This is a genomic window from Dickeya sp. MK7 (genome assembly GCF_000406305.1).
Lineage (GTDB): Bacteria > Pseudomonadota > Gammaproteobacteria > Enterobacterales > Enterobacteriaceae > Dickeya > Dickeya fangzhongdai.
This window is the reverse complement of the sequence record NZ_CM001984.1, coordinates 4608390-4664941: the sequence shown is the minus strand read 5'-3', so window position 1 is coordinate 4664941 and position 56552 is coordinate 4608390. Positions and strand designations below refer to the sequence as shown.

The 56552-nt window shown below is 58.6% G+C and carries 52 protein-coding genes (1 of these 52 only partly in view); 35 read left to right on the top strand and 17 right to left on the bottom strand.

Features of this window, described 5'->3' with window-relative positions; genetic code table 11:
- The 3 genes in view from coaD to waaA are tightly spaced (each overlapping or abutting the next) and all read right to left on the bottom strand, a layout consistent with a single transcriptional unit that may run on beyond the window.
- A protein-coding gene (gene coaD / locus DXXMK7_RS20255; protein ID WP_038920566.1) for a pantetheine-phosphate adenylyltransferase crosses the window boundary here: on the bottom strand, positions 1-426 show its 5' portion. It extends 54 nt beyond the left edge of the window; the window shows 426 of its 480 coding nt (coding positions 1-426); it begins with the start codon at positions 424-426; the stop codon falls past the left edge of the window.
- Complete coding sequence (locus DXXMK7_RS20250; RefSeq protein WP_038920565.1) at positions 416-1207, bottom strand: glycosyltransferase family 2 protein; 792 nt, start codon at positions 1205-1207, stop codon at positions 416-418. The genes coaD and DXXMK7_RS20250 overlap by 11 nt, the downstream gene beginning before the upstream one ends.
- Complete coding sequence (gene waaA / locus DXXMK7_RS20245; RefSeq protein WP_038921159.1) at positions 1207-2484, bottom strand: lipid IV(A) 3-deoxy-D-manno-octulosonic acid transferase; 1278 nt, start codon at positions 2482-2484, stop codon at positions 1207-1209. The genes DXXMK7_RS20250 and waaA overlap by 1 nt, the downstream gene beginning before the upstream one ends.
- Positions 2485-3035: 551 nt before the next feature.
- Here waaA and DXXMK7_RS20240 point away from each other — a divergent pair.
- Genes DXXMK7_RS20240 through DXXMK7_RS20230 form a run of 3 tightly spaced genes read left to right on the top strand, consistent with a single transcriptional unit; the run spans position 3036 to position 6471 of the window.
- A complete protein-coding gene (locus DXXMK7_RS20240; protein ID WP_038920564.1) occupies positions 3036-4160 on the top strand; it encodes a glycosyltransferase family 4 protein in 1125 nt (374 codons plus the stop codon).
- Complete coding sequence (locus DXXMK7_RS20235) at positions 4157-5263, top strand: glycosyltransferase family 9 protein (protein WP_038920563.1); 1107 nt, start codon at positions 4157-4159, stop codon at positions 5261-5263. Before DXXMK7_RS20240 ends, DXXMK7_RS20235 begins: the two co-directional genes overlap by 4 nt.
- Positions 5263-6471: an O-antigen ligase gene (locus tag DXXMK7_RS20230; protein ID WP_038920562.1), complete on the top strand. Its 1209-nt coding sequence runs from the start codon at positions 5263-5265 to the stop codon at positions 6469-6471. Before DXXMK7_RS20235 ends, DXXMK7_RS20230 begins: the two co-directional genes overlap by 1 nt.
- 94 nt (positions 6472-6565) lie before the next feature.
- Here the strand turns inward: DXXMK7_RS20230 and DXXMK7_RS20225 are convergent, their stop codons facing one another.
- The 5 genes from DXXMK7_RS20225 to rfaD are packed head-to-tail and all read right to left on the bottom strand — an operon-like array spanning position 6566 to position 11762.
- Positions 6566-7684 carry a glycosyltransferase family 4 protein gene (locus tag DXXMK7_RS20225; RefSeq protein WP_038920561.1) on the bottom strand — a complete coding sequence of 373 codons (1119 nt, stop codon included), beginning with the start codon at positions 7682-7684 and terminating at the stop codon, positions 6566-6568.
- Complete coding sequence (rfaQ, locus tag DXXMK7_RS20220) at positions 7681-8766, bottom strand: putative lipopolysaccharide heptosyltransferase III (RefSeq protein WP_038920560.1); 1086 nt, start codon at positions 8764-8766, stop codon at positions 7681-7683. Before rfaQ ends, DXXMK7_RS20225 begins: the two co-directional genes overlap by 4 nt.
- A gap of 12 nt (positions 8767-8778) precedes the next feature.
- Positions 8779-9750, bottom strand: a complete 972-nt coding sequence (gene rfaC, locus DXXMK7_RS20215) for a lipopolysaccharide heptosyltransferase RfaC (protein WP_038920559.1) — start codon at positions 9748-9750, stop codon at positions 8779-8781.
- Positions 9747-10799, bottom strand: coding sequence for an ADP-heptose--LPS heptosyltransferase RfaF (rfaF, locus tag DXXMK7_RS20210; protein WP_038920558.1), 1053 nt, complete (start codon positions 10797-10799; stop codon positions 9747-9749). The genes rfaC and rfaF overlap by 4 nt, the downstream gene beginning before the upstream one ends.
- 30 nt (positions 10800-10829) lie before the next feature.
- Positions 10830-11762 (bottom strand): ADP-glyceromanno-heptose 6-epimerase, encoded by a 933-nt coding sequence (gene rfaD / locus DXXMK7_RS20205; protein WP_038920556.1) that lies wholly within the window; start codon positions 11760-11762, stop codon positions 10830-10832.
- A gap of 262 nt (positions 11763-12024) precedes the next feature.
- Between rfaD and DXXMK7_RS20200 the strand changes: the two genes are divergently transcribed.
- Together DXXMK7_RS20200 and tdh are read left to right on the top strand one after the other, a co-directional pair.
- A complete protein-coding gene (locus tag DXXMK7_RS20200) occupies positions 12025-13221 on the top strand; it encodes a glycine C-acetyltransferase (RefSeq protein WP_038920555.1) in 1197 nt (398 codons plus the stop codon).
- A 10-nt stretch (positions 13222-13231) separates the two neighbouring features.
- Positions 13232-14254 carry an L-threonine 3-dehydrogenase gene (gene tdh, locus DXXMK7_RS20195; RefSeq protein WP_038920554.1) on the top strand — a complete coding sequence of 341 codons (1023 nt, stop codon included), beginning with the start codon at positions 13232-13234 and terminating at the stop codon, positions 14252-14254.
- Between the two features lie 37 nt (positions 14255-14291).
- Here tdh and DXXMK7_RS20190 read toward each other — a convergent pair whose 3' ends face one another.
- Both DXXMK7_RS20190 and envC read right to left on the bottom strand, forming a co-directional pair.
- Positions 14292-15197 carry a divergent polysaccharide deacetylase family protein gene (locus tag DXXMK7_RS20190; RefSeq protein WP_038921158.1) on the bottom strand — a complete coding sequence of 302 codons (906 nt, stop codon included), beginning with the start codon at positions 15195-15197 and terminating at the stop codon, positions 14292-14294.
- A 41-nt stretch (positions 15198-15238) separates the two neighbouring features.
- Complete coding sequence (envC, locus tag DXXMK7_RS20185) at positions 15239-16513, bottom strand: murein hydrolase activator EnvC (protein ID WP_049842694.1); 1275 nt, start codon at positions 16511-16513, stop codon at positions 15239-15241.
- Between the two features lie 226 nt (positions 16514-16739).
- Between envC and DXXMK7_RS20180 the strand changes: the two genes are divergently transcribed.
- The 6 genes from DXXMK7_RS20180 (at position 16740) to DXXMK7_RS20155 (ending at position 21692) form a co-directional block, all read left to right on the top strand.
- Positions 16740-17171 carry a rhodanese-like domain-containing protein gene (locus DXXMK7_RS20180; protein WP_038663462.1) on the top strand — a complete coding sequence of 144 codons (432 nt, stop codon included), beginning with the start codon at positions 16740-16742 and terminating at the stop codon, positions 17169-17171.
- 99 nt (positions 17172-17270) lie between these two features.
- Positions 17271-17741, top strand: a complete 471-nt coding sequence (gene secB, locus DXXMK7_RS20175; RefSeq protein WP_038920553.1) for a protein-export chaperone SecB — start codon at positions 17271-17273, stop codon at positions 17739-17741.
- The gene (gene gpsA, locus DXXMK7_RS20170) at positions 17741-18760 is read left to right on the top strand and encodes an NAD(P)H-dependent glycerol-3-phosphate dehydrogenase (RefSeq protein ID WP_038920552.1); all 1020 of its coding nucleotides are present in this window, start codon (positions 17741-17743) and stop codon (positions 18758-18760) included. The genes secB and gpsA overlap by 1 nt, the downstream gene beginning before the upstream one ends.
- Positions 18761-18890: 130 nt before the next feature.
- Entirely contained in the window at positions 18891-19712 is an 822-nt protein-coding gene (gene cysE / locus DXXMK7_RS20165; protein ID WP_013319915.1) for a serine O-acetyltransferase, read from the top strand.
- 364 nt (positions 19713-20076) lie between these two features.
- A complete protein-coding gene (gene pagP / locus DXXMK7_RS20160; RefSeq protein ID WP_038921156.1) occupies positions 20077-20682 on the top strand; it encodes a lipid IV(A) palmitoyltransferase PagP in 606 nt (201 codons plus the stop codon).
- Between the two features lie 110 nt (positions 20683-20792).
- Positions 20793-21692 carry a carboxylate/amino acid/amine transporter gene (locus DXXMK7_RS20155; RefSeq protein WP_038921155.1) on the top strand — a complete coding sequence of 300 codons (900 nt, stop codon included), beginning with the start codon at positions 20793-20795 and terminating at the stop codon, positions 21690-21692.
- On the opposite strand, the gene metR is transcribed toward DXXMK7_RS20155, so the two are convergent.
- Positions 21595-22533: an HTH-type transcriptional regulator MetR gene (metR, locus tag DXXMK7_RS20150; RefSeq protein WP_038920550.1), complete on the bottom strand. Its 939-nt coding sequence runs from the start codon at positions 22531-22533 to the stop codon at positions 21595-21597. The two genes, DXXMK7_RS20155 and metR, sit on opposite strands and share 98 nt — an antisense overlap.
- Positions 22534-22637: 104 nt before the next feature.
- On the opposite strand from metR, the gene metE reads away from it, so the two are divergent.
- Positions 22638-24905 (top strand): 5-methyltetrahydropteroyltriglutamate--homocysteine S-methyltransferase, encoded by a 2268-nt coding sequence (gene metE, locus DXXMK7_RS20145; RefSeq protein ID WP_038920549.1) that lies wholly within the window; start codon positions 22638-22640, stop codon positions 24903-24905.
- A 168-nt stretch (positions 24906-25073) separates the two neighbouring features.
- Here the strand turns inward: metE and DXXMK7_RS20140 are convergent, their stop codons facing one another.
- Positions 25074-25901 carry a dienelactone hydrolase family protein gene (locus DXXMK7_RS20140; RefSeq protein ID WP_038920548.1) on the bottom strand — a complete coding sequence of 276 codons (828 nt, stop codon included), beginning with the start codon at positions 25899-25901 and terminating at the stop codon, positions 25074-25076.
- Between the two features lie 287 nt (positions 25902-26188).
- Between DXXMK7_RS20140 and udp the strand changes: the two genes are divergently transcribed.
- A complete protein-coding gene (gene udp, locus DXXMK7_RS20135) occupies positions 26189-26950 on the top strand; it encodes a uridine phosphorylase (RefSeq protein ID WP_013319909.1) in 762 nt (253 codons plus the stop codon).
- A gap of 264 nt (positions 26951-27214) precedes the next feature.
- On the top strand, positions 27215-27997 hold the full coding sequence (locus DXXMK7_RS20130) for a tyrosine-protein phosphatase (protein ID WP_038920546.1): 783 nt from the start codon (positions 27215-27217) through the stop codon (positions 27995-27997).
- A 62-nt stretch (positions 27998-28059) separates the two neighbouring features.
- Here the strand turns inward: DXXMK7_RS20130 and ppc are convergent, their stop codons facing one another.
- Positions 28060-30699: a phosphoenolpyruvate carboxylase gene (ppc, locus tag DXXMK7_RS20125; protein ID WP_038920545.1), complete on the bottom strand. Its 2640-nt coding sequence runs from the start codon at positions 30697-30699 to the stop codon at positions 28060-28062.
- 350 nt (positions 30700-31049) lie between these two features.
- The gene (argE, locus tag DXXMK7_RS20120; RefSeq protein WP_038663432.1) at positions 31050-32201 is read right to left on the bottom strand and encodes an acetylornithine deacetylase; all 1152 of its coding nucleotides are present in this window, start codon (positions 32199-32201) and stop codon (positions 31050-31052) included.
- A gap of 214 nt (positions 32202-32415) precedes the next feature.
- Between argE and argC the strand changes: the two genes are divergently transcribed.
- The 12 genes from argC to hemB all read left to right on the top strand — a co-directional run bounded on the left by argC (position 32416) and on the right by hemB (position 44226).
- Entirely contained in the window at positions 32416-33420 is a 1005-nt protein-coding gene (gene argC, locus DXXMK7_RS20115) for an N-acetyl-gamma-glutamyl-phosphate reductase (protein WP_038663429.1), read from the top strand.
- A gap of 24 nt (positions 33421-33444) precedes the next feature.
- Positions 33445-34218 (top strand): acetylglutamate kinase, encoded by a 774-nt coding sequence (gene argB, locus DXXMK7_RS20110; protein ID WP_038663426.1) that lies wholly within the window; start codon positions 33445-33447, stop codon positions 34216-34218.
- A 117-nt stretch (positions 34219-34335) separates the two neighbouring features.
- Positions 34336-35709: an argininosuccinate lyase gene (gene argH, locus DXXMK7_RS20105; RefSeq protein WP_038920544.1), complete on the top strand. Its 1374-nt coding sequence runs from the start codon at positions 34336-34338 to the stop codon at positions 35707-35709.
- A 188-nt stretch (positions 35710-35897) separates the two neighbouring features.
- Positions 35898-37430 carry a DNA recombination protein RmuC gene (gene rmuC / locus DXXMK7_RS20100; protein WP_038920543.1) on the top strand — a complete coding sequence of 511 codons (1533 nt, stop codon included), beginning with the start codon at positions 35898-35900 and terminating at the stop codon, positions 37428-37430.
- A 121-nt stretch (positions 37431-37551) separates the two neighbouring features.
- Positions 37552-38307, top strand: coding sequence for a bifunctional demethylmenaquinone methyltransferase/2-methoxy-6-polyprenyl-1,4-benzoquinol methylase UbiE (gene ubiE, locus DXXMK7_RS20095; protein ID WP_038669048.1), 756 nt, complete (start codon positions 37552-37554; stop codon positions 38305-38307).
- A gap of 13 nt (positions 38308-38320) precedes the next feature.
- Complete coding sequence (locus tag DXXMK7_RS20090; RefSeq protein ID WP_038920542.1) at positions 38321-38929, top strand: SCP2 domain-containing protein; 609 nt, start codon at positions 38321-38323, stop codon at positions 38927-38929.
- Complete coding sequence (ubiB, locus tag DXXMK7_RS20085) at positions 38926-40563, top strand: ubiquinone biosynthesis regulatory protein kinase UbiB (protein ID WP_038920541.1); 1638 nt, start codon at positions 38926-38928, stop codon at positions 40561-40563. The genes DXXMK7_RS20090 and ubiB overlap by 4 nt, the downstream gene beginning before the upstream one ends.
- Positions 40564-40694: 131 nt before the next feature.
- Positions 40695-40949, top strand: a complete 255-nt coding sequence (tatA, locus tag DXXMK7_RS20080) for a Sec-independent protein translocase subunit TatA (protein WP_013319898.1) — start codon at positions 40695-40697, stop codon at positions 40947-40949.
- Between the two features lie 3 nt (positions 40950-40952).
- Positions 40953-41519, top strand: coding sequence for a Sec-independent protein translocase protein TatB (gene tatB / locus DXXMK7_RS20075; protein ID WP_038920540.1), 567 nt, complete (start codon positions 40953-40955; stop codon positions 41517-41519).
- A gap of 3 nt (positions 41520-41522) precedes the next feature.
- Entirely contained in the window at positions 41523-42293 is a 771-nt protein-coding gene (gene tatC, locus DXXMK7_RS20070; protein ID WP_038663405.1) for a Sec-independent protein translocase subunit TatC, read from the top strand.
- Positions 42294-42406: 113 nt separating this feature from the next.
- Positions 42407-43201 carry a 3'-5' ssDNA/RNA exonuclease TatD gene (tatD, locus tag DXXMK7_RS20065; protein ID WP_038920539.1) on the top strand — a complete coding sequence of 265 codons (795 nt, stop codon included), beginning with the start codon at positions 42407-42409 and terminating at the stop codon, positions 43199-43201.
- Between the two features lie 2 nt (positions 43202-43203).
- A complete protein-coding gene (hemB, locus tag DXXMK7_RS20060; protein ID WP_038920538.1) occupies positions 43204-44226 on the top strand; it encodes a porphobilinogen synthase in 1023 nt (340 codons plus the stop codon).
- Between the two features lie 31 nt (positions 44227-44257).
- Here hemB and rfaH read toward each other — a convergent pair whose 3' ends face one another.
- Positions 44258-44746, bottom strand: a complete 489-nt coding sequence (gene rfaH, locus DXXMK7_RS20055; protein ID WP_038920537.1) for a transcription/translation regulatory transformer protein RfaH — start codon at positions 44744-44746, stop codon at positions 44258-44260.
- A 211-nt stretch (positions 44747-44957) separates the two neighbouring features.
- Here rfaH and ubiD point away from each other — a divergent pair, with 211 nt between their 5' ends.
- The 5 genes from ubiD (at position 44958) to DXXMK7_RS20030 (ending at position 48744) form a co-directional block, all read left to right on the top strand.
- The gene (gene ubiD, locus DXXMK7_RS20050; protein ID WP_038920536.1) at positions 44958-46445 is read left to right on the top strand and encodes a 4-hydroxy-3-polyprenylbenzoate decarboxylase; all 1488 of its coding nucleotides are present in this window, start codon (positions 44958-44960) and stop codon (positions 46443-46445) included.
- A 49-nt stretch (positions 46446-46494) separates the two neighbouring features.
- On the top strand, positions 46495-47196 hold the full coding sequence (fre, locus tag DXXMK7_RS20045; protein ID WP_038663391.1) for an NAD(P)H-flavin reductase: 702 nt from the start codon (positions 46495-46497) through the stop codon (positions 47194-47196).
- Between the two features lie 303 nt (positions 47197-47499).
- The gene (locus tag DXXMK7_RS20040) at positions 47500-47817 is read left to right on the top strand and encodes a metalloregulator ArsR/SmtB family transcription factor (RefSeq protein WP_072093578.1); all 318 of its coding nucleotides are present in this window, start codon (positions 47500-47502) and stop codon (positions 47815-47817) included.
- Between the two features lie 36 nt (positions 47818-47853).
- On the top strand, positions 47854-48282 hold the full coding sequence (locus DXXMK7_RS20035) for a YeeE/YedE family protein (RefSeq protein WP_038920535.1): 429 nt from the start codon (positions 47854-47856) through the stop codon (positions 48280-48282).
- A 33-nt stretch (positions 48283-48315) separates the two neighbouring features.
- Positions 48316-48744, top strand: coding sequence for a DUF6691 family protein (locus DXXMK7_RS20030; RefSeq protein ID WP_038920534.1), 429 nt, complete (start codon positions 48316-48318; stop codon positions 48742-48744).
- Between the two features lie 46 nt (positions 48745-48790).
- Here DXXMK7_RS20030 and fadA read toward each other — a convergent pair whose 3' ends face one another.
- On the bottom strand, positions 48791-49954 hold the full coding sequence (gene fadA / locus DXXMK7_RS20025; protein ID WP_038920532.1) for an acetyl-CoA C-acyltransferase FadA: 1164 nt from the start codon (positions 49952-49954) through the stop codon (positions 48791-48793).
- Between the two features lie 12 nt (positions 49955-49966).
- On the bottom strand, positions 49967-52156 hold the full coding sequence (gene fadB / locus DXXMK7_RS20020) for a fatty acid oxidation complex subunit alpha FadB (RefSeq protein ID WP_038920531.1): 2190 nt from the start codon (positions 52154-52156) through the stop codon (positions 49967-49969).
- Between the two features lie 181 nt (positions 52157-52337).
- Here fadB and pepQ point away from each other — a divergent pair, with 181 nt between their 5' ends.
- From pepQ to hemG, 4 genes are read left to right on the top strand one after another with little or no spacing between them, the layout of a single operon-like run.
- The gene (gene pepQ, locus DXXMK7_RS20015) at positions 52338-53669 is read left to right on the top strand and encodes a Xaa-Pro dipeptidase (protein ID WP_038921153.1); all 1332 of its coding nucleotides are present in this window, start codon (positions 52338-52340) and stop codon (positions 53667-53669) included.
- Entirely contained in the window at positions 53669-54283 is a 615-nt protein-coding gene (locus tag DXXMK7_RS20010; RefSeq protein WP_038663375.1) for an IMPACT family protein, read from the top strand. Before pepQ ends, DXXMK7_RS20010 begins: the two co-directional genes overlap by 1 nt.
- A gap of 41 nt (positions 54284-54324) precedes the next feature.
- On the top strand, positions 54325-55776 hold the full coding sequence (gene trkH, locus DXXMK7_RS20005; RefSeq protein ID WP_013319883.1) for a Trk system potassium transporter TrkH: 1452 nt from the start codon (positions 54325-54327) through the stop codon (positions 55774-55776).
- Positions 55777-55794: 18 nt separating this feature from the next.
- A complete protein-coding gene (hemG, locus tag DXXMK7_RS20000; RefSeq protein WP_038920530.1) occupies positions 55795-56334 on the top strand; it encodes a menaquinone-dependent protoporphyrinogen IX dehydrogenase in 540 nt (179 codons plus the stop codon).
- The last annotated feature ends 218 nt before the right edge of the window (positions 56335-56552 follow it).

Sequence of the window (56552 nt, the reverse complement as noted above, 5' to 3'; positions counted from 1 at the left end):
AACGTCGCCGCCGTGACGGGCAACTTCTTTAACCAATGACGATGAGATGAAAGACCACTGCTCCGATGGCATCAGAAATATGCTTTCCAGCGTCGGCATCAGGTGGTGGTTCATTTTGGCCAGTTGCAGTTCGTATTCGAAATCAGACACGGCGCGTAACCCCCGCACCAGAATCGTCGCCCGCTGCTGCCGGGCGAAATTAGCCATCAGATCGGTAAACCCAACCACCTCGATGTTCGACAGATGCTGCGTGGCTTCTTTAGCCAGCGCCACCCGTTCTTCCAGCGTAAACAGCGTTTTTTTACCGGGGCTGGCGGCAATAGCCAGAATCAGGTGATCGAACATGCGCGCCGCGCGTGTCAACAGGTCCAGATGGCCGTTGGTCAGCGGGTCAAAGGTGCCGGGATAGATGGCTCTAGTCTTCATGGTGCTGATGTTCCTGGTGAGTGTCGCGCCGGTTATTCAGGGCCCATAGACCAGTATATTTGTTAAATGTGTACTGTGCATTTACGATGGCCAGCAACAGTCCTTGTTTGCCGTCCAGAAAGCCGGCCCGCAACAGCCAGGTTTTGACAAACGCTCCCAGCGTGTGCAGTACGATGGAGGAGAAACCGCAGCGTTTGCCCTGACGAAAGCGCTCTTCCGCCCAGCTTGCCGCGTAGGCGAACTGCTTTTGCTGGAAACTGAAAAAGTCCCGGCAGGTCAGGTGCTTCAGGTCGCCATCCAGCGAAATCACCCGGGCGGCGCCATAATCGAGGGATTCGTGTACCGCGTTGTCGTTGTAACGGTAGCGGTTGGGGTACAGGCGGATAACCTCATCCGGATACCAGCCGCTGTGACGCATGAAGCGCCCCAGAAACAGATTGCGGCGCGCGCAGCGATAGACGGCATCGCTTTCAGGGGATTCGAGCGTCGTCTCGATGGACTGACGCAGCGCCGGCGTGACCCGTTCGTCGGTATCAATCATGAAGATGTAATCGCCGCTGGCATACTGCTGCGCCAGTTGACGCTGTTTGCCGAAACCGGGCCAGTCGGTGTTCTGATAAACCTGCGCGCCGTGGCGGCGGGCGACATCCAGAGTGTCGTCGCTGCTGCCGGAATCCAGCACGATAATCTCGTCGGCCCAGTCGACTGACGCCAGACAGTCGGGCAGCAGCTCCGCCGCGTTATGGCTGATAAGAACGACGGACAGGCGTTTCCGGCTCATTACTGACTCCGTGGCGGCAGATAGGGCTCCAGCAGAGCCAGCAGACTGTGCAGCGCGCCCTGATTTTTGTGCAGTACGTCCACGGCATGGTGGCCGTGATAACGGCGATAATCATCGTCGGACAGCAGGGTGGTGACCTGTTCCACCAGCGATGCGGTATCCCGCACGGTGATCAGCCCATCGGATTCCTGCAGGCGGGCGCAGATATCCTTGAAATTGAAGGTATGCGGTCCCATCAGCACCGGTATGGCGTGCGCAGCCGGTTCCAGCGGATTGTGTCCGCCCCGCTCAATCAGGCTGCCGCCGACAAATGCCAGGTCGGCAATGCCGTACAGCAGCATCAGTTCACCCATGGTATCGCCAATCACTACATGAGACGAGGCGGGAGGAACGGTACCTGCGCTGCGCAGAGTATATTCCAGCCCGGCCTTGCGGACGATCGCTTTGGCATCGTCAAAACGGTCGGGATGGCGCGGCACCAGAATCAGCAACAGAGTAGGAAAGGCTTTCAGCAATTCGGTGTGGGCGTCGACGATGATTTTTTCTTCGCCTTCATGGGTACTGGCGGCGATCCACACCGGGCGCTGCGGCGCCCACTGTCGACGCAGCGTCACGGCGCGCGCGGCCAGCTCCGGCGTGACGGAAATATCGAATTTCAGGCTGCCGGTCACGTTCAACTGGGTGCGTTTCAGCCCCAGATTGATAAAGCGCTCGCCATCTTCCTCATTTTGCACCGCAATGAGGGTGATGCGACGCAGCAGCGTTCGCATAAAGCGGCCGAGTTTACGGTAGCCGTTGGCGGAACGTTCGGACAGACGAGCGTTGGCGATGATCAGCGGAATTTTGCGCTGGTGCAGCGCCGTGATCAGGTTAGGCCACAGCTCGGTTTCCATGATGATTACCAGACGCGGCTGCACATGGTCGAGAAAGCGCGCCATAGCGCCGGGCAGATCGTAGGGCAGGTAGACATGGTAAACATCTTTGCCGAATGCGGATAACGCGCGCTCGGAGCCGGTCGGCGTCATGGTGGTGACGGTAATCGGCAGAGATGGATAACGGTGGCGCAAGGCGCGGACCAGCGGCACCGCGGCCAGCGTCTCTCCGACGGAGACGGAATGCAGCAGTATGCCTTCGGGTTTTACCTGATTCCTGTAGAAGCCGTAGCGCTCCCCCCAGCGTTTGCGGTAAGCGGGGATTTTGCGGCCCCGGAGCCAGAGGCGCAGCCAGATAAGCGGCTGGATCATGTAAAACAGAAAGGTGTACAGCGTTTGTAACATAATCATCGGTATTATAGTCGGCGATAGCGAATTCTATATATTTATAGCGGTTAAATCTATCATTTTAACCGGCTACGGTCGGTGTTCTCCTTTCTACCGAAGAAACAGGTAATTAGCGCTGGAAATTGCACCGTTGTACGTTGGATTAATGATTGATGACAAACAGGATTATTCGTCGCAGGAAACATCAATTAGGGGAATAAAGGGACGTAATAATTAAAACAAAAGGACAAGGTAAATAAATATTTACTCTATTTTTATCCAGTGAAGAAAATATATTTATCAACTCATGAAGTGAATTATCAAATAATATTTAACGATATGGTGGTTTATTTCAAAATGTGTTTGATACCGTGGGGAGTAAGGTGGTGGCGTTATCGAAAAATGGCAGAAAGTTGAACAGCCTGGCGACATTCCGTTTTACGATTCCGATCTTAAATCAATCCTCTCTTTAACGTATGACGAACGCATTTTGTACAGGATTCTTCGCCAGCCTTCATGTATTATAGGCGGTTTATGATTTAAGGCTTATTTGATATAGGTATAAAAAGATGTTAGACACATCTTTAAATATATTACATACCGAGTCCTCTTGTGGTTGGGGCGGGCAGGAAATTCGTATTCTTACGGAGTCTCAGGGAATGATGAAGCGTGGCCATAAGGTCACCATTCTGTGTTGTCCGCACTCCAATATTTATCGTGAAGCGCAGGCGCGGGGTATTGCCGTGGTTGGGCTGCCGATCGAGAAAAAACGGTTGTCTTCCCTGCTGGCGCTGGTCGGTTGGCTGCGTCAGCACGGTTGCGCGTTCGATATCATCAATACGCACAGCTCCACCGATGCCTGGCTGGTCGCGGTCGCCGGGCTGATGCTGGGAAAACGGGTGCCGCCGATGGTGCGTACCCGCCATGTTTCCACCGACATCAACCGTTCGCTGACCACCCGCTGGCTGTACATGACCGCAACCCGCCACATCGCCACCACCGGCGAACGGCTGCGTCAGCAGTTGCATCGCGACAATCGCTATCCGTTGTCGCATATGACCTCGGTGCCGACCGGCATCGACCTGAGCTTTTATCGTCAGGCTGCCCGGCAGAGCGCCCGTCAGACCATCGGCGTGCCGGATCGGCCGACGCTGGGTATTCTGGCGACCATGCGTTCCTGGAAAGGGCACACCTATCTGCTGGAGGCCTGGCAGACGCTGGCGAAGGATTTTCCGGACTGGCAGTTGCTGATGGTGGGCGATGGGCCGCAGCGTCAGGCGCTGGAGCAGCAGGTCGCCTCGATGGGGCTGGCCGATCGGGTCATTTTTCTGGGCAACCGCGACGATGTGCCGGATTGCCTGAACAGCATGGATCTGTTTGTGCTGCCCTCCTACGGCAACGAAGGCGTACCGCAAAGCATTATGCAGGCGATGGCCTGCGGCTTGCCGGTGGTGTCGACCACGGTCGGCGCGATTGACGAAGCGGTGGTCAATGAACAGACCGGCTATTTGATCACGCCCAAAGATACCGCGTTGCTGGAACAGAAATTGCGTCAACTGATGGGCGACGATGCGTTGCGCGCCCAATTTGGCGAAGCGGCGCTCAAACGCGCGTCCGAGCAGTTTGGCGCGGATATCATGCTCGATCGAATGACCACTATTTTCCGGAACAGCCAGCGGTCGACTCGTTCATGAGTAAATTTTCCGCCCGGTTGCGGATTTTTCCGCGCGGTCTGCTGCAGTTGCTGAAAAAGCCCTGGCGTCGCGCGCCGACAGCGGTGAAACGCATTCTGGTCGCCCACAATCTGTTGCTGGGCGATACCGTGATGCTGACGCCGTTGCTGGCCAAGCTGCGGCGTAATTATCCGCGGGCGGAAATCGTGCTGCTGTGCAAGCCGCCGTTCGTCGAGGTTTATCGCCTGAATCCCTACGGCGTAGTGCCGATGCCTTACCAACCCGCTTCGGCGTCGTCGGTGTCGGCGATTGTTAACAGCGGACCCTATGATCTGGCGTTGATTCCAGGCGACAACCGCTATAGCTGGCTGGCGCTGGCGGCGGGCAGCCGTTGGATCGTTGCGCATCGACCTGCGCTGCGCAACGCCAAGAGCTGGCCGGTCAATGAATATCGAGACTATCCGGTTGAACCGATGGCGTGGGGCGACGCGATGGCCGCCCTGACGGACGGCGAGTTGCCCGCGCCTCAGCGCTGGTCTGCGCCGGCGTGCGATTTTTCCCCGCCGGAGTCGCCTTTTGTCGTACTGCATGTCGGCGCCAGCAATCCGGTGCGTTTCTGGCCGCCGGAGCGCTGGCTGGCGTTGGCGGATTGGCTGGCGGCGCAAGGTTACACCCCGGTATGGAGCGGCGGCGGCAATGAACGGTATATCGTTGACGCGATTGACCCGGAACGGCGTTATCGCAGTTTTGCCGGTGAGTTGTCTTTGTCGCAACTGCTGACGCTGCTGGCGGGTTCGAAAGCGCTGATCTGCGCCGACACCGGCGTGGCGCATCTGGCGAAATGGGTCAATACCCCGACCATGACGCTGTATGGTCCGGGTAATCCGGTCGCGTTTGGTCCCGGCCGCTTCTGGCAGAATAACCCGATTATCAACATCGGTTTCCACCCGATTCCTTGTCGCGACCAGCACACGCTATTTGGCCGTGAATTGTCCTGGCTTGAACGGTGCAATCGGAATGAAACGCGCTGCCTGCAGTTCTGCGACGGGCAGTCAGCGTGTATGCAACAGATTTCCCTTCCTGAGATTCAGACGGCTTTTACCCATTTGTTGAGAAAGATTTAATGACAACTCAGTTATCGTTTAACACCCGACGTACCGATAATCGCGGCCTGTATTTTCTCAGTGCGCTGGCTATTTTTGTTAACCCGTTGGCCGAAGCGCCTAAAAACATCGCCATGGCGCTGTTGCTGCTGTGGGTGATCGTTCAGGCGGTCATGAATAAAAAAGAGCGCCAGTGGTCAGGGTGGGATCTGTTTTTTGCCCTTTACATACTCTCGTATCTGGTTGGCCTGCCGTTTTCCGCTTATCACACCGATGTGCGTTCTCTGACCGATGTAGCCCGTTATATGCTGTTCGGCTGGGTGATCTATCATGCCAGTTTCAGCGAAAAGCAGAAAATCGGTCTGGTGTTCTGGGCCACGCTGGGGACATTCGTCGGTCTGATTTATGGCGCGTGGGAACACTTTTACCTCGGCAGGGAAACGTACTGGACGCTCAACTCGGTTGGTCATGTGAATCACGCCGCCATCTATAACGCTATTATTTGCGGGATGGCGTTGACGGTTCTGTTCAGTTACTGGTCGATGTTGGGCGTTGGCAAACGACTGATGTGGATAGCCATGCTGGCGCTGTCTCTGGTCTATGTGGCGTTTGGTGAAAGCCGGGCGACCTTCGGGGCCGTTCTTGTGGTGGCGCTGGTTTTGGGAGTAGGGTTCGCCAGAAAAAATAAAAAATTTCTGCTGCTGCCTGCTGTCTTTATCGCCGGGTTAATTGCGGTTGCAATCCTCAGTAATGCGCGCGTTGTGGTAAAACAGGAGCAAAATGCTTCGGATAACAATGTATTGAGTTATCGTGATGTTATCTGGAGTTCAGCTCTTGATGTCTTCAAACAGCATCCTTTCTTTGGTGTAGGGAAGGAAAACTTCGAGAAAATCGACATCAATAAATGGCCAGATAAGCCACTGTTCACACATGTTTCTCATGCCCATAATATCTTTATCAACGTGCTGGCGGAAAACGGCGTCTGGGGCGCTTTTTGGGTCTTCAGCCTGTTTGGCGCGATGGGCGTGACGTTGGCGCGTTATATACCGAAGAAAAATGCGTTGCCGGTTTCCTGGCTATCGTGGGGGGCGGCCTGCTCGGCATTGGTGGTCACGCTGGTGGTTGGGTTGGTTAACACCACTTTCCATCATGAACATGCCAATCTGAGCATGCTCTGTTTTGCACTGTGGCTGAGCCAGTATCGCTACGATCGTCAGCGTTTTATCTGATCCGACAGCCGGGTCATGGACGTAACGTCGCCCGTGACCCGGCTTCTTTTACCGAAAGGCATACGTCGAAAATCGCGGCGCACCCGGTATAGCATCAAATCAACTGTTCATAGAGTTTGAGCATGTTATCGCTCAGAAAGCGCAGGTCGTAGCGTTCCACTTTGGCTCTCGCCTGCTCGCCAAACCCGCCGAACCCGGTTTCGCAAGCCTGTCGTACCGACTGGCGCAGGCCGTCATAGTCCAGCGAATCGTAAACAAACCCGTTCAAACCTGACTGGATAAACTCTTTGCCGCCGCACTGTTGTGACGTAATCACCCCCAGTCCGCTGGCCATCGCTTCCAACACCACATTCGGGAACGGGTCGTACAGCGTCGGCAGCAGCAGCATATCCGCCGCGCCGTAGTAGGGCCGGGTATCCGGCTGCATACCGACGAAATGAACCCGATCGGCGACGCCGAGCCGCCGGGCCAGACGCTGATAACGACGACTGTGCTTATCTTTCCCCACCACGATCAGGTGCGGATGCTGAGGAACGCCGCTGATGGCGTGGATCGCGCCCGCCAGCCCTTTGCGCTCGAAACCGGAACCGACAAACAGCATCACTGGCGCGTTTTGCGGTACACCCAGTTGCTGACGCAGCGCGCGGCGGTAGGTCGCGCGCAGGTCGGGGGTAAAGGTGTCGGTGTTTACCCCGTTGTAAATCAGCTGAATTTTATCGGCAGGCAGGCCAAAGTAGTGGCGAATTTCATCCGCCACCATCTGCGAGTTGCAGATGACGGCTTTCAGCGATGGATGCTGATACATCGCCTGCTCCTGCGCCATCACATAGCGGTGAAAACCGGACCACCACAGCAGACGTCGCTGCAACGGGTTGAGAATCCGCGAACGCTGGGTAAGCCAGGACTGATGAACGCCGTCGCCGGCGCGGTAAATATGGCAGCCTGGAATCCGTTCGTGGCTCTGCACCAGATCGAACGCGGCGAAGTGCTGCTGAGCAGCCTGTGCGAACGCGCTCTCGCGCTGGACCCGGCCGGTGATGCGCGGGTTACAGATGATAACGTTGCGGTTGACCTGTTCCGCGCCTTCCCAACTGCGGGTGATAACGCTGACATCGATTGAACGGTGGTTGCTGAGCGCGTCGAGCGCTCTGGAAACGAAGCGCTCTGCCCCGCCGTCCGGACGGTATTTCTGCCGCACGATCGCCAGTTTCATCCCTGTGCCTCCAGCAGTGCCGAATCAACCGCCAGCAGCACCTGTTGAACGCTGATTTGCTGCAGACAGTCGCTAACCTTGCTGCCGCCGCAACCGTCTTTACCGCAAGGGCGGCAGGGATGGCGGTCGGAGACTATCACCCGGTTGACGGTCATCCACGGCGCCCATTCGGTTTCTCCGCTGGGGCCGAACAGCGCCACCACCGGCGTTTGCATCGCAGACGCGATATGCATCGGCACCGAGTCCACGCCCAGCAGCAATTGTGCTTTGCCGATCAGGCTCGCCAGCTGTTTGAGCGTCAACTGGCCGGCCAGATCCAACACCGGATGGGTCAGGCGCGACTTGATGTCGGCGATCATCGCCATTTCGCTTTCCGCCGGCGAAGCGCTTAGCACGATGGTGTGGCCGCGTTCGCACAGGGTGTTGATGGCTTCCGCCATCGCGCTGCTCTTCCAGCATTTGAACAGCCAGCGCGATGTTGGATGAACCACGATGAAGGGTTGCCCCTGCCATTGCTGGGCCCGCAGTTTCTGGTCTACCGCCTGATCGGCCTCCTCGCCGGCGATCAGTTGTAACCGACGCGCTTCCGGTTCCGGCTGGATCCCCAGTACTCGCAGGGTATCCAGATGGGATTCCACCGTGTGGCGGCGCGGAATGCGCGGTACGCGATACTGAAACGTCTTTTTCCAGAACGACAGTTTGTCGCGTGCGCTGTTGCGAAAGGTGACGCCGAGCGGGATGCCAGCCAGACGCGCGATCCATAAACCGCGCATACTCTCGGTCAGGTGAATGATGGCGTCATAACGTTGCGCCCGCAGCGTTTTCAGCAGCGCCCACTCTTTCGCCAGATGACCGAACGGCCCAAGTTTTTTCCATTTTTTGTCGACGGTATAAAGCTGGTCAATCGCCGGATGCAGCGACAGCATTTCCGCCGTGTCGGCAAACACCAGCGCGTCGATTTGGGCGTCCGGGTAACGCTGACGCAGAATGGAAAATAGCGGCGATGTCAGCAGCACATCGCCATGATGGCGGAATTTGGTAATAAGGATTCGCCGGAGTTCAACCTTACGCGGTGAGGTCACAGTAAAACCGCCTTATTCAGTCAAGAGAGAAGCACAGTGCTGCCACACATCGGCGGCGCGGAGATCCGCCAGATTGCGGCTGCCTGCCGGACGGCAGACATGCTGGTTTTGGCCGTAGCCGCCAATCAACCCCGGATCGGTCGGGCCGTACAGCGTGATGTTGGGGCGGTCGAGCGCGGCGGCGAGGTGACTGAGCCCGGTATCCACCGAGACCACGGCTTGCGCGCCCGCCAGTACGCCTGCGACCTGTTCCAGAGTAAGCCGGGGCAGCACGTCCACGTGAGAAAACCCGGCTGCCAGTCGCTGCGCCCGCTGGTGCTCGTGCTCCGCGCCCCAGGGCAATTTGATGCGCAGTCCGCGAGGTTCGGCCAGCGCGATCAGTTCGCGCCAGTGCGACTCCGGCCAGTGTTTTTCATCCCGGGTGGTGGCATGCAGAAACACCAGATACGGCTGGCTGTCGGCGGGCTGTGCCGACAGAAAACGCGCCGCAATGGCGTAATCGCCCTGTTCCGTCGGTTTACGGTAATTCAGGCTGACGGAAAACAGCTCCCGGATGCGTTCTACCGCGTGCTGCTGGCTGGCGATCGGATGTCGATACTGATAAAACCAGCTGGCCAGCGGCTCGCGGGCGCTTTTCCAGTCCAGCCCATGCTTGTTGCCGAGTGCCAGGCGGGTCACCAGCACCGCGCTTTTCAGCAGCCCCTGCGCATCGATGACCGCATCATAGCGTTTTTCCCGCAGCTGTGTTTTGAATGCGGCCCGCTCGGCGCGGGTTTCACGGCTGAACCAGCTTTTGCGCCAGCGGCGGATTGCCACCGAAATGACGCGATCAACCGCCGGGTGCCAGCCGGGGATCTGGGCAAAACCTTCTTCCACCACCCAGTCGAACTGGATGCCGTGAATCACCTGCATCGCATCGGTGAGTGCGGGCAGGGTGTGCAGCACGTCGCCCATGGAAGACGTTTTGACGATCAATACCCTCATGCAGGCTCCCCTTTGGCGGGCAGATAGCGTGACAGGGCGTCCAGCACCTGTTGCGGCTGAATATCGATCAGGCTCTGATGATACCCTTGTTCGGCATCGCCCTTGCGCACCCGGTGATAACCGGTGATCAGGCGGATGACCTCGGCCTGGTGGGAGAGCGGCGGGGTGAAGTCCGGGCTGCTGGGGCCGTACAGCGCCACCAGTGGGCGGTTGAGCGCTGCTGCCACGTGCATCAGACCCGAGTCGTTGCTGACGATCGCCTGACAGGCGGCGATCAACACCACCGCCTGATCCAGCGCAGTCTGCCCGGCCAGATTGAGACAATGTTCGCGGGCATCGGCACTCAGGGTTTGACGGATGTCCTCACCTGCCTGACGGTCGTTGTTCGAACCGAACAAGATGACCTGATAACCTTGTTCAATCAGCGTTTGTGCCAGCGAACCGTAGTGGTAATGCGGCCAGCGTTTGGCCGGGCCGAACTCGGCGCCGGGGCAGAAACCAATCAGCGGCCGGGCGTCGGTCAAATTAAAGGCGGCGGTGACATCCGCAATTTCGGCGTCATTCACCGCCAACTGCGGCCACAGTAAAGGCTGAGGCAAATCAGCGGCGGTATGAATGCGGGCACGGTCATAAGCCAGCGCGACATAGCGCTGCACCATCAGCGGGAAAGCGGCTTTGTCCAGAACCCGTAGGTCATTGAGCAGACCGTAACGCATTTCACCGCGCCAGCCGGTGCGATGCGGAATATCGGCAAAAAAAGGCACCAGCGCCGATTTGAAGGAATTGGGCAGCACATAGGCGCGATCGTATCGCTGCTCGCGCAGCGATACGCCCAGTCGCCGACGTTCGCCGAGCGCCAGCATGCCGTGTCCCAACGGCATGGGCAATGCCTGATGTACTTCGGGCATGCGCGCCAGCAGCGGGCGACACCAGGCCGGCGCCATCACATCGATGATGGCGTCCGGGTGTTCGGCCTTCAGGGTGCGGTAAAGACTGTGCGACATCATCATGTCGCCCACCCAGGAAGGGCCGATAACCAGAATTTTCATACCGTTCGTGTTTCCTTACGGCAAAGCGAATCAGGCGTTGCGGTTCAGCCAGGCCAGGTAGTCGGCGACCCCTTCCGCTACGGTTTTGAACGGCTTTTCATAACCAGCGGCGCGCAGGTTGGTGAGGTCTGCCTGCGTGTAGGCCTGATAGCGGCCTTTCAGTTTTTCCGGGAAGGGGATGTATTCCACGCCGTCTTTCTGGTGGTAGGCCAGTACGGCATCCGCCACGGCCTGGAAGGACTCGGCACGGCCGGTGCCGCAGTTGAAGATGCCGGAAACTTCGTGTTGCCAGAACCACAGGTTCACCGCCGCCACGTCGCCGACATAGATGAAATCGCGTTTGAAATTTTCGCTGCCGGCGAACAATTTGGGTTTTTCACCCTGATTGATCTGGTTATTCAGGTGGAACGCCACGCTGGCCATGCCGCCTTTGTGGCCTTCGCGCGGCCCGTAGACGTTGAAGTAGCGAAAGCCGCAAATCTGTGAGCTGGTTTGCGGCAGAATTTCACGCACATACTGGTCGAACAGGAACTTGGAATAGCCGTAAACATTCAGCGGCTGCTCATATTGACGCTCTTCCACGAAGTTGTCGGTGCGGCCGCCGTAGGTAGCGGCAGAAGAGGCATACATGAATGGAATTCCACGCTCCAGGCAGTAGTGCAATACGTCCTTGGAGTACTGATAGTTATTATCCATCATGTATTTGCCATCCCACTCAGTAGTGGAGGAACAGGCGCCTTCGTGGAAAATAACCTCGATATCGCCCAGATCGTCTCCGGCAACGATGCTGGCGAGGAAGTCTTCCTTATCCATGTAGTCGGCGATGTCCAGATCAACCAGATTGGCGAACTTGGTGCCATCCTTAAGGTTGTCGACCACCAGAATATCCCGATACCCGTCATCATTCAGCGCTTTTACGATATTGCTGCCGATGAAACCAGCGCCGCCAGTTACGATAATCATGGGAGTTACCTGCTATCTTGCTGGTGGAGCACCGCGCTCCACACCTATTGGCCGCTATAATAGCATTTCGACGCACCACAGACATCCTGTGCGGATTTTCCCGCCGTTTCTTGCCAGGCGCTTCGCATTTCCGGCGTGATCACTGTGGCATTTTGTGGCTGACCTGTCAGCCCGGCTCGCATTTCTCCACTACCTTTACCTCCATAAGGCCTACCGCCGCTCGGCGGACATTCCGATGACGGACGAAAAGGAGAGCCGCGCCATGCCTGATGCGTTTTATCACCAACTGACCGCCCAGCTTGCCTCGCTGCACGACGAGGGACTGTTTAAGGATGAACGACCGATCACCACAGCGCAGCAGGCGCACATTACGGTGGCGGACGGCGGCGAGCTGATTAACTTCTGCGCGAATAATTATCTGGGGTTAGCCAATCACCCGGCGGTGATCGACGCGGCTAAAGCCGGGCTGGATAGCCACGGCTTCGGCATGGCGTCGGTACGTTTTATCTGCGGTACGCAGGATATTCACCAGATGCTGGAGCGCCGGCTGGCGGCGTTTCTCGGTATGGAGGATGCCATCCTCTACTCCTCCTGCTTTGACGCCAACGGCGGGTTGTTCGAAACCCTGATGGGGGAAAACGACGCGATTGTGTCCGATGCGCTCAATCATGCGTCGATCATCGACGGTATTCGCCTGTCAAAAGCGCGCCGTTATCGTTACGACAATAACGATATGCATCAGTTGGAGGCACGGTTGCAACAGGCCCGGTCGGAAGGGGCGCGTAATCTGATGATTGCCACCGACGGCGTGTTTTCGATGGACGGCGTGATCGCCAATTTGCGCGGTATTTGCGATCTGGCGGAGCGCTACGACGCGCTGGTGATGGTGGATGACTCCCACGCGGTGGGATTTGTCGGCGAACAGGGACGCGGCACCCATGAATACTGCCAGGTGATGGGGCGGGTGGACATTATTACCGGCACGCTGGGCAAAGCGCTGGGCGGTGCGTCCGGCGGCTATACCGCCGCCCGGCGGGAGGTGGTGGCGTGGCTGCGTCAGCGCTCCCGGCCGTACCTGTTTTCCAATTCGCTGGCGCCGTCGATTGTGACGGCGTCGATCAAGGTATTGGACCTGCTGCAGGATGGACAGGCGCTGCGTCGGCGTCTGTGGCATAACGCCAGTCTGTTTCGTCAGCGGATGACTGAGGCGGGGTTTACGCTCGCGGGCGCAGATCACGCCATTATTCCGGTGATGCTGGGCGATGCCCGGCTGGCGCAGGCATTCGCGGCGGCGTTGCGACAGGAAGGCATTTATGTCACCGGTTTTTTCTACCCGGTGGTGCCGCACGGGCAGGCGCGCATCCGTACCCAGATGTCGGCGGCGCATACGCCGGAGCAGATTGAACGGGCGGTGACGGCGTTTATCCGGGTCGGCCGCCAACTGGGCGTGGTGAAGTGAGGAGACGATGATGAAAGCGCTGGCGAAACTGCGCCCGGAACCGGGCATCTGGCTGACTGACGTTCCCGCGCCGGAACCGGGCCACAACGATGTGATGATCAAAATCCGTAAAACCGCCATTTGCGGCACCGACGTGCATATCTACAACTGGGATGCGTGGTCGCAGAAAACCATCCCGGTGCCGATGGTGGTCGGGCATGAGTATGTCGGCGAGATCGTGGCGATAGGGCAGGAAGTGGAAGGGTTCAGGATTGGCGATCGGGTGTCGGGCGAAGGGCATATCACCTGCGGCTATTGCCGTAACTGCCGCGCCGGACGCCGTCATTTGTGCCGCAATACCTCCGGCGTCGGCGTTAACCGGTCGGGCGCTTTCGCCGAGTACCTGGTGATTCCGGCGTATAACGCGTTCCGTCTTCCGGCGGCGATTCCCGATGACATCGCTGCTATTTTCGATCCGTTCGGCAACGCGGTGCATACGGCGCTGGCGTTTGATCTGGTGGGTGAAGACGTGTTGGTAAGCGGCGCGGGGCCGATTGGCGTCATGGCGGCGGCGGTTTGCCGCCATGTCGGCGCCCGTCATGTGGTGATTACCGACGTCAATGACTACCGGCTGGCGCTGGCGCGGCGGATGGGCGTTAACCGGGCGGTGAATGTAGCGCGGGAATCGCTGACCGACGTGATGCGGGAACTGGGCATGACCGAAGGATTTGACGTCGGGCTGGAGATGTCCGGCGCGCCGGCGGCCTTGCGCACGCTGCTGTCGGTGATGAACCACGGCGGTCGCATCGCCATGCTGGGTATTCCGCCGGAAGCCGTATCGGTAGACTGGAGTGACATCATTTTCAAGGGGCTGGTGATTAAAGGTATCTACGGCCGTGAAATGTTTGAAACCTGGTACAAAATGGCGGCGTTGATCCAGTCCGGACTGGATCTGTCGCCGATCATCACCCATCGCTACGCCATTGACGATTTCCAAAACGGGTTTGATGTGATGCGCTCCGGCCAATCCGGCAAGGTGGTGCTGAGCTGGTAACCGGCCGCGCCGCCGATAGACGACGCGGCTCGCCGTATTACCCCAGCCAGGTCTGCCAGTGCTGTTTCAGGTAGCTGACGGCGGGGCTGGTCGCCAGATTATGTCCAAGCTGCCGCCACAGATCCGACTGAGAGATCGCCGGCAGCGGCTGTTTGATCGCGCAGACCTGAATAGGGCGCAGCCGTTTTTGCACCGGGGCGGTCGGTTGCGACGCAAGGTACGTCGGCACCGGCGCATAGCGCGGTTCCGGTTCGTTCAGCAATTGACTGGGGCGCACCAGTACGATATCGGCCGGCAGCATCGGCAACATCTGCTGCAACACCTGAATGGTGGTGGGGTGAGGGTGGCCGATGGCGATGGCGTACCCGCTGCGTTGCGCGATCTCCACCGCCCGGCTGAACTGACGTCGAATGTCGGCAACGTTCTGGGTGTCGTCCAGGAAGACCTTGCGTTTGAGTACCTTGATGCCGGTACCGGCCGCCGCCTGGGTGGCCTGACTGCTGCCGATGGTCATGCTGTCGAGGAAATAGAAGCGGTAGGCGGTCATCGCCTGCATCACCTTCTGCATGCCCGGCAGGCTGGCGGTCATGGCGCTGCCCATGTGGTTGTTCAGCCCGACGGCGTAAGGCACCTTGTTGACCGCATCGCGCAGGATGCGCGCAATTTCCTCGCTGCTCATGTCCGGGCGCAGCGTGTCACGCTCCAGCGGCTGCTTGCTCATCGGCGCCATCGGCAGGTGAATCAACACTTCTCTGCCTTGCGCATGGGCCTTGGTCGCCATGTCGCGGGCGTATGGCGCATTGGGCAACACGGCCACGGAAATGGCGGTGGGCATCGCCAGCACCTGATTTTCGTTATGCGGGCGGTAGCCGAAATCGTCGATCACCAGCGCCAGCTTGCCCGCCCAGACGGGAAGGGCCAGCAGCGTGCCGGTGAGCGTCATGCCGGTGAGAGTCAACAAGCGGGAAATTAATGGACGCAAACCTACCTTCCTAGCCAGGGTAAGGGGTTGACCGCCTGTCCCTGACGTCGAATTTCAAAATAGAGGGCGGGCTGATTCTGCCCGCCGCTGTTGCCGACCAGCGCCACCGGCTGACCGGCTTTCACCTGCGCGCCTACCGAGACCAGCGCGCTCTGGTTATAACCATACAGGCTCATGTCGCCCCTGCCGTGTTCCAGCACCACCACCTGACCATAGCCCTGCAGCCAGTCGGCCATCAGCACGGTGCCGTCGGCGATGGCGCGCACCTCGGTACCTTCGGATGCGCCGATCACCAGCCCCTTCCAGCGCAGTTCGCCCTGCAACGGTTCGCCGAAACGGTGCAGCGTGCGGCCGCGCACCGGCCATACGTACTGGCCGGCCGGCTGACCCAGACCGCCGGTGCGCGCCATCAGCGAACGCTCCTGCTCGGTGGGTTTGTAACTGGCGCCGCTGCGTTTGGCCTGTTCTTCTTTTTCACGTAGTTTGGCTGCTTCGCGTGCTTCTCGCTCCGCTCGCGCCCTGGCTTCCCGTTCCGCACGCGCGATCTGGTCGCGCAAACGGGTTTCGTTCTGACGCAGTTCCGTCAATTGTTGCTGGTCTTTTTCCAGTGCGTTTTCCAGTGCGCCCAACGTCTTCTGACGTTCGCCCTGCGCCTGTTCCAGCGTTTTCTGCTGCTGCTGTTGGTCGCCGAGCAGGCGTTTTTGCTGCGCCTGTTTCTGCTCCAGTTGCTGTTTCTGGCTGGCAAGCTGCGTACGGGTTTGCTGTAACGCGGTGATGGATTGCTCGCGCGCCTGATTCAGGTAATTGAAGTAGGCGAGGATGCGCTCGCGCCGCTGGCTTTCCTCACCGCTGAGGATCAGTTGCAGGGCGCCATGCTGGCCCTGACGGAACGCGGCATCCAGCTGTTTCGCCAGCAGGGTTTCCTGCGTTTTCTGCTGGGTTTGCAGTTTGGCGATGGAGGCGCTCAGGCTGCCGACATCCTGATTCAGACGTTCAAGGGTGGCGCGGGTGTCGCGTAGCTGGCGGGTGGACTGAGCGATCGACTGTTCCTGCTTTTTCAGTTGCTCAAGCAGGGCGCTGCGACGTTGCTGCTGTTCCCGGACGCTTTTTTCCTTCTCTGCGATGTCTTGCTGCAGGGATTTCAACTGCTGCTGGCCGTCGTCGCTCCAACTGGGGCACGGCAACAGCAGCACGCCGACACAAAGCACACTGGCGCACCGGATTAACAGTTTGTCACGACCCGTCGGCAACGGTACAGAGAACGCTTTTTTGCTCATGGCGAAAGATTATTCCACGATGAACAGCGCCTTACCAGTTGTCTCGTCAGGGATTTCTATTTCCATCCATGACAGCGAGCGGCCCTGGATCCTACGGATAAATGCAATCCGCCGCGCATAATCATGACGCGATGTTGGCTTACAGGCTGTAATTGCGGTATCGCATAGGTATACTCAGACACCCTGTATTTGAATTGCTTAACTGATTTCGGAGTCGTTACACCCCATGCAAGAGATTATGCCATTCATCAGCCGACACCCGATTCTGAGCGTGGCCTGGATTGCCCTGCTGGTCGCGGTCATTGTGCTTACGGTGAAGAGTAAACTGTCCAAGGTAAAAGAAGTGGCTCGTGGTGAAGCGATCCAACTGATTAATAAAGAAGATGCGGTGGTGGTAGACACCCGTAATCGCGATGATTACCGTCGTGGACATATCGCCGGCGCCATCAACCTGTTGCCGAACGACATCAAAAACGGCAGCCTGAGCGAGCTGGAAAAACACAAGGCGCAGCCGGTGATTGTGGTGTGCGCCAACGGCATGGCATCTCGTGAATCGGCAGAGAATCTGTTCAAAGCCGGGTTTGAGCGCGTCGTGATCCTGAAAGACGGGCTGGCTGGCTGGAGCGGCGAAAACCTCCCGCTGGTGCGCGGTAAATAATGCGACGCCCCGTCAGAGGGGAGTCTGTTTGTGTTATGGCGTGTCCTTCCTGGCGAAGGGAAGCGCGCAAGGAAATCTAACGAAAGGGTATTATTCAACATGTCTGAACAAAACAACGGCGAACTGACTTTCCAGATCCAGCGTATCTACACCAAGGATATTTCTTTCGAAGCGCCGAACGCGCCGCAGGTGTTCCAGCAGGAATGGAACCCGGAAGTCAAACTGGATCTGGATACCGCATCCACCCAGTTGGCTGACGATGTGTACGAAGTGGTGCTGCGCGTGACCGTGACCTCCACCCTCGGCGAAGAAACCGCGTTCCTGTGCGAAGTGCAGCAGGCGGGTATCTTCACCGTCTCCGGCATCGAAGGCACCCAACTGGCCCACTGCCTGGGCGCTTACTGCCCGAACGTGCTGTTCCCGTACGCGCGCGAGTGCATTACCAGCCTGGTGTCCCGCGGTACCTTCCCGCAGCTGAACCTGGCTCCGGTTAACTTTGACGCTCTGTTCATGAACTATCTGGAACAGCAGGCAGGCCAGGACGGCACCGCTCAGACGCTGGATGCCTGATGAACCCGTCTGATGCAGCAATGACGGTAGTCGGTGCCGGATCTTACGGCACCGCGCTGGCGATCACGGTGGCCCGCAACGGTCACCGTGTGGTGCTCTGGGGCCATGACCCCGCTCATATTCAGGCGTTGCAGGCCGCACGGTGCAATCAGGCGTTCCTGCCCGACGTACCGTTCCCGGATACCCTGCAACTGGAAGCGGACCTGTCGCAGGCGCTGGCCGCCAGCCGCAACATTCTGGTGGTGGTGCCGAGCCATGTGTTTGGCGATGTGCTGCGCCAGCTCAAGCCCCATCTGCGGGCGGACGCGCGACTGGTGTGGGCTACCAAGGGGCTGGAAGCGGAAACCGGTCGTCTGTTGCAGGACGTCGCCCGCGAAGCGCTGGGTAATACGATCCCGCTGGCGGTGCTCTCCGGGCCGACTTTCGCCAAAGAGCTGGCGGCCGGGCTGCCTACCGCGATCGCGCTGGCATCGACCGATCAGCCGTTTTCCGACGATTTGCAACATCTGCTGCATTGCGGCAAAAGTTTTCGCGTCTACAGCAACCCTGATTTTATCGGGGTGCAGCTGGGAGGCGCCGTGAAGAACGTGATCGCCATCGGCGCCGGCATGTCTGACGGCATGGGGTTCGGCGCCAATGCGCGTACTGCGCTTATCACCCGCGGTCTGGCCGAAATGACGCGGCTGGGCGTGGCGCTGGGGGCCGACCCGACCACGTTTATGGGCATGGCGGGCTTGGGCGATCTGGTGCTGACCTGCACCGACAACCAGTCACGCAACCGTCGTTTCGGCATGATGCTGGGACAAGGGATGGACGTGGTCAGCGCCCAGAACCAGATTGGTCAGGTGGTGGAAGGCTACCGTAATACCAAGGAAGTGATGGCGCTGGCGCAGCGCTACGGTGTGGAAATGCCGATCACCGAGCAGCTCTGGCAAGTGCTGTATTGTGGTAAAGACGCGCGTGAAGCGGCGTTGAGCCTGCTGGGCCGGGCGCGCAAAGACGAAAGCGCCAGCCTGTGACGGCAGGGCATTGTTCGGGCTTCCCTTGGGAGGCCCGTTGTTGTTTTATGCTGATAGAGCTTTGTGCAGTAGCGCGTCGTGCAGTTGTAAGTGAAGCGGTGGGTTGACGGTTTTTCAAAGAGGTGTCGCGATGTCGAATGATGAGCTGGAACTGGTTTGGAAAAACATTAAGGAAGAGGCGCGCAGTCTGGCGGAATGCGAACCGATGCTGGCCAGTTTCTTTCACGCGACGCTGCTGAAACATGAGAATCTGGGCAGCGCATTGAGCTACATGCTGGCGAATAAGCTGGCTAACGCCATCATGCCGGCGATTGCCATCCGTGAAGTGGTGGAAGAGGCCTACCGCGCCGAACCGCAGATGATTGCGTCCGCTGCCCGCGACATTCTGGCGGTGCGCCTGCGCGACCCGGCGGTGGATAAATACTCAACGCCGCTGCTCTACCTGAAAGGATTTCATGCTCTGCAGGCTTACCGTATCGGCCACTGGCTATGGCGTCAGGAACGGCAGGCGCTGGCGATTTACCTGCAGAACCAGATTTCAGTGTCATTTGGGGTGGATATCCACCCGGCGGCGCGCATCGGTTGCGGCATCATGCTGGACCACGCCACCGGTATCGTGATCGGTGAAACCGCCGTCGTGGAAAACGACGTTTCCATCCTGCAATCGGTCACCCTGGGCGGGACCGGCAAGACCAACGGCGACCGTCATCCCAAGATTCGGGAAGGGGTGATGATCGGCGCGGGCGCCAAGATCCTGGGTAATATTGAAGTGGGATGCGGCGCCAAGATTGGCGCGGGTTCGGTGGTTTTGCAGCCGGTGCCGCCGCATACCACTGCCGCCGGCGTGCCGGCGCGAATTGTTGGCCGCCCGGAAAGCGATAAACCCTCGTTGGATATGGACCAGTACTTCAACGGCTCGTTGCGCGGTTTCGAAGACGGCGACGGCATCTGATATTTTTTCCGGCCTGTCTGCCCGGCAAGCCGGATAACCGGATTTTTTCACCCTAGCCTCTCTTTTCTATCTGGCTGGCAAAGTCGGCGCGGTAACTTTTAAGAACACATTAGTACCGCAGGAATACTCTGTTGTCCGCGCGTTATCCCCTTATCTGTGGCAAATCGCCTGACTTGGTTGTTTCTTCTACACTTTGTCTAGGAAGTCTCTCAAAAGTGCCGGATTAGCCCGGTGGTTTGGCTTTAGTTGTATTTAATATCGCGAAAATCGTTGTATATCGGTGGTCGGACCACAAACCTCTGGACATAAACGCCAGACCACCTGACCTGCCGGTCATTGGTAATTCGCTTTGGACATGTTGTTTATGCAATTAAAATTGACACCACACACTTGCCTCTTTGCGCTGTCTGCCCTGTTATCTACCCCGGCATTTGCTGCCGCGCCGTCTGGCGAAAATACGGCGTCTGATGTCGTTGAAAGCGGCGCGGAGCCGGGAATCTGGCGGCGCGCCGGCGATAATCTGTCGGAGACCTGGCATCACTGGCAGTCTCAGGATCTGTATGTGCCGGTCATGACCTGGCATAACCGCTGGACTTACGACAAGACGAAGACCGACAGGTACAACGAGCGTCCCTGGGGAGCAGGCTATGGCGTATCCCGGCTGGATCGCGATGGCGACTGGCACAGCCTGTACCTGATGGCGTTCAAGGACTCTTTTAACAAGTGGGAGCCTATCGGCGGCTATGGCTATGAAAAACGCTGGCGGCCGCTGGAAAATCAGGATTTTCAGTTGGGGTTGGGTTTTACCGCCGGGGCCACCATGCGGGACAACTGGAAATACATCCCGATCCCGGTGCTGCTGCCGCTGGCGTCGGTCAGTTATCAGCGCCTGTCTCTTCAGGCTACTTACATTCCCGGCACGCATAATAATGGCAACGTGTTCTTCGCCTGGTTGCGCTGGCAATTTTGATTAATTGATTGGTTGTATTTTGTTCTCATGTAAACCAAGTTGAGGAAAATACGGCCACGTAACTCGACTACAATGCTCTTCCTGTTAACAGCGATAGAGTGAGTGACGCCGTGCCGTTATTGATCATCACCACGATTTTGTGGTCGTTTTCCTTCAGCCTGATTGGCGAATACCTGGCCGGCCAGGTCGACAGCTGGTTCTCAGCCATGTTCCGGTTGGTGCTGGCGGCGCTGGTGTTTTTGCCTTTCCTGCGCTGGCGCGGCTATTCCCCCAAAGTGTTGGGGCTGTATCTGCTGGTGGGCGTTTTCCAGCTTGGCGTCATGTATCTGTTCCTGTTCCGCAGTTACCTGTACCTCAATGTGCCGACGATTCTGCTGTTTTCGGTGATGACGCCGCTGTACGTCACGCTGATTTACGACCTGCTCAGCGGGCATCGCCTGCGCTGGGGCTATGTATTCAGCGCCTTGCTGGCTGTTCTGGGCGCCGCTGTGATCCACTATCACGGCGTGAGCGAACATTTCTGGTGGGGGCTGCTGCTGGTGCAGGCGGCCAATGTCTGTTTTGCCGTGGGGCAAGTGGGGTATAAACGGCTGATGGAAGTGCATCCGATGCCGCAGCACAGCGCCTTTTCCTGGTTCTACCTCGGCGCCGCGCTGGTGACGCTGGTAGCCTGGGCGCTATTCGGCAATCTGACCAAACTGCCCACCGCACCGGTGCAGTGGGGGGTGCTGGCGTTTCTTGGCGTGGTGGTGTCGGGTCTTGGCTATTTCATGTGGAACTACGGCGCGACTCAGGTGGACGCCGGTACGTTGAGTATCATGAACAACTTTCACGTCCCGGCCGGGTTGCTGGTCAATTTCGCGTTCTGGCAGAAAACGCCAAACTGGACCAGCTTTCTCATCGGTTCTGCGATTATTGCGGTTGCTTTATGGGTGCACCGGCGTTGGGTCGTGAAGCGTCCCGCACAAACGGCAGATGCTCGCAGGCATGCTGGCGCGCGGAGCGAATAAACGCTTCGATAACCGGCTGACGCTGCTCGCCATCGCGAACGGCGGCGTACAGCCGGCTCCACAAGCCTTCTCCCAGGGTTTTGGTGACGACCAGCCCCTGACGTTCAAAGCTCTCCACTACCCAGTGCGGCAGCGCGGCGATGCCCATGCGCGCCGCCACCATCTGGATCAACAGCAAGGTATTGTCTACGCTTTTTAGCGACGGGCTGACCCCCGCTGGTTGCAGAAAGTGGCGCCACACATCCAGCCGCTGACGCTGCACCGGATAAATCATCAGCGTCTCCTGCGCCAGATCCTCAGGCGCAATCACGGCTTTGGCGGCCAGCGGATGATCCGGCGACAGCACCAGCCGTACCTCAAAGTCGAACATCGGCGAGTAGTGCAAGCCGCTGCGCGGCAGAATGTCGGAGGTCATCACCAGGTCCAGCTCGCCTTGTTGCAGCGCAGGTTGCGGGTCGAAAGTGACGCCGGATTTGAAATCCATCACCACTTGCGGCCAGCTTTGGTGGAAGTTCTCCAGCGCCGGCGTCAGCCACTGAATACAACTGTGACACTCGATCGCCAGCCGCAAGGTGGTCTGATGCGGCTCGTTGCATGCCTGCAGCGCCTGCTGTATCTGCGGCAGGATCTGCTCGGCCAGCTGCAGCAGAATTTCCCCCTGCGGCGTAAAGCGCAGCGGCTGGCTCTTACGGACGAACAAGCGGAATCCCAGCCGTTGTTCCAGATCGCTGAACTGATGCGACAGGGCGGATTGCGTCTGATGGAGCTGTGCGGCGGCGGCGGCTAACGATCCCGTGTTGCGCAGCGCCTGCAGCGTCCGTAAGTGTTTAAGTTCGATCATGAGAGTCCTTCACAGTGACAGTGAATAAATTGCGCTTGTACTTACTACACTACCTGCGGATTATGGATGTGTAAACATCTGGACGGCTAAATGGGAATTCAAGCATGGCAATTTTAAATCACACTCTCGGTTTTCCGCGCGTCGGTCTGCGTCGTGAACTGAAAAAAGCACAGGAAAGCTATTGGGCAGGGAACAGCACGCAGGAAGAGTTGCTGACCGTGGGCCGTGAGTTGCGTGCCCGTCACTGGCAACAGCAGAAAGACGCCGGCGTGGAATTGCTGCCGGTAGGCGATTTTGCCTGGTACGACCATGTGCTGACCACCAGCCTGCTGCTGGGGAATGTACCTGCCCGTCACCAGAATGCGGATGGTTCCGTCGATCTGGATACCCTGTTTCGTATCGGCCGTGGCCGCGCACCGACCGGTGAGCCGGCCGCCGCCGCTGAAATGACCAAATGGTTCAACACCAACTATCACTACATGGTGCCGGAATTCAGCAAAGGCCAGCAGTTCAAGCTGACCTGGACCCAACTGCTGGATGAAGTGGACGAAGCGCTGGCGCTGGGCCACAAGGTGAAACCGGTGCTGCTGGGTCCGGTGACCTACCTGTGGCTGGGCAAAGTCAAAGGGGAAGCCTTCAACCGTCTGGATCTGCTGAACGCGGTGCTGCCGGTGTACCAGCAGGTACTGGCCGAACTGGCTAAACGCGGCATCGAGTGGGTGCAGGTTGACGAGCCGCTGCTGGCGCTGGAACTGGACGCCGAGTGGAAAGCCGCTTTCAAACCGGCTTACGATGCGCTGCAAGGGCAGGTGAAACTGCTGCTGACCACCTATTTCGACAGCATCGGCCAGAATCTGGACGTGATCACAGCGCTGCCGGTACAGGGTCTGCATGTCGATCTGGTGCACGGCAAAGACGACGCCGCGGCGCTGAATGCGCAACTGCCGGCTGACTGGGTGCTGTCGCTGGGCGTGATCAACGGCCGTAACGTGTGGCGCGCCGATCTGGCGAGCTGGTTCGAACGCCTGCAACCGCTGCTGGGTAAACGCGCTCTGTGGCTGGGCAGCTCCTGCTCCCTGCTGCACAGCCCGATCGATCTCAGCGTCGAAACCCGTCTGGACGAGGAAGTGAAGAGCTGGTTCGCCTTTGCGATTCAGAAGTGTCAGGAACTGGCGCTGCTGACCCGCGCGCTCAACAGCGGCAACGGCGACGAACTGGTGGCTTACAGCGCGCCGATCCGCGCCCGTCGCACCTCTACTCGCGTTAACAACCCGGAGGTGGCGAAGCGTCTGGCGGCGATCACCGCGCAGGACAGTCTGCGTCAGAATCCGTACCCGGTACGCGCCGACGCACAGCGTGCGCGTTTCAATCTGCCGGCCTGGCCGACCACCACTATCGGTTCGTTCCCGCAGACCACCGAAATCCGCAGCCTGCGTCTGGACTTCAAACAGGGTCGTCTGGACGGTCAGAACTACCGTATCGGCATCGCCGAGCACATTAAACAGGCGATTGTGGAACAGGAACGTCTGGAGCTGGACGTACTGGTGCACGGTGAAGCCGAACGTAACGACATGGTGGAGTATTTCGGCGAGCATCTGGATGGTTTCGTGTTCACCCAGAACGGCTGGGTACAGAGCTACGGTTCCCGTTGCGTGAAACCGCCGGTGGTGATTGGCGACATCAGCCGTCCGGAGCCGATCACGGTTGAGTGGGCGAAATATGCCCAGTCGCTGACCGACAAGCCGGTGAAAGGCATGCTGACTGGTCCGGTCACCATTCTGTGCTGGTCCTTCCCGCGTGAAGACGTCACCCGTGAAACCATCGCCAGGCAGATTGCGCTGGCGCTGCGCGACGAAGTGGCGGATCTGGAACAGGCCGGCATCGGCATCATCCAGATTGACGAACCGGCGCTACGTGAAGGCTTGCCGCTGCACCGCTCCGACTGGGCTGCTTATCTGGAGTGGGCGGTCGATGCGTTCCGCCTGAACGCGGCGGTAGCGAAAGACGACACCCAGATCCACACCCACATGTGCTACTGCGAATTCAACGACATCATGGATTCCATCGCGGCACTGGATGCGGACGTGATCACCATCGAAACCTCGCGTTCCGACATGGAACTGCTGGAATCGTTCGAAGAGTTCGAGTACCCGAATGAAATCGGCCCAGGCGTGTACGACATTCACTCGCCGAACGTGCCGAGCGTAGAGTGGATTGAAGCGCTGCTGCGCAAAGCGGCCCAGCGTATTCCGTCCGAACGTCTGTGGGTTAACCCGGACTGCGGCCTGAAAACCCGCGGCTGGCCGGAAACCCGTCAGTCGCTGGCGAACATGGTGCAGGCAGCGAAACGTCTGCGCGAAACCGCCGAGTAAGTTAGCGAAAACAGTCAGTAACCGAACACGGTGATGAGGAATGGCGCAAAGGATGACAGGACGCGCGTGAACCACAGGATGTGACGCACAGGGCCGGGACGTTCCGCATCACCGCCTGACATGAAAAAGGGAGACGATAGCGTCTCCCTTTTTATATTTGTTGCGGGGTTACACCACGTCGTAGCGGGCGAACCACTCCAGCATGCGTTGCCAGCCGTCTTTGGCCGAGGCTTCGTGGTAAGTAGCGCGGTAATCGGCATGGAAAGCATGCTCCGCTTCCGGGTAGACCACGATCTCCGCATCGGCATTGACCGCCCGTAGCGCCTGACGCATGGTTTCCACCTGCTCCAGCGAAATGCCTTTATCCTGCCCGCCGTACAGGCCCAGCACCGGCGCGCTCAGGTCTTTCGCCACGTCCACCGGGTGTTGAGGCGAGGTCAGCGTTTTTTCGGCGACCAGTTTGCCGTACCAGGCGACGGCGGCTTTTAACTGCGGATTGTGCGCAGCGTACAGCCAACTGATGCGGCCGCCCCAGCAGAAACCGGTGATCGCCAGCCGACTGGCGTCGCCACCCTGGCGCACCGCCCAATGTGCGGTGTGGTCGAGGTCGGACAGCACCTGATTATCCGGCACCTTGCTGACCAGTTCGCTCAACAGCGTCGGGATATCGCTGTACTGTTGCGGGTCGCCCTGACGGAAATAGAGTTCCGGCGCGATCGCCAGATAGCCTTGTTTTGCCAGTCGCCGGCATACATCGCGGATGTGCTCATGCACGCCAAAGATTTCCTGCACCACCAGCACGATCGGCAGCGGGCCGTCGGCTTTTTCCGGTTTGGCAATATACGCGGGCAGGTTGTCGCCCTGCGAAGGGATGGTGGTCTCGCCGGCGACCAGCCCGGCGGCGTCAGTAGTCATCGCGGAAGAAGCCAGCGGCATGACGGCTGGCGAAAATGCCCGTGTGGTCTCTCTGAGTGTCAGTAGCTCATCGGTTTTCATTGCCTTTCCTTTATCAAGACTGGAATCTGCCAGCGGGATAATGCCGCCCCCGCGTTAAGCAAGTGTAGGAACTTTGTAGTGTATTGCGAATACCGGCAACCCGATAAGGCAATCGGTGCCACATTGCGTGACGCAACGTCGGGTGATTACAGTTTAAATTGTGATTAAAATCACAATATTAATGTAAATGGATGTTTGTTACTTTCCAATCAGCGACGCACTTCACTTAACGGCCGCAGTGTGTGCGCTAAGATCGTTCCGTACCTGACCGTTGTCTGGAGGCGTTTATGTCCGATGTATTTCATCTCGGTTTAACAAAGCAGGATTTACAAGGTGCCACGCTGGCGATTGTGCCCGGCGACCCGGCTCGGGTGGAGAAAATCGCCCGGCTGATGGAGAACCCGGTGTTTCTGGCATCGCATCGGGAGTTCACTTCCTGGCGCGCGGAACTGGCGGGTAAGCCGGTGATTGTTTGTTCCACCGGTATTGGCGGCCCGTCTACGTCGATTGCGGTAGAAGAGCTGGCGCAACTGGGTGTGCGCACGTTTCTGCGTGTCGGCACCACCGGCGCCATCCAGCCGCATATCGCGGTGGGCGATGTGCTGGTGACCACGGCGGCGGTTCGTCTGGACGGCGCCAGCCTGCATTTTGCGCCGCTGGAATTCCCGGCGGTGGCGGATTTCGCCTGTACTTCCGCGCTGGCGGAAGCGGCGCGTGAAGCGGGGGCGACGCTGCATGTCGGCGTTACAGCTTCTTCGGATACCTTCTATCCGGGCCAGGAGCGTTACGACACCTATTCCGGCCGCGTGGTGCGCCGTTTCCAGGGGTCAATGGCGGAGTGGCAGAGCATGGGCGTACTGAACTATGAAATGGAGTCCGCTACGCTGCTGACCATGTGCGCCAGTCAAGGGCTGCGCGCCGGAATGGTGGCGGGCGTGATTGTCAATCGTACTCAGCAGGAAATCCCCGATACCGCTACGATGCAGAAAGCGGAACACGCGTCGGTCAACGTAGTGTTGTCGGCGGCCCGCAAACTGCTGAGCGCCTGAGTGTGATTCAATCGCCGGGCGATATGTTCGGCGCGGGCGGTACGATATGGCCGAGCCTTCGTACCGCTTTTTCTGTTTCCGCGGGGACTTCCCTCGCGCGGTTCATCTGCCTGCCCGTCTTCATGCTAATTTAATTGTCAGGTCTGATAATACGAATCGGTTTCCATCATTCGACGGTGAGTCAACCGTAATCATTCAGCATTGATAACTCCGTATCGATAACGAATTATCGGTAACTAAATATCGAGAACTACAGGGAAAAATATGACTTTAACCTCATTACTGCATCCCTCGTTGCTTCCGCTTGACGGCGGCGTCAATTTCCGTGATTTGGGGGGGATCCGCGTGGCAGACGGGCGGCAAGTCCGGCGCGGCAGGCTGTTTCGCTCCGGCGCGCTGGACATGCTGAGTGAACGTGACATCGATCATCTCGCCAGCGTGCCGGTGGCGCACGTGGTGGATTATCGCGATCAGGATGAAGCCTCGCTGCGGCCCGACCGGCTGTGGTCCGGTGCCCGTTATCATCAGGTTCCCGCCAATCCGCTACGGCATGAAGTGACCGCCAGCCTGGAAACGCTGGGGTCGGAAAAACTCGAAGCGTTCGATTCCCGCGCTTTTATGCTGGAACTGTACCGTCGCCTGCCGTTCGGCAATCCGGCCTACCAGCATTTGGTGGCGTTGCTGCGCCAGCCTGACGATGGCGCGCTGGTGCAACATTGCGCGGTGGGCAAGGATCGTACCGGCATTGGTTCCGCGCTGGTGCTGTTCGCGCTGGGCGCGGATGAACAAACGGTTATGGAAGATTATCTGATCACCGAATCCACCCTGATTCCGTTCCGTCGCCAGTTGCTGGAAGATTTGGCGTCGAGCCTGAGTGAAAAGGCGCTGAAGCGCTTTGATTTCGTGCTTTCCGCCCGCGAAGAGTTTCTGGTGACCGCGCTGCATACTATCCGTGAGCGACACGGCTCGGTGGATAACTGGCTGGAGCAGGATTACGGACTGGATGCGTCGGTGCGGGAAGGGCTGCGGGATAAGTATCTGGCGTGAGGTCGTGAACGATTGCAGTAACAAACCGGGAGCTATTGCTCCCGGTTTGTGTTGGTGGGTCATTAGCCGGTATTGCGCATCCCTGCGGCGACGCCGGCGATGGTGACCATCAGCGCCTGCTCTACCTGCGGATCCAGAGTGTCCTGCTGACGCGAACGGTGCAACAGTTCCGCCTGCAACACGTTGAGCGGGTCGGTGTAGACGTTGCGCAGCGCGATGGATTCGGCGATCCACGGCAGGTCAGCCATCAGATGGTCGTCGTTGGAGATGGTCAGTACCGCCTTGATGTCTTTTTCCAACTGCTCGCGCAGCTGTTTGCCGAGCGACCACAGTTTCTCTTCCACCAGCCGTTGATCGTAGTATTCCGCCAGCCACAGGTCGGCCTTGGCGAACACCATCTCCAGCATACCGATGCGGGTGGAGAAGAACGGCCAGTCGCGGCACATGGCTTCCAACTGGTTCTGGTGACCGTCGTCGATCACTTTTTGCAGCGCGGCGCCGGCGCCCAGCCAGGCGGGCAGCATCAGGCGGTTCTGGGTCCAGGCGAAAATCCACGGGATGGCGCGCAGGCTTTCCACGCCGCCGTTCGGTCGGCGTTTAGCCGGGCGCGACCCCAGCGGCAGTTTGCCCAGTTCCAGTTCCGGCGTGGCGGCGCGGAAATAAGGCACGAAGTCCGGGTTTTCCCGCACGTAGCCGCGGTACATGTCGCAGGAAATGCGCGACAGCTCGTTCATGATGTGATGCCATTCCTGCTTCGGTTCCGGCGGCGGCAGCAGGTTGGCTTCCAGAATGGCGGAGGTGTAGAGCGACAGGCTGCTGATGGTGACTTCCGGCAGACCGAACTTGAAGCGGATCATCTCGCCCTGTTCGGTGACGCGCAGGCCGCCTTTCAGGCTTCCCGGCGGTTGGGAGAGCAGCGCGGCATGAGCCGGCGCGCCGCCGCGGCCGATGGAGCCGCCGCGACCGTGGAACAGCGTCAGCGCGATGCCGTATTTCTCACAGGTCTTGATCAGTGCGTCCTGCGCGCGGTACTGGGCCCAGGAGGCGGCCATCACCCCGGCGTCTTTGGCGGAGTCGGAATAGCCGATCATCACCATCTGTTTGCCCTGAATGAAGCCGCGATACCAGTCGATGTTGAGCAACTGGATCATGACGCTGTCGGCGTTATTCAGGTCGTCCAGCGTTTCGAACAACGGCGCCACCGGCAGCGCGTATGGGCAGCCGGCTTCCTTCAGCAGCAGATGCACCGCCAGCACGTCGGACGGGGTGCGCGCCATCGAGATCACGTAGGCGGCGATGGAATCGCGTGGGGTTTCGGCGATCACCCGGCAGGTTTCCAGCACTTCCTGCGTGTCGGCGCTGGGTTCCCACTGACGCGGCAGCAGCGGACGCTTGGAGTTAAGCTCGCGGATCAGGAACGCCTGTTTGTCGGATTCCGACCAGCTTTCGTAGTCTCCCAACCCCAGATAGCGGGTGATTTCCGCCAGCGCGTCGGTGTGACGGGTGCTCTCCTGCCGTACGTCGATACGCACCAGCGGCACGCCGAAGCAGCGTACCCGGCGCAGGGTGTCGAGCAACTGACCATCGGCGATGATGCCCATGCCGCAGGCATGCAGCGACTGGTAACAGGCGTAGAGCGGATCCCACAACTGCTCGTTGGTGACCAGCAGATCTTTGGGCGCGACCAGTTGCTCGCCTTTCAGACGCGCGTCCAGATAGTTCAGGGTGGCGGTCAACTGCGCGCGCAGCGTTTTCATCAGCTCGCGGTAGGGTTCCTGCACCTCGTCGCCGCCTGCCAGCTGTTGCAGCTCCGGCGTACAGGTGGTCATCGACAGTTCGGACACCAGTACCTGTACGTCGCGCAGGAACAGATCGGCGGCTTTCCAGCGGCTTAACAGCAGTACGCGGCGGGTGACTTCAGCGGTCACGTTCGGGTTGCCGTCGCGGTCGCCGCCCATCCAGGAGGTGAAGCGTACCGGCACCGAATCCACCGGCAGACGATAACCGAGTTCCTTGTCCATCTGTTCGTCGAGTTCGCGCAGGAACGCCGGCACCCCTTCCCACAGGCTGTTCTCCACCACCGCGAAGCCCCACTTGGCTTCGTCCACCGGCGTCGGGCGGATTTTGCGGATTTCATCAGTATGCCAGTACTGGGCAATCAACTGGCGCAGACGGCGCATGATCTGATGGCGTTCATAGTCGGCCAGATCGTCGTGGTCGAGCTGCTTGAGGCAGGTATTCACTTCAACCAGTTTGTGGATCAACGTGCGGCGGGTGATTTCAGTTGGGTGCGCGGTCAGCACCAGCTCGATGGAGAGCGATTCCACCGCGTCGCGGATGTCCTTGTCGCTCAGATTGTCGCGGCTTTTCAGGTTGCGAAACACCGTCGCCAGCGCTTCTGGGTTACTGGCCGCCTCGCCGTGCGGAGAAATACTGTGGTACTGCTCCGCCGTGTTGGTCAGGTTAAGGAACTGGCTGAACGCGCGGGCGACCGGCAGCAGTTCCTCGTTGGACAGGTTCTGCAGTGTGGTCAGCAGTTCCTGACGGTGTGTTTCGCTGCCGGCCCGCGAGGCTTTGGACAGCTTGCGGATTGTTTCAACACGCTCAAGGATATTGGCGCCCAGCGCATCCTTGATGGTGTCGCCGAGCAATTTACCCAGCATGCTGACATTGCTCCGCATGGCGGAATATTGTTCATTCATAGTTACCCTGACCCATCTCTTGATTTTGTAAATTTATTACACACAAAAATTGTGTGGTTACTGTCTGTTATCTAGCCACGTTCGCCATTGTTCGTCAATGAACGTCCTTTAATCTCTACAGTTGTACCTGTTTAACCGGTGCAAAGGCAATTTGTGAAATTTAATTACAAAAGCTTGCCGATAAGTGGCACTTATCTTATAGCGGCGGCGAAAGCAAGAACGGCAATGAGAAGGCGGCAAGAAGACAATAAAAAAGAGGCGGGTAGCCGGTTGGATGCGTGCAGAGTTTTTTTCGGCGGCAATGGCAATGTTGCCCGGCGGTCACAGCCGGGCAACGCCAGAACACGAAATCAGTGCTGGCAGAAGTGATGCACCAACTGGGTAATCAATGTGCGCGTCGGTTTGATGAACGACATGTCGATAAATTCATCCGGCTGATGCGCCTGATTGATGGAGCCGGGGCCAAGCACCAGCGTCGGGCACAGTTCCTGAATGAACGGCGCTTCGGTGCAGTAATTCACCACATCGGTCGGCTGCCCCACCAGTTTTTCCACCACCTGCGCCAGATGATGATCCGCCGGGCACTCGTAACCCGGAATCGGCGGATGCAGTTCGCTGATGGTGAGACGGCCGGGCCAGCGTTCGCTGACCGGCGCCAACGCTTCGCTCATAAGACCGTTGAGATCGCTCAGCGTCATGCCCGGCAGCGGGCGGATATCCATGTGCAGGTCGCAGCAGGCGCAGATGCGGTTGGCGGCGTCGCCGCCATGAATGTGACCAAAGTTCATGGTCGGATAAGGGATATGGAACGCCGGGTTGTGATAGCGCTCCTGCAGCGTGTTGCGCAGCACCATCAGTTCGGAAATGGCTTCGTGCATCAGTTCGATGGCGTTGACGCCGCGCGACGGGTCGCTGGAGTGGCCGGACTGGCCCTGAATACGAACCACGTTCGACATGTGGCCCTTGTGGGCGCGCACCGGCTGCAATGACGTCGGCTCGCCGATAATCGCGCAGTCCGGGCGAATGCCGGTCGATTCGGAGAAATACTTGGCGCCTGCCATCGTCGTTTCTTCATCCGCGGTCGCCAGAATGTACAGCGGTTTGGTCAGTTTACCGGCATCCACATCGCGCAGCGCATCGAGAATAAAGGCGAAAAAGCCTTTCATGTCGGCGGTGCCGAGCCCGTAGAGTTTGTTGTCGTGCTCGGTCAGGGTGAACGGGTCGCGCGTCCAGCGGCCGTCGTCGAACGGCACCGTGTCGGTATGGCCGGCCAGCAGCAGCCCGCCGCTGCCTTCTCCCAGTCGGGCCAGCAGGTTGAATTTATTAAAGGTGCCGGGTACCGGCTGCACGTCGACATGAAAACCCAGATCGCTAAACCATCCCGCCAACAGGTTGATTAAGGTCTCATTGCTTTGATCCAGGGCGCGCTCGGTGGCGCTGATGGACGGGGTGGCGATCAATGCCCGGTACAGCTCCATAAAAGGGGGTAAATTCATCTTCACTGTTGACAGCCTCTGGGTTAGGATAGTATCAATATTCATGCATTTATTGTGAATAAAAATACAATAATGCCAGGCGAAATGAAATCATAAGCTGTGCGGCGATACGAGATTGTCGCATAATCGTTTCTTCTGGCTTTTGTGGGTGAACGGCGTGGCCGCGCTGATGAGCCTGCTTCCTGTTCCACCTATCTGGCAATAAAGGTATACCGAACTCATGCTGAATACGTTGATCGTTGGTGCAAGTGGCTATACCGGCGCTGAGCTGGCCCTGTACCTGAACCGTCACCCGCAGATGAACATAACCGCTTTGGCGGTTTCCGCGCAAAGTGTTGATGCGGGAAAACGCATTTCCGACCTGCATCCCCAGCTTAAAGGCATTATTGACTTGCCGGTGCAGCCGCTGACCGACGTGGCCGACGCCGCCAAAGGCGTGGACGTGGTGTTTCTGGCCACCGACCACAAGGTGAGCCATGACCTGGCGCCGCAGTTCCTGAAAGCCGGCTGCACCGTGTTCGATCTTTCCGGCGCGTTTCGCGTGCAGGATCCTGAATTCTACACCCGTTACTACGGTTTCGAGCACCAGCACGCCGACTGGCTGGCGCAGGCGGTGTACGGTCTGGCGGAATGGCAGGCGGACAGCATCAAGCAGGCGCAACTGATCGCGGTGCCGGGTTGCTACCCGACCGCGTCCCAGCTGGCATTGAAACCGCTGGTGGAAGGCGGCTTGCTGAACCCGAACCAATGGCCGGTGATCGACGCCACCAGCGGCGTCAGCGGCGCTGGCCGTAAAGCGAGCATGACCAACAGCTTTTGTGAAGTCAGCCTGCAGCCGTATGGCATTTTCAATCATCGCCATCATCCGGAAATCGCCACCCATCTCGGCATTCCGGTGATTTTTACCCCGCATCTGGGCAATTTCCCGCGCGGCATTCTGGCGACCATCACCTGCCGCCTGCAGCCGGGCGTTACCGCGCAGGACGTGGCGGAAGCTTACCACAACGCCTACCATGACAAACCGCTGGTGCGGTTGTATGAGAAAGGCGTGCCGGCGCTGAAATCGGTGGTCGGTCTGCCGTTCTGCGACATCGGCTTCGCGGTGCAGGACGAGCACCTGATCGTGGTCGCCACCGAAGATAACCTGCTCAAAGGCGCGGCGGCGCAGGCTGTGCAGTGCATGAACATTCGCTTCGGTTTCCCTGAAACCCAATCCTTACTCTGATGACACCCTGAGGCGCAAAGACCGATGAATCCGTTAATTATCAAATTAGGCGGCGTATTACTGGATAGCGAAGAGGCGCTGGAGCGTCTGTTCACCGCGCTGGTGACCTACCGTCAGCAGCATCAGCGCCCGCTGGTGATCGTGCATGGCGGCGGTTGTCTGGTGGACGACCTGATGAAGAAACTGTCGCTGCCGGTGGTCAAGAAGAACGGCCTGCGCGTGACGCCCGCCGATCAGATCGACATCATTACCGGCGCGCTGGCCGGTTCCGCCAACAAAACCCTGCTGGCCTGGTCGATTCGTCACGGCATCAACGCCGTGGGCCTGAGTCTGGCGGATGGCGGCAGCACGGTGGTCACGCAACTGAACGACGAACTGGGGCACGTGGGTAAAGCCGAAGTCGGCTCTCCGGCGCTGCTCAACACCCTGCTGAATGCCGGTTATCTGCCGGTCATTAGCTCCATCGGCATCACTGCCGGCGGCGAACTGATGAACGTCAACGCCGATCAGGCCGCCACCGCGCTGGCGCAGACGCTGGGCGCCGACCTGATCCTGCTGTCCGATGTCAGCGGCATTCTGGACGGCAAAGGTCAGCGCATCGCGGAAATGACCGCCGGCAAAGCGGAAGAACTGATCGCGCAGGGCATTATTACCGACGGCATGATCGTCAAGGTTAATGCGGCGCTGGACGCGGCGCGCGCGCTGGGACGTCCGGTGGATATCGCCAGCTGGCGTCACGCCGAGCAGTTGCCGGCGTTGTTCAACGGCGTGTCCATCGGCACCCGTATTCTGGCGTAAGCCGCGAGCATCAATCACGTTTTCTCCCGGCGACAACCGCCGGAGAAATACGAGCAGTTCAACGGCGGGGCGGACAGGAGTCGGCCCGCCTTTATCAGAGATACCGGGAGTGTAGTTATGGCTTTGTGGGGCGGACGGTTCACGCAGGCGGCAGATCAACGTTTTAAACAGTTCAACGATTCACTGCGGTTTGATTACCGTCTGGCGGAGCAGGACATCATCGGATCCATCGGATGGTCCAAGGCGCTGGTGACGGTGAACGTACTGAGCGCTCAGGAACAGCAGCAACTGGAGCAGGCGCTCAACGCACTGCTGAAAGAGGTGCAGGCGGATCCCGACGCTATCCTGCAAAGCGACGCGGAAGACATCCACAGCTGGGTGGAGCAGAAACTGATCGAGAAAGTCGGCGATCTGGGCAAGAAACTGCACACCGGGCGCAGCCGTAACGATCAGGTCGCTACCGACCTGAAACTGTGGTGCAAGGCGCAGGTGAGCGAACTGGCGCAGGCGATCCGTCATCTGCGCGCCGCGCTGGTCGCTACCGCCGAGGCTAATCAGGATGCGGTGATGCCGGGGTATACCCATTTGCAGCGCGCGCAGCCGGTAACGTTCGCCCACTGGTGTCTGGCTTATCATGAAATGCTCGCGCGTGACGAGAGTCGTCTGGAAGACACGCTCAAGCGCCTGGACGTCAGCCCGCTGGGTTGCGGCGCGCTGGCAGGCACCGCCTATCCTATCGACCGCGAGCAACTGGCCGGCTGGCTGGGTTTTGCCTCGGCGACACGCAACAGTCTGGATACGGTATCCGATCGCGATCACGTGCTGGAACTGTTGTCTGACGCCTCCATCGGCATGGTGCACCTGTCGCGCTTCGCCGAAGACTTGATCTTCTTCAACAGCGGCGAAGCGGCGTTTGTCGAACTGTCCGACCGCGTGACCTCCGGCTCCTCGCTGATGCCGCAGAAAAAGAACCCGGACGCGCTGGAGCTGATCCGCGGTAAATGCGGACGGGTGCAGGGCGCGCTGGCCGGCATGCTGGTGACGCTGAAAGGCCTGCCGCTGGCGTACAACAAAGATATGCAGGAAGACAAGGAAGGGCTGTTCGACGCGCTGGACACCTGGCACGACTGCCTGATGATGGCGGCGCTGGTGCTGGAAGGTATTCAGGTGAAACGTCCGCGTTGTCAGGAAGCGGCGCAGCAGGGCTACGCCAACGCCACCGAACTGGCCGACTATCTGGTCGCCAAAGGCGTGCCGTTCCGTGAAGCGCACCACATCGTCGGTGAAGCGGTGGTGGAGGCCATTCGTCAGGGCAAAGCGTTGGAAGCGTTGTCGCTGGCGGATCTCAAACAGTTCAGCGCCGTGATCGAAGACGATGTGTATCCGGTGCTGTCGTTGCAGTCCTGTCTGGAAAAACGCGCCGCGCAGGGCGGGGTGTCGCCGCAACAGGTCGCGCGCGCCATCGCCGACGCAAAACAGCGTCTGGCGTAATCCTTGCGATAAATTCCAAAACCGGCTCAAGGGCCGGTTTTGTTTTTTCTGCCGCCCGCTTTCTGAAGTCGGCTCGCATTTTCTCGTTTGACAGCGGCTTTTTCGGCCGATTTCTCGCGTCACCTCTGGACATATATACAGCCTCATTTTACCTTGGCGGGCAGTGGTACTCATAACCCGGAGGCGATGTGGAGATCTCCTTGTTTTATGGCGTCGGCGGCGGCGTGGTCGGCCTGCTGCTGGGTTGGCTGGCTGCCAGCCTGTGGCAGCAACAGCGTCAGGCGCGGCATGACACCGAATTACAGTTGCAACAGCAGGCGCTGGAACAGGCGCGCCAACAGCTGATTGAAAGCCAGCAGATGCGACGGCAGGACCAGCAGCGGCTGGATCAGCAGACGCAGGAACTGCGTACGCTGCACGGCCAACTGGCGGCTGGCGAGGAAAAGTTGCGGCAACTGGCGGAGCTGCGGGAAGAGTGCGTTCAGCTTAATCAGGAGCTGCGTGCGCTGCGCGAAGCCAACGGCGCACAGGAAGCGGAACTGCGCGAAGTGACGATCCGCCTTGAAGAAACCCGGCTGGCGGCGGAAGAAAAGCAGCGGTTGCTGATGAACAGCGAACAGCGGTTGTCCACCCAGTTTGAAAACCTTGCCAATCGCATCTTTGAACAGAGCGGGCACAAAGTGGACCAGCAAAATCAGCAGAGCATGGAAAAGCTGCTGACACCGCTACGCGAACAACTGGACGGTTTTCGCCGTCAGGTGCAGGAGAGCTTTGGCGCCGAATCGAAGGAGCGACACACGCTGGCCCATGAGATCCGTAACCTGCAACAGCTTAACGCCCGTATGGCGCAGGAAGCCATCAACCTCACCAATGCGTTGAAAGGGGACAACAAAACCCAGGGCAACTGGGGAGAGGTGGTGTTAAGTCGGGTGCTGGAAAGCTCCGGGCTGCGCGAAGGGCATGAGTATGACACCCAGGTCAGCGTACAAACCGGCAACAACAGTCGCCTGCAACCGGATGTGATAGTCCGGCTGCCGCACGGCAAGGATGTAGTCATCGACGCCAAAATGTCGTTGGTGGCCTATGAGCGTTATTTCAACAGCGACAACGAAGCCGAGCGGGCGGCGGCGCTCAACGAGCATCTGCTGTCCATCCGTAATCATATCCGGCTGCTGGGTAGTAAAGATTACCAGCAACTGCCGGGATTGCGTTCGCTCGACTATGTACTGATGTTCATCCCGGTCGAGCCGGCGTTTCTGGTGGCGATCGACCGTCAGCCTGATCTGATTACCGAGGCACTGCGTCACAATATTATGCTGGTCAGCCCCACGACTTTGCTGGTAGCGTTACGGACAATTAACAATCTCTGGCGTTACGAGCAGCAAAGCCGCAATGCGCAGTTGATCGCCGAACGGGCGTCCCGGCTGTATGACAAACTGCGTTTGTTCGTTGACGACATGGCAGCATTGGGGCAAGGGCTGGACAAGGCGCAGGCCGGTTACCGTCAGGCGATGAAAAAGCTGGCGTCCGGGCGTGGCAACCTGATCGGTCAGGCCGAAGGGTTTCGTGCGCTGGGGGTGGAGATTAAGCGGCCGGTCAATGTGCCCGTAATGCAAGACGAACCGTTGGCGTATGATGAGTTGCCCGCGTTGTCGCAGGATCTGGATGACGATGCGGCTGAACGCGGTACGGATGAGGTGCACAACGGCACGGCGGTATGATGTTGATCAGGTTCGATGTATAGGGTGAAAAGAAGGGCGGTCGCTTTCGGGCGGGGTCTGTTACACTCTCTACCCATTAATAGGTAACAAGATCCTGAAGTTGAAAAAGCAGGCGGATAACATGGTAGACGATTCGGAAAAAACGACACATTTTGGTTTTCGCACGGTGGCTAAAGACGATAAGGAAGCCATGGTCGCGGGTGTTTTTCATTCTGTGGCGGCCAAATATGACCTGATGAACGATCTGATGTCGTTTGGCATTCACCGCATCTGGAAAAGGTTTACCATCGAATGCAGCGGTGTGCGCCGCGGCCAGCGCGTGCTGGACCTGGCTGGCGGCACCGGCGACCTGACCGCTAAATTTTCCCGTCTGGTGGGGGATGAAGGCGAAGTGGTGCTGGCGGATATTAACGCGTCGATGCTGAAGGTAGGACGTGAGAAACTGCGCAACCACGGTGTGGTGGGCAATGTCAGCTATGTTCAGGCCAACGCCGAAGCCCTGCCGTTCCCGGATAACTTTTTCGACTGCATCACCATTTCGTTCGGGTTGCGTAACGTAACCGAAAAAGAGAAGGCGCTGCGTTCCATGTATCGGGTGTTGAAGCCCGGTGGTCGCCTGCTGGTACTGGAGTTTTCGAAGCCAACCGTGAAAGCGTTAAGCAAGGTATACGATGCTTACTCTTTCCATGTGCTGCCCCGCATTGGCGAAATGATAGCCAGCGACGCCGGCAGCTACCGCTATCTGGCGGAGTCTATCCGTATGCACCCGGATCAGGAAACCCTGAAAGGGATGATGGTCGATGCCGGTTTTGACAGTGTGGATTACTTCAATCTGACCAGCGGTATCGTGGCGTTGCATCGCGGATTTAAATTCTGAGTTGGATACTCCCATGTTGATAATGCCTGTGTTGACGGCGGCACTGGAAACAGCGCTCAACCAGCTGTTGTTCCGCGACCGGAGCATGAAGGCCGCCCGTCAGCGTTTGCACGGAAAAACGTTGCGAGTTGAAGTGGCGGAGCTGGATACGCCGCTGGTATTGGTTTTCTCCGAGTACCGTCTCGATGTCATGAGTCAGTGGTCGGCGCAGCCGGATTGCCTGTTGCAGACCCGCCTGTCGGCGCTGGTGAAACTGCGCGACCGGCAGCAATTGTCCGCGCTGATGCGTAGTGGCGAGCTGGTGCTGGAAGGCGACATTCAGGTTGCGCAGCAGTTTGTCACCTTGCTGGATCTGGCGGAGTTTGACCCGGCGGAGTGGCTGTCGCCTTGGCTGGGCGATGTGGTGGCGCAAGGGCTGAGTCAGGCGGTCGGCAACGTGGCCGGGGCGCTAATGCGCTCGGCGTGCCGCCAGCAGCAGGCGTTGTCGGAAACGGTGACCGAAGAGTGGCGTCTGGCGCCGGGCAAACTGGAAGGGCTGTGGTTTGCCGATGAAGTGGACGCTCTGGCGCAGTCGGCGGAAACCCTGTCCCGCCGGCTGGCAAAACTGGAGGGATCGCCATGACGCCGGGAGAATTGCTGCGGCTGTACCGGATTATCGGGGTGCTGCTGAGCTATGGTCTGGATGAACTGATTCCGCGTATTCCTCTGACGACGCCGTTGCGTCTTTGGCGTTGCCTGTGGTTCTGGTTGCCGAATCGCCACAAGGATAAACCATTGGGCGAGCGTTTGCGTCTGGCGCTGCAAGAGCTGGGTCCGGTATGGATCAAGTTCGGCCAGATGATGTCGACCCGCCGTGACTTGTTTCCCCCCGCTATCGCCGACCAACTGGCGATGCTGCAGGATCAGGTGGAGCCGTTTGACGGCGAGCTGGCCCGTCGGCAGATCGAGATGTCGATGGGCGGAAAACTGGAAACCTGGTTCGATGATTTTGACGCCAAACCGCTGGCCTCGGCGTCGATTGCTCAGGTGCACACCGCCAGGCTGAAAACCACCGGCAAAGACATCGTCATCAAAGTCATTCGTCCGGATATTCTGCCGGTCATCAAGGCGGATATGCGGTTGATGAATCGTCTGGCCGGCTGGCTGCCGATTCTGCTGCCGGACGGGCGTCGTCTGCGGCCGCGCGAAGTGGTGCGCGAGTATGAAAAAACGCTGCTGGATGAGCTGAACCTGCTGCGTGAAGCCGCCAACGCCATCCAGTTGCGGCGTAATTTTGAAAACAGCCCGATGCTGTATGTGCCGGAAATCTACTCTGATTACTGCAACGAACGGGTGCTGGTAATGGAGCGTATTTACGGTATTCCGGTGTCGGATATCGAGGCGCTCAAGCGGCACGGCATCAATATGCCGCTGCTGGCCGAGCGCGGCGTGCAAGTCTTTTTCACCCAGGTGTTCCGCGACAGCTTCTTCCATGCCGATATGCATCCCGGCAATATCTTCATCAGCTACGAGCATCCGGAAGACCCGCAATATATCGGCATTGACTGCGGTATTGTCGGTTCGCTGAATAAAAACGATAAGCGCTATCTGGCGGAGAACTTTATCGCCTTTTTCAACCGCGACTACCGCCGCGTCGCCGAGCTGCATGTAGACTCCGGTTGGGTTCCGCAAGATACCAATGTAGAAGAGTTCGAATTCGCCATCCGTACCGTGTGCGAGCCAATATTTGAAAAGCCGTTAGCAGAAATTTCTTTCGGTCATGTATTATTGAACCTCTTTAATACGGCGCGTCGCTTCAATATGGAAGTGCAGCCCCAACTGGTGCTGCTGCAGAAGACGTTACTGTACATTGAGGGCGTGGGGCGCCAGCTCTACCCGCAACTGGATTTGTGGAAGACGGCCAAGCCTTTTCTGGAAACCTGGCTGAAGGATCAGGTTGGATTGCCCGCCATGTTGCGCGCATTTAAAGAGAAAGCGCCGTTTTGGGTGGAAAAACTGCCTGAGATTCCCGAATTGTTCTATGACGGTTTACGCCAGCATAAGATGCTGAAGCAGAACATGGAGCTGTTGACCAGCGAGCTGCGGACACAACGCACCCGCCATGGTCGGGCCCGTTATATGCTGGGTGTCGGGGCGACGCTGCTGTTGAGCGGGACGATACTGTTGGTCAGTAAGGTAGAGGCCGATATCGTACCGGCTGGCCTAATTGCCGCCGGTTTTGTGGCCTGGATTATCGGCTGGCGTAGTACTCGTTGAGCAGTTGTACTTGTTGAACAATTGTACTCGTTGAACAGTTGCACCCATTGAACAAGCGCCTCATCAGGAGCCTGACGGTTCCTGATGAACGTGTCACATGAATTCCTTTTGAGTAAAGAGGTAAGCACAGTATGGGCGGTATTAGTATCTGGAATCTGTTGGTTATCGCGGTGATCGTGGTACTGCTGTTCGGAACCAACAAGCTGAGAACCCTGGGTTCCGACCTGGGCGCGTCGATTAAGGGCTTCAAGAAAGCGATGAGCGACGATCAGCCCGCTGCCAACGACGACAAACAACAGGACGCTGACTTTGCGACCAAATCCATTTCGGAGCAGAAGCCGCAAGCCAGTCAGGAAGAGAAAAGCCAGCATAAAGAGCAGGTGTAATCGGTGTTTGATATCGGGTTTAGTGAACTGCTGCTGGTGATGGTGATCGGTCTGGTAGTGCTGGGGCCTGAACGCCTGCCGGTAGCGGTAAGAACCGTAGCGGGATGGATTCGCGCGCTGCGCTCGCTGGCATCGACGGTGCAGAATGAACTGGCGCAAGAGATGAAACTGCAGGAATTGCAGGAAAGCCTGAAGAAAGTGGAACAGGCCAGCCAACTGCAGAATTTGTCGCCGGAGCTTAAAGCGTCGATGGATGAACTGAAAGAGGCTGCCGAAGCGATGAAGCGCCCTCACAGCATCAAGCTGGATGGCAGCGATGCGCCGGAACATGTACCGCTTGCCGATCCTGAAGCGGCGCACGATGGTGTTCTGGACGTCGAGCGCAATGCCGGGCCGACGCCAGCGGTCACCGCGACTCCCGCTGTGGAGCCGGTTACGCGCGGCGAGGCGATGACGGCTGTGCCACCGACAGCGCCTGCAGATGCGGCGTCCGCCAGCCATGTTGAAAGCAAGACCAAATCTGAACAGACGGCGTCAGCGCCTTCCTCCCAACCTTCTGGTGATCGTTAACCTATGGCTGTTGATCAAACCCAACCGCTGATCAGCCATCTGATCGAACTGCGTAAGCGGTTGTTGAATAGCATTATCAGCGTGCTGGTGGTGTTTCTGGCACTGGTCTATTTCGCTAACGACATCTATCAGATTGTCTCCGCGCCGCTCATCAAACAGTTGCCGGCCGGCGCCAGCATGATTGCGACCGACGTGGCGTCGCCGTTTTTTACCCCGATCAAGCTGACGCTGATCGTGTCGGTCTTTTTGTCCGCGCCGCTGGTGCTATATCAGATCTGGGCGTTTGTGGCCCCGGCGTTGTACAAACATGAGCGGCGGCTGATGATGCCGTTGCTGGTGTCCAGCAGCCTGTTGTTCTACATGGGTATGGCGTTCGCCTATTTCGTCGTCTTCCCGCTGGCGTTCAGCTTCTTTGCTCAGACCGCGCCGAAAGGGGTGCTGATTGCCACCGATATCAACAACTACCTCGATTTCGTTATGGCGTTGTTCATGGCGTTCGGCGTGTCGTTCGAAGTGCCGGTGGCAATCGTGCTGCTGTGCTGGAGCGGGGTGGTGACGCCGGAGAGCCTGAAACAGAAGCGGCCCTACGTTCTGGTGGGCGCGTTTGTGGTTGGCATGTTGCTGACGCCGCCGGATGTGTTCTCCCAGACTTTGCTGGCGATCCCGATGTATTTACTGTTTGAAATCGGGGTGTTTTTCGCCCGGTTCTACGTCGGTAAACGGCGCCGGACAGACGAAGAAGAAGACGCGGACGAGTCTGCGCCCTCTTCCTGAGTGGCGTCTCGCCGTGAAACGGCGGTCTTCTTACTGCAACACCTCTTTCGGGAGGTGTTGTTTTTTGGGGTTATCCATCGGGATAACCGCGATGGATTTTGGGATATCTGTGCATGTTCGACATTGGCGTTAACCTCACCAGCTCGCAATTTCGATCAGATCGGGAACAGGTTGTGGCGCGCGCCCGTCAGGCTGGCGTGACCGGTCTGCTGCTGACGGGGACCAGCGCCGAAGAGAGCGAGCAGGCATGTCTGCTTGCCGCGCAATATCCCGGTTACTGCTGGTCGACCGCCGGGGTTCATCCGCATGACGCCAGCGGCTGGAATGACGATACCGCCGGGTTGATTCATCAACTGGCAGGAAGTGAGCAGGTGCTGGCGATTGGCGAGTGCGGGCTGGATTTCAACCGCAACTTTTCCACCCCACAGGAGCAGGAACTGGCATTCAGCGCGCAACTGGCGATAGCCGCTGAACGCGCGATGCCGGTCTTTCTGCACTGTCGCGATGCGCATGCGCGTTTTATGGCGCTGCTGACGCCGTGGCTCGATAAGTTGCCGGCCGCGGTACTGCACTGTTTCACCGGTTCCGGCGACGAGCTGGACGACAGTTTGCGCGCCGGGGTGATGATCGGCATTACCGGCTGGGTGTGCGATGAGCGTCGTGGGCTGGCATTGCGCGCGTTGTTGCCCCGTATTCCGGACAATCGGTTGCTGCTGGAAACCGACGCGCCCTACCTGTTACCCCGGGATTTACATCCTAAACCCGCATCCCGCCGTAACGAACCCTGTTTTCTGCCGCATATTGTCCGTCAGGTTGCGGCCTGGCGCGGGCAGGATGCCGAATGGCTTGGCAGAAATGTGGATGAAAACGCCCGCCGGATTTTCCGGCCGGGCCAGAAAGGAGAATAATTATGAGTCATGCTTTTCCCGGTACGTTTCCCGGACGGCGCATGCGTCGTCTGCGCCGTCATGATTTCAGCCGCCGTCTGGTGGCGGAACATCAGGTCACGGTTAACGACCTCATCTACCCGGTATTTGTCATGGAAGGCAAACAGGGACGTCAGGAAGTGCCCTCCATGCCGGGCGTGTATCGTCTGACGATCGATGAGCTGGTCAGGGAAGCGGAAATCATCGCTAAATTGGGTATCCCGGTGCTGTCGCTGTTCCCGGTGATTGAAGCGGACAAAAAATCGTTGCTGGCTGAAGAAGCCTACAACCCGGACGGGCTGGTGCAGCGTACCGTACGCGCGTTGAAAGACGCGGTGCCGGAGCTGGGGCTGCTGACGGATGTCGCGCTGGACCCTTACACCACGCACGGTCAGGACGGCGTGATCGATGAAGACGGTTATGTGGTCAATGACATCACCAAAGAGATTCTGGTGCGCCAGGCATTGTCCCACGCTGAAGCCGGCGCGGAGATCGTCGCGCCCAGCGACATGATGGACGGCCGTATCGGCGCTATCCGCGATCGGCTGGAAGATCAAGGGCTGGTGAACACCCAGATCATGGCTTACTCAGCCAAGTACGCGTCCTGTTACTACGGGCCGTTCCGCGATGCGCTCGGTTCATCGGGCAACCTGAAAGGCGGCAATAAGAAAACCTATCAGATGGATCCAGCCAACACCAATGAGGCGCTGCAGGAGATCGCGCAGGATCTGCAGGAAGGGGCCGACATGGTGATGGTGAAACCGGGGATGCCGTATCTGGACGTGGTGCGCCGCGTGAAAGACACCTTTGGCGTACCGACTTTCGCCTATCAGGTGTCCGGCGAATACGCGATGCAGATGGCGGCGATCCAGAATGGTTGGCTGCAGGAACAGCCGCTGGTGATGGAGTCGTTGCTGTGCTTCAAACGCGCCGGGGCGGATGGGGTGCTGACCTATTTCGCCAAACGCGTGGCCGAATGGCTGCGGGACGAGGCGTTGCGTCGCTGATGATAAACCGTCAGGGCTGCGCCCTGGCGGTTTACGCTTTTCGGAACTGGCGGTTGTCGATGCTTTGCCGCACCTGCTTGTTCAGCAGATTGAGCAGCAGCATGGAGCGCGCTTCGCCATCCGGTTCGGTGTAGATGGCCTGCAGGCCGCTGAACACCCCTTCGGTAATGGTCACCTCGTCGCCGGGTTGCGGCGTTTCCGGGTCGATATGCGTAGCGCACGGATGCTGCTGCAAATCGTCAATCACCTGTTGAGGCACCAGGGCCGGCAGGTTGCCGAAACGGACAAAATGACTCACGCCGCGCGTTGAGCTGATGGTGGTGGTGTGTATGTGCTCCGGGTCGAACTCGACGAACAGATAATTGGGGAACAGCGGCTCGCTGACCTCGGTTCGTTTCCCTCGTACGATTTTCTCCAGCGCGATCATCGGGCTCAGGCAGACCACTTCCTGACGTTCCAGGTGTTCTTTTGCCCGTAACAGTTGGCCGCGCTTGCAATAAAGTAGGTACCAGGCTCGCATAATTTCACTTTTCTGTGGTTCTCACAGCGGGAGAGGATAACAAAAGCGTTACGCCTTGCGGGATAAAAATTTCCGGCAAAAACGTGTAATCGCGCGTTGCGTTGGTCACAGGCGCGAGCTAACCGCCGCCAGAAATAGCGCGGGCGGGAAGCGACAGCATGACCAAGAGCCTCTATAATAGCCCCACCACTGACCTTTCTGATGATTCAGCATGAAATACCGTGACTTACGTGAATTTCTCGCTCAACTCGAAGCGAGAGGCGAGCTCAAACGTATCCACCAGCCGATTGACCCCTATCTGGAAATGACCGAAATCGCCGATCGCACCTTGCGTGCCGGAGGCCCGGCCCTGCTGTTTGAAAATCCCAAAGGTTACGGTATGCCTGTGCTGTGCAACCTGTTCGGCACGCCCAAGCGCGTGGCGCTGGGCATGGGGCAGGAAGAGGTCAGCGCGTTGCGCGATGTCGGCTGTTTGCTGGCGTTTTTGAAAGAGCCGGAGCCGCCGCGCGGTTTCCGCGATCTGGTGGACAAGCTGCCTAAATTCCGTCAGGTGCTCAACATGCCGACCAAACGGCTGTCGAGCGCGCCCTGTCAGGAACAGGTGTGGGAAGGCGACGAGGTGGATCTGGGGCGGATTCCGATTATGCACTGCTGGCCGGGTGATGCCGCACCGCTGGTCACCTGGGGGCTGACGGTGACGCGCGGACCGTTCAAGGAGCGCCAGAATCTGGGTATTTACCGCCAGCAGTTAATCGGCCGCAACAAGCTGATTATGCGCTGGTTGTCGCATCGGGGCGGCGCGCTGGATTTTCAGGAATGGCGCCAGCAGCATCCCGGCGAGCGTTTCCCGGTGGCGGTGGCGCTGGGCGCCGACCCCGCCACGATTCTGGGCGCGGTGACGCCGGTGCCGGATACCTTGTCCGAATATGCCTTCGCCGGATTGCTGCGTGGTCACAAGACCGAAGTAGTGAAATGCCTGTCCAGCGATCTGGAAGTGCCGGCCAGCGCCGAAATCGTGCTGGAAGGGTATATAGACCCGGATGAAATGGCGCCGGAAGGCCCTTATGGCGATCACACCGGTTATTACAATGAAGTCGATCATTTCCCGGTCTTTACCGTCACCCATGTCACCCAGCGGCGCGATGCGATTTACCATTCCACTTATACCGGACGGCCGCCTGATGAGCCGGCGGTGCTTGGCGTGGCGCTGAACGAGGTATTCGTGCCGCTGCTGCAAAAGCAGTTTCCGGAAATCGTCGACTTTTATCTGCCGCCGGAAGGCTGTTCTTACCGCCTGGCGGTGGTTACTATGAAAAAACAGTATGCCGGGCATGCCAAACGGGTGATGATGGGCGTCTGGTCCTTTTTACGCCAGTTCATGTATACCAAATTCGTTATCGTTTGCGATGATGATATTAATGCCCGCGACTGGAAAGATGTGATTTGGGCGATCACCACGCGTATGGATCCGGCGCGCGATACGGTGCTGGTGGAAAATACGCCGATCGATTATCTGGATTTTGCCTCGCCGGTTTCTGGGCTCGGCTCCAAAATGGGGCTGGATGCCACTAACAAATGGCCGGGCGAGACGCAGCGAGAATGGGGTCACCCGATTACCAAGGACCCATCGGTTGTCGCCCGTGTGGATGCCATATGGGACGAGTTAGCCATATTGAATGACAGCGATAAGCCGCACTGACGGCGCTTATTCTGTTCCCGTTTTGCTTTAGACCCTACAGAGGGATCGCATGACAACGTTGAGCTGTACAGTAACGTCGGTGGAAGCCATCACCGATACGGTTTACCGGGTGCGCTTATTGCCATCGGCGCCTTTTTCCTTCCGTGCCGGGCAATATCTGATGGTGGTGATGGACGAGCGCGACAAGCGCCCGTTCTCCGTGGCCTCCACGCCGATTGAACAAGGGTCTATCGAACTGCATATCGGGGCTTCCGAGATGAATCTGTATGCGATGGCGGTAATGGATCGCATTCTGAAAGAAAAGTCGTTGGTGGTGGACATTCCCCACGGCGAGGCCTGGCTGCGTGAAGACAGTGAACGGCCGCTGATCCTGGTTGCCGGCGGTACCGGATTCTCCTACGTGCGTTCCATCCTGTTGACGGTGCTGGCAAACCAGCCTACGCGTCCGGTCTCCGTGTATTGGGGCGGGCGCGAACTGAGCCACTTGTACGATCTGGGGGAACTGCAAGGGCTGGCGCAGGCGCATCCCAACCTGAACGTGATCCCGGTGGTCGAGCAGCCGGATGAACAGTGGCATGGCCGCTCCGGCACGGTGCTGAGCGCGGTGTTGCAGGATTTCGGTTCGCTGGCGTCGCACGATATTTATATCGCGGGCCGCTTCGAGATGGCGAAAATCGCCCGCGAGCGTTTCTGCAATGAGCGCGGCGCGCAGCTTGCGCACATGTACAGCGACGCTTTTTCTTTCATCTGATCATTTCTGCGTTGTTCTGTCGCGGCCGGGATTGATGCCCGGCCGCGCTGTTTTCACTGTCTGCGATTTTTCAACTGCCCGCCGCTTTTCAACCGATTGAACTCTCCAGCCTGCCTACTGCGCTACGGATACCCGATCGCTTATAAAGCCGTCTGTCACACTGCCGACAGGCAAAACGTAAGGGCGGGTGAGTCCCAGCTGTGATGGCGGGGTTCCCGTGGTTGGCTTGACTACTATATACAATAATATATTATATAAAAATATATATTGTATTTTGCAAGCAAGACAAACAAAGGTGCCCTTATGGCGGCGACAGACCCGGAAATCACACAACAGATGATGCGCGAGGCCGCACATGGCGCGGCGGATGTGCTGCGGGCGCTGGCGAATGACGACCGGCTGATGCTGATGTGTTTTTTGAGCCAGGGCGAGGCGTCGGTCGGGCAGTTGGAACAGGCGCTGGGCATTCACCAGCCGACGCTGTCGCAGCAGCTTGCCGTAATGCGGCGCTTAAAACTGGTGGCGACGCGCCGCGAGGGCAAACAGATTTTCTACCGTATTGAGGACCCGCGCATCCTGACGCTGCTCAGTACGCTGTATACGTTGTATTGCCCAAAATAATCGTATTTCTGCAACCGGCCGCTTAAGGAGCCGATCATGACGATTGATATGCAGGCATTCACCCCGTTGATGAGTCTGACGGGCGGTATGGTGATTGGCGTGGCGGTGGTGATGCTGGCGCTGTTCTGCGGGCGTATCGCCGGCATTAGCGGCATTCTCGGCAGCCTGTTGAGCCGAACATGGCAGGATAAAGGATGGCGGCTGGCGTTTGTGCTGGGGATGCTCGCTGCGCCCTGGCTTTACCAACTGGCGGCGCCGCTGCCGGAAAGCGCGATAGCCACGCCGATGCCCTGGCTGGTGGCGTCGGGCCTGCTGGTAGGGTTCGGTACCCGTTACGGGGCGGGCTGTACCAGCGGGCATAGCGTGTGCGGCTTGTCCCGTTTTTCGTTACGTTCGCTGGTAGCGACGTTGACCTTTATGGGCGCGGCGTTCGTCACCGTCTGGGCGCTGGGCGCGTTCCGTTGAGCATAGCGCGATGATGCACGTTAAGGAGCGGAAATGAATAATCTGTTTTCTTTTCTGGCCGGGTTGGTTTTCGGCCTCGGGTTGCTGATCAGCGGGATGGCGAATCCGCAGAAAGTGTTGGGTTTTCTGGATATTACCCGGCAGTGGGACCCTTCGCTGGCGCTGGTGATGGGCGGCGCGCTGGTAGTCGGGGTGGTGGGGTTTCGCGTTGTCGGCCGGATGTCAAAGCCGCTGTGCGTGGCGTCGTTCTCCCTGCCGCTAAAAAAAGCGGTTGATAAACCGCTGGTGGTGGGCAGCCTGCTGTTCGGCATCGGCTGGGGAATGACCGGTATTTGTCCCGGCCCGGCCCTGGTGTTGCTGTCGTATGGCACCGTGAAAGGCTGGGTGTTCTTTGCCTCCATGCTCGCAGGCATGGGGCTGTATGAGTGGTTTGTCGCCCGCAAACGGGCGATGGTTCCCTGATACTGGCGCCCGCCGATACCACTAACAGGTATCGGCGGAAGCGGCGTTATACCCGCTCAAGCACGGTGGCGATGCCCTGACCCAAACCGATGCACATGGTTGCCACGCCGAATTCCACATTTCGCTGTTCCATCAGATTGGTAAGCGTAGCGGTGATACGCGCGCCGGAACATCCCAGCGGATGACCGAGTGCGATGGCGCCGCCGTTCAGGTTGACCTTATCGTCCAGGCTGTCCATCAGCCCTAGCGCCTTGATGCAAGGCAGCGTTTGGGCGGCGAACGCCTCATTCAGTTCAAACAGACCGATATCGCTCAGCGCAAGCCCCGCCCGTTGCAACGCTTTTTGGGTGGCGGGCACCGGGCCGTATCCCATCACTGACGGATCGCACCCGACTACCGCCATGGCGCGGATGCGTACCCGAGGCGTCAGCCCCAGCGCCAGAGCGCGGGACTTGCTCATAACCAGCAGCGCCGCCGCGCCGTCCGACAGCGCCGATGAACTGCCGGCGGTGACGGTGCCATTGACCAGATCAAACGCCGGGCGCAGCGCCGCCAGCGCATCGACGCTGGTTTCCGCCCTGACCACCTCGTCGTAGTCAAACGGTTGCAGCGCGCCATCGGCGTTATGGCCGGTTGTGGGGATAATTTCGCGGCGAAAGGCGCCGGACTGGGTGGCGGCCCAGGCGCGCTGGTGCGAACGGGCGGCGAAAGCGTCCTGCATCTCGCGGCTGATGTGGTGCTGGCGCGCCAGCAGTTCCGCCGTCAGCCCCATCATCGCCGCCGCTTTGGCGATGCTTTTGCCGAGTCCGGGGTGAAAATCGACGCCGTGGGTCATCGGCACATGTCCCATGTGTTCAACGCCGCCGACCAGACAAACCGCGGCGTCACCCACCATGATGGCGCGCGCCGCGTCGTGCAGCGCCTGCATGGACGAACCGCACAGGCGGTTGACGGTCACGGCGGGCACCGAATGGGGGATTTCGGCCAGCAGCGCCGCGTTGCGCGCCACGTTGAAGCCTTGCTCCAGCGTCTGTTGCACGCAACCCCAGTAGATATCGTCAATCTGGTCTGCTTCCAGCGCCGGGTTACGGCTCAACAGACTGCGCATCAGATGAGCGGACAGGGTTTCTGCTCGCACCTGGCGAAACGCGCCGCCTTTGGAGCGTCCCATCGGGGTGCGCACCGCATCAACAATTACTGCGTTTTCCATCGTCGTGCGTCCTTATGCCGGTTGGTGAAGAGAAAGATCGGCGTGAGGTTCAACCGCCGGGTAATAACGCTGCTGGCGCTGCGCCATCTGCAACAGGCTGTCCGGTATGGCGTAAAGCGGCCCCAGCGACGCCAGCGACTGGGCGATTTCCACATAGCGTTGGCTGCCCAGCGTATCCAGATAACGGCAAGCGCCGCCGTGGAACGGTGGGAAGCCCAGACCGTAAAGCAGCGCCATGTCGGCTTCCGCCGGGGTGGCAACGATGCCTTCTTCCAGACAACGCGCGACTTCGTTGAGCATCGGCACCATCAGGCGATGGATAATCTCCTGCGCGCTGAAGGTGCGCTTCGGCTCGCAGACCGCATCCAGCAAGATATCGGTCTGATCGTCCTGTTCCCGGCGCGGTTTGCCTTTAGCGTCCGGGTAGTAACGGTAGAAGCCCGCGCCGCTCTTCTGGCCGAAACGCTGATGTTCCACCAGTACATCGACTGCGTCGCGATAGGTTTTCGCCATGCGCTGCGGAAAGCCCGCCGACATGACCGCCTGAGCATGGTGAGCGGTATCTAATCCGACCACATCCAGCAGATAAGCCGGCCCCATCGGCCAGCCGAACTGTTTTTCCATCACGGCGTCCACGTCGCGGAAATCCGCGCCGTCGCGCATCAACAGGTTGAAGGCGGCGATGTAGGGAAACAGCACGCGGTTGACGAAAAATCCCGGGCAGTCGTTCACCACGATCGGGGTTTTGCCGATCTTGCTGGCGTAGGCCACCACGCGGGCCAGCGTTTTCTCATCGGTTTGTGGACCGCGAATCACTTCAACCAGCGGCATACGATGCACCGGATTGAAAAAGTGCATACCGCAGAAGTTTTGCGGCCGCTGCAACGAGGCTGCTAACTGTCCGATGGGAATCGTCGAGGTATTGGAGACGATCAGCGTTTGCTCGCTGACGCAGGCTTCCACATCAGCCAGTACCCTGGCTTTTACCTGCGGGTTTTCCACCACCGCTTCGATGATCAGGTCAGCCTGTTCAAGCCCGTTGTTGTTCAACGTCGGGTGGATGCGGGCCAGCACTCCCGCCATGGTCATGGCGTCCAGTTTGCCGCGTTCCAGCTGTGCGTTGAGCAATTTGGCGGCTTCTTCCATCCCCAGCGTCAGCGCTTTTTCACTGATGTCTTTCATCCACACCGGCACCCCTTTGCGTGCCGACTGGCAGGCGATGCCGCCGCCCATGATCCCGGCGCCGAGCACGGCAACACGAGCCGGCGGCGTGGCGTCGGCGGCCCATTTTTTGGCGGCGCTTTTTACGGCCTGCTCGTTAAGGAAGACGCCGACCAGAGCGTGCGCCGCCGTCGTTTGGGTTAGCTCGACGAAATTATCGGTTTCTATCTTCAGCGCGGCGTCGCGGTGCAGCCCGGCGGCGGCTTCGATGGTTTTGAGCGCCATCATCGGCGCGGGGTAGTGGCGGCCCGCCGCCTGTTGTACCAACGCGTTGGCGGTAGCGAAACTCATGGTGGCTTCGATACGGTTAAGCCGTAGCGGCGATTGTTTCTGACGGCGGCGGTCACGCCAGTCGAGCCGGTCCGTCATCGCCAGACGCAGCATATGCACGGCGGCGGGCAGCAGTTTGTCGCTGTCCGCAACCGCATCAACCAGCCCGACTTTCAGGGCCTCGCCGGCAGGCAAATCTTTACCGGCGGTGATGATCTCCAGCGCGCCGTCCGCGCCCAGCAACCGTGGCAAGCGGACTGTACCGCCAAATCCGGGCATGATCCCCAGTTTGACTTCAGGCAACCCGATGCGAACGTCAGGCGTCGCGATGCGGAAATCGGTCGCCAGCGCGCATTCGCATCCCCCGCCCAGCGCATAGCCATTGATGGCGGATAGCGTCGGGACCGGCAAATCCTCCAACTGGCTGAAAATGGCGTTGGCTTCGGTCAGCCACTGATGCAGCGTTTCCGGCGGGGCGGCAAACAGCGACAGGAATTCGGTGATGTCCGCTCCGGCAATGAACGCGTTTTTATCCGAGCGCAGCAGCAGGGCGCGTAGCGACGGTTGGCGTTTCAGGTGATTTAGCGCGTCGCCAAGACTGGCAACGGTGCGGGTATCCAGTTTGTTGACGCTGCCGGGCGCGGCAAAAACCAGTTCGGCAATGCCGTCTTCCAGCCAGTTGAGGTACAGCGTGTCGCCTTGATAGATCATGGTGTTCTCCACTGTTATCCGTGATCTGGTACGACCAGATGATGGAAATTGTGGGTTTGATGTTAATGAAATGCAAACAACACGTGAGGGATTTGCCGGGAGGATCACAGGGCGAGCAACGCTGCCGTCACCGGGGCGCTGTGTTACACTGGGAAACAGGCTGTTATCAATGGGGATTGTGATGGAAACGCTGACTTCTTTGTATCATCAACATGTGGCGACCCTGCAGCAACGCACGCAGGCGGTTCTGACGCGGCATAATCTGGATGCCTTATTGATCCACTCCGGTGAGTTGATGATGGCGTTTCTGGACGATCATGCCTATCCGTTCAAGGTCAATCCGCAGTTCAAGGCCTGGCTGCCGGTGACGCAGGTGCCGAACTGCTGGCTGTGGGTGGATGGGGTCAATACGCCGAAGCTGTGGTTCTACTCCCCCGTTGATTACTGGCATAACGTGGCGCCGGTGCCGGACAGTTTCTGGACTAAATCGCTGGATATCCAGGTGCTGCGCAAGGCCGACGATATCGGCCAGCAACTGCCGGTTCAGCGCCAGCGGGTCGCCTATATCGGTTCCGCGCCGCAGCGCGCGATAAATCTGGGTATCGCGCCGGAACACATCAACCCGAAAGGCGTGCTGGATTATCTGCATTACCACCGCGCCTACAAAACGGACTACGAACTGGCCTGTATGCGCGAAGCGCAGAAAACGGCGGTGGTTGGTCACCGTGCCGCTTATGAAGCGTTCCAGTCCGGCATGAGCGAATTCGATATCAATCTGGCGTACCTGACCGCCACCGGCCACCGCGATACCGATGTGCCTTACGGTAATATCGTCGCTCTCAACGAGCATGCGGCGGTACTGCACTACACCCAGCTTGAACACCGGGTACCGGCGGAAATGCGTAGCTTCCTGCTGGATGCCGGCGCGGAATATAACGGCTATGCGGCGGATATTACCCGCACCTATGCCGCGCAGGACGACAACGAGTATGCCGCGCTGGTAAACGATCTGAACCGCGAGCAACTGGCGTTGATCGATACCCTAAAGGCCGGCGTGCGTTATACCGACTACCATTTGCAGATGCACCACCGGGTGGCGGTGCTGCTCAAACGTCATCAACTGGTGACCGGACTGAGCGAGGAAGCGATGGTGGAACAGGGCGTTACCTCGCCTTTCCTGCCGCACGGTCTGGGTCATCCGCTCGGCTTGCAGGTGCATGACGTCGGCGGGTTCATGCAGGACGACACCGGTACGACGCTAGCTGCGCCATCCGCTCATCCTTACCTGCGTTGTACCCGGATTCTGGAGCCGCGCATGGTGCTGACTATCGAACCGGGTATCTACTTTATCGATTCTCTGCTCGAACCCTGGCGCCAGGGCGAACTGCGCCAGCACTTCAACTGGCAGAAGCTGGATGCGCTGCGCCCGTTCGGCGGTATTCGTATTGAAGACAATATCGTGGTGCATGACAAACGCATTGAAAACCTGACCCGTGCGCTTGATCTGGCCTGATGCAGTCATATCCGGTTCCTGCTGCGTCTGTCAGCGTTCACGAAGAGATTAAAAAGAGCCGTTTTATCACGCTGCTTGGCCCGGCCAGCGGCGTGGATACGGCCCGAGGCGTGATTCAGCAGATCCGCGAACAACATCCCTCGGCGGCTCACCATTGCTGGGCCTATGTCGCGGGTGCGCCGGACGATTCGCAACAGCTCGGTTTTTCCGATGACGGCGAACCGTCGGGAACCGCAGGCAAACCGATGCTGGCGCAACTGATGGGCAGCGGCATCGGCGAAGTGGTAGCGGTGGTGGTGCGTTATTATGGCGGCGTCAGGCTCGGTACCGGCGGGCTGGTCAAAGCTTACGGCGGCGGCGTGCAGCAGGCGCTGAAACAACTGCCGCTGCAGCAGAAAGTCATGCAACGGATGTATCGATTGCAGTGCGACTATGCCCTGTTGCCCCAGGTTGAAACCGTGGTGCTGGCGCTGCAGGGGCAAGTCGTCTCGACGGAGTACGCCAGCGAAGTCTCGCTCCAACTGGCGTTTCCAGTAACGGCGGTAGAAGACGCGACGCGGCGGCTGCGCGATATTAGCCGCGGCGCGTTGCATTTGCAGCCAATTTCACAATAATCCCAGCGCGTAATCTTGAACCATTTAAGGAAGGCTCCCTGATGCACTTGCGTGCCATAACCCGCATTGTCGGACTGCTGGTCATCCTGTTTTCCGGCACCATGTTTATTCCCGGCATGGTGGCGTTGATCTACCGTGATGGCGCCGGTCGGGCATTTATCCAGACGTTCATCGTGGCGCTGGTTATGGGGCTATTGCTGTGGCTGCCCAACCGCAAACACCGTCATGAACTGAAGGCCCGCGAAGGATTTCTGATCGTGGTGCTGTTCTGGACGGTGCTGGGTAGCGTCGGGGCCCTGCCGTTTCTGTTTGTCGAGCGTCCCAACCTGTCGGTGACGGATGCGTTTTTCGAGTCCTTTTCCGGCCTGACCACAACCGGCGCGACCACGTTAGTCGGGCTGGATTCGCTGCCGAAAGCCATCCTGTTCTACCGGCAGATGCTGCAATGGATGGGCGGTATGGGAATCATCGTGCTGGCGGTAGCTATTCTGCCGATTCTGGGCGTCGGGGGGATGCAGCTTTATCGCGCCGAAATGCCGGGGCCGCTGAAAGACCATAAAATGCGGCCCCGCATCGCGGAAACCGCCAAAACCCTGTGGTTAATCTATGTGTTGTTGACCGTGCTCTGCGCGCTCTCGCTATGGCTGGCGGGCATGTCGGTGTTCGATGCCATCAGCCACAGTTTCTCCACTATCGCCATCGGCGGGTTCTCGACTCACGACGCCAGCATCGGTTATTTCAATAGTCCCACCATCAACACCATTATCGCGGTATTTCTGCTGATTTCCGGCTGTAATTTTGGTTTGCACTTTGCGGTACTGAGCGGACGCAGCCTGCGAGTGTACTGGCGCGACCCCGAATTCCGGATGTTCATTGTCGTTCAGATGTCGCTGGTTGTGATTTGCACCCTCGTGTTGTGGGGGCACGGTGTGTACAAGAATGGTATGGAAACCCTGAATCAGGCGTTCTTTCAGGTGGTATCCATGGCGACTACCGCAGGGTTCACCACCGACAGCATTGCCTCCTGGCCGCTGTTTTTGCCGGTATTGCTGCTGTGCTCCGCCTTTATCGGTGGTTGCGCCGGTTCGACCGGCGGCGGCCTGAAAGTGATTCGCATCCTGTTACTGTTCTTGCAGGGCTCTCGCGAACTGAAGCGATTGGTTCATCCGAATGCGGTCTATACCATTAAGCTCGGTCAGCGCGCTTTGCCTGAACGGATATTGGAAGCGGTGTGGGGATTTTTCTCGGCGTATGCGCTGGTGTTTATCGTCAGCATGCTGGCCGTGATTGCGACAGGGGTGGACAACTTCTCCGCCTTTGCGGCGGTGGCCGCCACGCTGAACAATCTCGGGCCGGGGCTTGGGACAGTCGCTGACAATTTCACCTCCATGAATGACGCCGCCAAATGGATTCTGATTGTTACCATGCTGTTTGGACGTCTGGAAGTGTTCACCATGCTGGTGCTATTTACTCCCACTTTTTGGCGGGAATAACGGATAAGGGAACGTGCTATGAAAGCATTGATATTGTTTTCCAGTCGGGATGGCCAAACGCGTGCGATAGCGTCTTACATCGCCAATAACCTCAAGGGAACGCTGGAATGTGATGTCGTCAACATTCTGAATGCCCATGAGGTTGACCTCGACAAGTACGACAAAATAATGATCGGTGCGTCAGTGCGCTACGGGCATTTTCATCCGGCGGTGGAAAAATTCATCCGCCAGCATCTTGCCTTGTTGCAACAAAAGCCCAGCGCCTTCTTTTCTGTCAACCTGACCGCCCGCAAGCCGGAAAAGCGTTCGCTGCAAACCAACGCCTATACCCGTAAGTTTCTGCTGCGTTCTCCCTGGCAGCCGGACTTAGGCGCGGTCTTTGCTGGCGCGCTGCGTTACCCGCGCTATCGCTGGTTCGACCGTGTCATGATTCAGTTCATTATGCGTATGACCGGCGGCGAGACCGACAGCACCAAAGAAATTGAGTATACCGACTGGGAACAGGTGGCGCGTTTTGCCCAGTCCTTTGGTCAGCTCGCCCAGAAAAAGGCGGTGTAATGCGGCTTGTCGCCGTGCCGTGGCGAAAAAAGAGACATTCGGAAACTTTTTTGAAATTAGTGCTTGTCAGCGACGGAGAAGTCCCTATAATGCGCCTCCACTGACACGGCAACGGCAACAAACCGAAGCGGTTTCAGTAAGAAATCAGGCGCATATCGCTTGACTTCTTTTCGGGAAAGCATAATATATGCGACCCGCGACCACGGTAAGTGGTCATG

Bases quoted from the DNA above. Each gene is read 5' to 3' on its own strand.
- DXXMK7_RS20250 (WP_038920565.1), bottom strand. From the start codon at position 1,207: ATGAGCCGGAAACGCCTGTCCGTCGTTCTTATCAGCCATAACGCGGCG.
- waaA (WP_038921159.1), bottom strand. From the start codon at position 2,484: ATGTTACAAACGCTGTACACCTTTCTGTTTTACATGATCCAGCCGCTT.
- DXXMK7_RS20240 (WP_038920564.1), top strand. From the start codon at position 3,036: ATGTTAGACACATCTTTAAATATATTACATACCGAGTCCTCTTGTGGT.
- DXXMK7_RS20235 (WP_038920563.1), top strand. From the start codon at position 4,157: ATGAGTAAATTTTCCGCCCGGTTGCGGATTTTTCCGCGCGGTCTGCTG.
- DXXMK7_RS20230 (WP_038920562.1), top strand. From the start codon at position 5,263: ATGACAACTCAGTTATCGTTTAACACCCGACGTACCGATAATCGCGGC.
- DXXMK7_RS20225 (WP_038920561.1), bottom strand. From the start codon at position 7,684: ATGAAACTGGCGATCGTGCGGCAGAAATACCGTCCGGACGGCGGGGCA.
- rfaC (WP_038920559.1), bottom strand. From the start codon at position 9,750: ATGAGGGTATTGATCGTCAAAACGTCTTCCATGGGCGACGTGCTGCAC.
- rfaF (WP_038920558.1), bottom strand. From the start codon at position 10,799: ATGAAAATTCTGGTTATCGGCCCTTCCTGGGTGGGCGACATGATGATG.
- rfaD (WP_038920556.1), bottom strand. From the start codon at position 11,762: ATGATTATCGTAACTGGCGGCGCTGGTTTCATCGGCAGCAATATCGTA.
- DXXMK7_RS20200 (WP_038920555.1), top strand. From the start codon at position 12,025: ATGCCTGATGCGTTTTATCACCAACTGACCGCCCAGCTTGCCTCGCTG.
- tdh (WP_038920554.1), top strand. From the start codon at position 13,232: ATGAAAGCGCTGGCGAAACTGCGCCCGGAACCGGGCATCTGGCTGACT.
- DXXMK7_RS20190 (WP_038921158.1), bottom strand. From the start codon at position 15,197: ATGACGCTCACCGGCACGCTGCTGGCCCTTCCCGTCTGGGCGGGCAAG.
- envC (WP_049842694.1), bottom strand. From the start codon at position 16,513: ATGAGCAAAAAAGCGTTCTCTGTACCGTTGCCGACGGGTCGTGACAAA.
- DXXMK7_RS20180 (WP_038663462.1), top strand. From the start codon at position 16,740: ATGCAAGAGATTATGCCATTCATCAGCCGACACCCGATTCTGAGCGTG.
- secB (WP_038920553.1), top strand. From the start codon at position 17,271: ATGTCTGAACAAAACAACGGCGAACTGACTTTCCAGATCCAGCGTATC.
- gpsA (WP_038920552.1), top strand. From the start codon at position 17,741: ATGAACCCGTCTGATGCAGCAATGACGGTAGTCGGTGCCGGATCTTAC.
- cysE (WP_013319915.1), top strand. From the start codon at position 18,891: ATGTCGAATGATGAGCTGGAACTGGTTTGGAAAAACATTAAGGAAGAG.
- pagP (WP_038921156.1), top strand. From the start codon at position 20,077: ATGCAATTAAAATTGACACCACACACTTGCCTCTTTGCGCTGTCTGCC.
- metR (WP_038920550.1), bottom strand. From the start codon at position 22,533: ATGATCGAACTTAAACACTTACGGACGCTGCAGGCGCTGCGCAACACG.
- metE (WP_038920549.1), top strand. From the start codon at position 22,638: ATGGCAATTTTAAATCACACTCTCGGTTTTCCGCGCGTCGGTCTGCGT.
- DXXMK7_RS20140 (WP_038920548.1), bottom strand. From the start codon at position 25,901: ATGAAAACCGATGAGCTACTGACACTCAGAGAGACCACACGGGCATTT.
- udp (WP_013319909.1), top strand. From the start codon at position 26,189: ATGTCCGATGTATTTCATCTCGGTTTAACAAAGCAGGATTTACAAGGT.
- DXXMK7_RS20130 (WP_038920546.1), top strand. From the start codon at position 27,215: ATGACTTTAACCTCATTACTGCATCCCTCGTTGCTTCCGCTTGACGGC.
- ppc (WP_038920545.1), bottom strand. From the start codon at position 30,699: ATGAATGAACAATATTCCGCCATGCGGAGCAATGTCAGCATGCTGGGT.
- argC (WP_038663429.1), top strand. From the start codon at position 32,416: ATGCTGAATACGTTGATCGTTGGTGCAAGTGGCTATACCGGCGCTGAG.
- argB (WP_038663426.1), top strand. From the start codon at position 33,445: ATGAATCCGTTAATTATCAAATTAGGCGGCGTATTACTGGATAGCGAA.
- argH (WP_038920544.1), top strand. From the start codon at position 34,336: ATGGCTTTGTGGGGCGGACGGTTCACGCAGGCGGCAGATCAACGTTTT.
- ubiE (WP_038669048.1), top strand. From the start codon at position 37,552: ATGGTAGACGATTCGGAAAAAACGACACATTTTGGTTTTCGCACGGTG.
- DXXMK7_RS20090 (WP_038920542.1), top strand. From the start codon at position 38,321: ATGTTGATAATGCCTGTGTTGACGGCGGCACTGGAAACAGCGCTCAAC.
- ubiB (WP_038920541.1), top strand. From the start codon at position 38,926: ATGACGCCGGGAGAATTGCTGCGGCTGTACCGGATTATCGGGGTGCTG.
- tatA (WP_013319898.1), top strand. From the start codon at position 40,695: ATGGGCGGTATTAGTATCTGGAATCTGTTGGTTATCGCGGTGATCGTG.
- tatC (WP_038663405.1), top strand. From the start codon at position 41,523: ATGGCTGTTGATCAAACCCAACCGCTGATCAGCCATCTGATCGAACTG.
- tatD (WP_038920539.1), top strand. From the start codon at position 42,407: ATGTTCGACATTGGCGTTAACCTCACCAGCTCGCAATTTCGATCAGAT.
- hemB (WP_038920538.1), top strand. From the start codon at position 43,204: ATGAGTCATGCTTTTCCCGGTACGTTTCCCGGACGGCGCATGCGTCGT.
- rfaH (WP_038920537.1), bottom strand. From the start codon at position 44,746: ATGCGAGCCTGGTACCTACTTTATTGCAAGCGCGGCCAACTGTTACGG.
- ubiD (WP_038920536.1), top strand. From the start codon at position 44,958: ATGAAATACCGTGACTTACGTGAATTTCTCGCTCAACTCGAAGCGAGA.
- fre (WP_038663391.1), top strand. From the start codon at position 46,495: ATGACAACGTTGAGCTGTACAGTAACGTCGGTGGAAGCCATCACCGAT.
- DXXMK7_RS20040 (WP_072093578.1), top strand. From the start codon at position 47,500: ATGGCGGCGACAGACCCGGAAATCACACAACAGATGATGCGCGAGGCC.
- DXXMK7_RS20035 (WP_038920535.1), top strand. From the start codon at position 47,854: ATGACGATTGATATGCAGGCATTCACCCCGTTGATGAGTCTGACGGGC.
- DXXMK7_RS20030 (WP_038920534.1), top strand. From the start codon at position 48,316: ATGAATAATCTGTTTTCTTTTCTGGCCGGGTTGGTTTTCGGCCTCGGG.
- fadA (WP_038920532.1), bottom strand. From the start codon at position 49,954: ATGGAAAACGCAGTAATTGTTGATGCGGTGCGCACCCCGATGGGACGC.
- fadB (WP_038920531.1), bottom strand. From the start codon at position 52,156: ATGATCTATCAAGGCGACACGCTGTACCTCAACTGGCTGGAAGACGGC.
- pepQ (WP_038921153.1), top strand. From the start codon at position 52,338: ATGGAAACGCTGACTTCTTTGTATCATCAACATGTGGCGACCCTGCAG.
- DXXMK7_RS20010 (WP_038663375.1), top strand. From the start codon at position 53,669: ATGCAGTCATATCCGGTTCCTGCTGCGTCTGTCAGCGTTCACGAAGAG.
- trkH (WP_013319883.1), top strand. From the start codon at position 54,325: ATGCACTTGCGTGCCATAACCCGCATTGTCGGACTGCTGGTCATCCTG.
- hemG (WP_038920530.1), top strand. From the start codon at position 55,795: ATGAAAGCATTGATATTGTTTTCCAGTCGGGATGGCCAAACGCGTGCG.